54 protein-coding genes, 1 tRNA gene and 1 pseudogene (2 of these 56 cut by a window edge) are annotated in these 56638 nt (G+C 71.0%); 43 read left to right on the top strand and 13 right to left on the bottom strand.

The genetic code is table 11. The features are described from left to right. Positions 1–727, top strand: partial view of a preprotein translocase subunit SecA gene (secA, locus tag IE160_RS09690; RefSeq protein WP_191150949.1) — the final stretch only. It extends 2174 nt beyond the left edge of the window; only the last 727 of its 2901 coding nucleotides appear in the window; its start codon lies beyond the left edge, outside the window; the stop codon is at positions 725–727. A gap of 49 nt (positions 728–776) precedes the next feature. Here the strand turns inward: secA and IE160_RS09685 are convergent, their stop codons facing one another. Beyond that, positions 777–1223, bottom strand: a complete 447-nt coding sequence (locus tag IE160_RS09685; protein WP_224744442.1) for an Rv3235 family protein — start codon at positions 1221–1223, stop codon at positions 777–779. 186 nt (positions 1224–1409) lie between these two features. On the opposite strand from IE160_RS09685, the gene IE160_RS09680 reads away from it, so the two are divergent. Continuing rightward, on the top strand, positions 1410–1994 hold the full coding sequence (locus IE160_RS09680; protein ID WP_191150948.1) for a hypothetical protein: 585 nt from the start codon (positions 1410–1412) through the stop codon (positions 1992–1994). On the opposite strand, the gene IE160_RS09675 is transcribed toward IE160_RS09680, so the two are convergent. Next, positions 1970–2269, bottom strand: a complete 300-nt coding sequence (locus IE160_RS09675; protein WP_191150947.1) for a helix-turn-helix domain-containing protein — start codon at positions 2267–2269, stop codon at positions 1970–1972. The two genes, IE160_RS09680 and IE160_RS09675, sit on opposite strands and share 25 nt — an antisense overlap. 129 nt (positions 2270–2398) lie before the next feature. Between IE160_RS09675 and IE160_RS09670 the strand changes: the two genes are divergently transcribed. Genes IE160_RS09670 through IE160_RS09660 form a run of 3 tightly spaced genes read left to right on the top strand, consistent with a single transcriptional unit; the run spans position 2399 to position 6005 of the window. Continuing rightward, the gene (locus tag IE160_RS09670; protein WP_191150946.1) at positions 2399–3043 is read left to right on the top strand and encodes a hypothetical protein; all 645 of its coding nucleotides are present in this window, start codon (positions 2399–2401) and stop codon (positions 3041–3043) included. A gap of 1 nt (position 3044) precedes the next feature. After that, a complete protein-coding gene (locus tag IE160_RS09665) occupies positions 3045–4499 on the top strand; it encodes a CpaE/TadZ family protein (protein ID WP_224744441.1) in 1455 nt (484 codons plus the stop codon). Between the two features lie 9 nt (positions 4500–4508). After that, positions 4509–6005, top strand: a complete 1497-nt coding sequence (locus IE160_RS09660; protein WP_191150945.1) for a sensor histidine kinase — start codon at positions 4509–4511, stop codon at positions 6003–6005. A 105-nt stretch (positions 6006–6110) separates the two neighbouring features. Here IE160_RS09660 and IE160_RS09655 read toward each other — a convergent pair whose 3' ends face one another. After that, entirely contained in the window at positions 6111–6686 is a 576-nt protein-coding gene (locus IE160_RS09655; RefSeq protein WP_191150944.1) for an RsmD family RNA methyltransferase, read from the bottom strand. A 201-nt stretch (positions 6687–6887) separates the two neighbouring features. Between IE160_RS09655 and IE160_RS09650 the strand changes: the two genes are divergently transcribed. The 5 genes from IE160_RS09650 (at position 6888) to IE160_RS09630 (ending at position 12189) form a co-directional block, all read left to right on the top strand. Then, a complete protein-coding gene (locus IE160_RS09650) occupies positions 6888–9086 on the top strand; it encodes an ATP-dependent DNA helicase RecG (protein WP_502708751.1) in 2199 nt (732 codons plus the stop codon). Between the two features lie 65 nt (positions 9087–9151). Next, the gene (locus IE160_RS09645; RefSeq protein WP_191150942.1) at positions 9152–9886 is read left to right on the top strand and encodes an endonuclease/exonuclease/phosphatase family protein; all 735 of its coding nucleotides are present in this window, start codon (positions 9152–9154) and stop codon (positions 9884–9886) included. Between the two features lie 24 nt (positions 9887–9910). Beyond that, positions 9911–10402 carry a pantetheine-phosphate adenylyltransferase gene (gene coaD / locus IE160_RS09640; RefSeq protein ID WP_191150941.1) on the top strand — a complete coding sequence of 164 codons (492 nt, stop codon included), beginning with the start codon at positions 9911–9913 and terminating at the stop codon, positions 10400–10402. Positions 10403–10406: 4 nt separating this feature from the next. Continuing rightward, entirely contained in the window at positions 10407–11432 is a 1026-nt protein-coding gene (fgd, locus tag IE160_RS09635) for a glucose-6-phosphate dehydrogenase (coenzyme-F420) (RefSeq protein WP_191150940.1), read from the top strand. Positions 11433–11571: 139 nt separating this feature from the next. After that, positions 11572–12189, top strand: coding sequence for a hypothetical protein (locus IE160_RS09630; protein ID WP_191150939.1), 618 nt, complete (start codon positions 11572–11574; stop codon positions 12187–12189). 52 nt (positions 12190–12241) lie between these two features. Here IE160_RS09630 and IE160_RS09625 read toward each other — a convergent pair whose 3' ends face one another. Further along, positions 12242–12514, bottom strand: a complete 273-nt coding sequence (locus IE160_RS09625; protein WP_191150938.1) for a hypothetical protein — start codon at positions 12512–12514, stop codon at positions 12242–12244. A gap of 488 nt (positions 12515–13002) precedes the next feature. On the opposite strand from IE160_RS09625, the pseudogene IE160_RS12800 reads away from it, so the two are divergent. The 9 genes and pseudogenes from IE160_RS12800 to cofC form a co-directional block, all read left to right on the top strand. Continuing rightward, a pseudogene (locus tag IE160_RS12800) lies at positions 13003–13173 on the top strand (YdeI/OmpD-associated family protein); the annotation flags it as partial. After that, positions 13140–13361 carry a YdeI/OmpD-associated family protein gene (locus IE160_RS09620; protein WP_502708735.1) on the top strand — a complete coding sequence of 74 codons (222 nt, stop codon included), beginning with the start codon at positions 13140–13142 and terminating at the stop codon, positions 13359–13361. The pseudogene IE160_RS12800 and the gene IE160_RS09620, both read left to right, overlap by 34 nt. 83 nt (positions 13362–13444) lie before the next feature. Further along, the gene (locus IE160_RS12795; protein WP_489137750.1) at positions 13445–13609 is read left to right on the top strand and encodes a DUF8730 family Cys-rich protein; all 165 of its coding nucleotides are present in this window, start codon (positions 13445–13447) and stop codon (positions 13607–13609) included. A gap of 19 nt (positions 13610–13628) precedes the next feature. Continuing rightward, positions 13629–14420 carry a coenzyme F420-0:L-glutamate ligase gene (cofE, locus tag IE160_RS09615; RefSeq protein WP_191150937.1) on the top strand — a complete coding sequence of 264 codons (792 nt, stop codon included), beginning with the start codon at positions 13629–13631 and terminating at the stop codon, positions 14418–14420. A 93-nt stretch (positions 14421–14513) separates the two neighbouring features. After that, positions 14514–15116: a hypothetical protein gene (locus IE160_RS09610; RefSeq protein ID WP_191150936.1), complete on the top strand. Its 603-nt coding sequence runs from the start codon at positions 14514–14516 to the stop codon at positions 15114–15116. 126 nt (positions 15117–15242) lie between these two features. Next, entirely contained in the window at positions 15243–16226 is a 984-nt protein-coding gene (locus IE160_RS09605) for an AAA family ATPase (RefSeq protein WP_191152030.1), read from the top strand. A gap of 5 nt (positions 16227–16231) precedes the next feature. Then, positions 16232–17512: a DUF58 domain-containing protein gene (locus IE160_RS09600; protein ID WP_191150935.1), complete on the top strand. Its 1281-nt coding sequence runs from the start codon at positions 16232–16234 to the stop codon at positions 17510–17512. Further along, positions 17505–19811 (top strand): transglutaminase TgpA family protein, encoded by a 2307-nt coding sequence (locus IE160_RS09595; protein WP_191150934.1) that lies wholly within the window; start codon positions 17505–17507, stop codon positions 19809–19811. Before IE160_RS09600 ends, IE160_RS09595 begins: the two co-directional genes overlap by 8 nt. Positions 19812–19821: 10 nt before the next feature. Further along, the gene (gene cofC / locus IE160_RS09590; protein WP_191150933.1) at positions 19822–20421 is read left to right on the top strand and encodes a 2-phospho-L-lactate guanylyltransferase; all 600 of its coding nucleotides are present in this window, start codon (positions 19822–19824) and stop codon (positions 20419–20421) included. Here cofC and IE160_RS09585 read toward each other — a convergent pair. The 3 genes from IE160_RS09585 to cofD form a co-directional block, all read right to left on the bottom strand. Continuing rightward, positions 20405–20674, bottom strand: coding sequence for a hypothetical protein (locus IE160_RS09585; protein ID WP_191150932.1), 270 nt, complete (start codon positions 20672–20674; stop codon positions 20405–20407). The genes cofC and IE160_RS09585 overlap by 17 nt on opposite strands. A gap of 140 nt (positions 20675–20814) precedes the next feature. Then, positions 20815–23454 carry a bifunctional FO biosynthesis protein CofGH gene (locus tag IE160_RS09580; protein ID WP_191150931.1) on the bottom strand — a complete coding sequence of 880 codons (2640 nt, stop codon included), beginning with the start codon at positions 23452–23454 and terminating at the stop codon, positions 20815–20817. 51 nt (positions 23455–23505) lie between these two features. Next, positions 23506–24492, bottom strand: a complete 987-nt coding sequence (gene cofD, locus IE160_RS09575; RefSeq protein ID WP_191150930.1) for a 2-phospho-L-lactate transferase — start codon at positions 24490–24492, stop codon at positions 23506–23508. A gap of 161 nt (positions 24493–24653) precedes the next feature. On the opposite strand from cofD, the gene IE160_RS09570 reads away from it, so the two are divergent. The 13 genes from IE160_RS09570 to IE160_RS09510 all read left to right on the top strand — a co-directional run bounded on the left by IE160_RS09570 (position 24654) and on the right by IE160_RS09510 (position 36399). Then, the gene (locus IE160_RS09570) at positions 24654–25502 is read left to right on the top strand and encodes a nitrilase-related carbon-nitrogen hydrolase (protein WP_191150929.1); all 849 of its coding nucleotides are present in this window, start codon (positions 24654–24656) and stop codon (positions 25500–25502) included. Beyond that, positions 25499–26962 (top strand): dihydropyrimidinase, encoded by a 1464-nt coding sequence (gene hydA, locus IE160_RS09565; RefSeq protein WP_179872386.1) that lies wholly within the window; start codon positions 25499–25501, stop codon positions 26960–26962. Before IE160_RS09570 ends, hydA begins: the two co-directional genes overlap by 4 nt. Before the next feature lie 29 nt (positions 26963–26991). Next, complete coding sequence (locus IE160_RS09560; protein WP_191150928.1) at positions 26992–28008, top strand: TIGR03842 family LLM class F420-dependent oxidoreductase; 1017 nt, start codon at positions 26992–26994, stop codon at positions 28006–28008. Next, the gene (locus tag IE160_RS09555; protein WP_191150927.1) at positions 28005–28940 is read left to right on the top strand and encodes an ABC transporter permease; all 936 of its coding nucleotides are present in this window, start codon (positions 28005–28007) and stop codon (positions 28938–28940) included. The genes IE160_RS09560 and IE160_RS09555 overlap by 4 nt, the downstream gene beginning before the upstream one ends. Continuing rightward, positions 28937–29761: an ABC transporter ATP-binding protein gene (locus IE160_RS09550; RefSeq protein ID WP_191150926.1), complete on the top strand. Its 825-nt coding sequence runs from the start codon at positions 28937–28939 to the stop codon at positions 29759–29761. Before IE160_RS09555 ends, IE160_RS09550 begins: the two co-directional genes overlap by 4 nt. Then, positions 29758–30567 (top strand): ABC transporter permease, encoded by an 810-nt coding sequence (locus IE160_RS09545; protein WP_191150925.1) that lies wholly within the window; start codon positions 29758–29760, stop codon positions 30565–30567. Before IE160_RS09550 ends, IE160_RS09545 begins: the two co-directional genes overlap by 4 nt. A gap of 86 nt (positions 30568–30653) precedes the next feature. Beyond that, positions 30654–31799 (top strand): ABC transporter substrate-binding protein, encoded by a 1146-nt coding sequence (locus tag IE160_RS09540; RefSeq protein WP_502708750.1) that lies wholly within the window; start codon positions 30654–30656, stop codon positions 31797–31799. Positions 31800–31910: 111 nt separating this feature from the next. Further along, positions 31911–33278 carry an aspartate aminotransferase family protein gene (locus tag IE160_RS09535; protein ID WP_191150923.1) on the top strand — a complete coding sequence of 456 codons (1368 nt, stop codon included), beginning with the start codon at positions 31911–31913 and terminating at the stop codon, positions 33276–33278. 11 nt (positions 33279–33289) lie between these two features. Further along, entirely contained in the window at positions 33290–33820 is a 531-nt protein-coding gene (locus tag IE160_RS09530) for a YceD family protein (protein WP_191150922.1), read from the top strand. Between the two features lie 48 nt (positions 33821–33868). Next, positions 33869–34072 (top strand): 50S ribosomal protein L32, encoded by a 204-nt coding sequence (rpmF, locus tag IE160_RS09525; protein WP_152582381.1) that lies wholly within the window; start codon positions 33869–33871, stop codon positions 34070–34072. A gap of 36 nt (positions 34073–34108) precedes the next feature. Next, positions 34109–34870, top strand: a complete 762-nt coding sequence (rnc, locus tag IE160_RS09520; RefSeq protein ID WP_191150921.1) for a ribonuclease III — start codon at positions 34109–34111, stop codon at positions 34868–34870. Between the two features lie 2 nt (positions 34871–34872). Then, on the top strand, positions 34873–35805 hold the full coding sequence (mutM, locus tag IE160_RS09515; protein WP_191152029.1) for a bifunctional DNA-formamidopyrimidine glycosylase/DNA-(apurinic or apyrimidinic site) lyase: 933 nt from the start codon (positions 34873–34875) through the stop codon (positions 35803–35805). A gap of 33 nt (positions 35806–35838) precedes the next feature. After that, positions 35839–36399, top strand: coding sequence for a DEAD/DEAH box helicase family protein (locus IE160_RS09510; protein ID WP_191150920.1), 561 nt, complete (start codon positions 35839–35841; stop codon positions 36397–36399). A gap of 21 nt (positions 36400–36420) precedes the next feature. Here IE160_RS09510 and IE160_RS09505 read toward each other — a convergent pair whose 3' ends face one another. After that, the gene (locus IE160_RS09505) at positions 36421–37497 is read right to left on the bottom strand and encodes a GNAT family N-acetyltransferase (RefSeq protein ID WP_191150919.1); all 1077 of its coding nucleotides are present in this window, start codon (positions 37495–37497) and stop codon (positions 36421–36423) included. 218 nt (positions 37498–37715) lie between these two features. Between IE160_RS09505 and IE160_RS09500 the strand changes: the two genes are divergently transcribed. From IE160_RS09500 to IE160_RS09480, 5 genes are all read left to right on the top strand, one after another. Continuing rightward, complete coding sequence (locus IE160_RS09500; protein WP_191150918.1) at positions 37716–41489, top strand: chromosome segregation SMC family protein; 3774 nt, start codon at positions 37716–37718, stop codon at positions 41487–41489. A 122-nt stretch (positions 41490–41611) separates the two neighbouring features. Further along, positions 41612–44506 (top strand): UPF0182 family membrane protein, encoded by a 2895-nt coding sequence (locus IE160_RS09495; RefSeq protein ID WP_191150917.1) that lies wholly within the window; start codon positions 41612–41614, stop codon positions 44504–44506. A gap of 125 nt (positions 44507–44631) precedes the next feature. Further along, positions 44632–45960, top strand: coding sequence for a GAF domain-containing protein (locus IE160_RS09490; RefSeq protein WP_191150916.1), 1329 nt, complete (start codon positions 44632–44634; stop codon positions 45958–45960). Between the two features lie 82 nt (positions 45961–46042). Further along, positions 46043–46116, top strand: a tRNA-Met gene (locus IE160_RS09485). Between the two features lie 127 nt (positions 46117–46243). Then, entirely contained in the window at positions 46244–47536 is a 1293-nt protein-coding gene (locus IE160_RS09480; protein ID WP_191150915.1) for a phosphatase PAP2 family protein, read from the top strand. Positions 47537–47712: 176 nt separating this feature from the next. Here IE160_RS09480 and heR read toward each other — a convergent pair whose 3' ends face one another. Then, positions 47713–48516, bottom strand: coding sequence for a heliorhodopsin HeR (gene heR, locus IE160_RS09475; RefSeq protein ID WP_191150914.1), 804 nt, complete (start codon positions 48514–48516; stop codon positions 47713–47715). 112 nt (positions 48517–48628) lie between these two features. Here heR and IE160_RS09470 point away from each other — a divergent pair, with 112 nt between their 5' ends. Beyond that, the gene (locus IE160_RS09470; RefSeq protein ID WP_191150913.1) at positions 48629–49276 is read left to right on the top strand and encodes a DUF998 domain-containing protein; all 648 of its coding nucleotides are present in this window, start codon (positions 48629–48631) and stop codon (positions 49274–49276) included. Here IE160_RS09470 and IE160_RS09465 read toward each other — a convergent pair. Continuing rightward, the gene (locus IE160_RS09465) at positions 49258–50142 is read right to left on the bottom strand and encodes a ribokinase (protein WP_191150912.1); all 885 of its coding nucleotides are present in this window, start codon (positions 50140–50142) and stop codon (positions 49258–49260) included. The two genes, IE160_RS09470 and IE160_RS09465, sit on opposite strands and share 19 nt — an antisense overlap. Continuing rightward, positions 50139–50648 carry a DoxX family protein gene (locus tag IE160_RS09460; protein WP_224744439.1) on the bottom strand — a complete coding sequence of 170 codons (510 nt, stop codon included), beginning with the start codon at positions 50646–50648 and terminating at the stop codon, positions 50139–50141. The genes IE160_RS09465 and IE160_RS09460 overlap by 4 nt, the downstream gene beginning before the upstream one ends. Positions 50649–50701: 53 nt before the next feature. On the opposite strand from IE160_RS09460, the gene IE160_RS09455 reads away from it, so the two are divergent. Beyond that, entirely contained in the window at positions 50702–51508 is an 807-nt protein-coding gene (locus IE160_RS09455; RefSeq protein WP_191150911.1) for a carbon-nitrogen hydrolase family protein, read from the top strand. A gap of 10 nt (positions 51509–51518) precedes the next feature. Here IE160_RS09455 and IE160_RS09450 read toward each other — a convergent pair whose 3' ends face one another. Next, complete coding sequence (locus IE160_RS09450) at positions 51519–52721, bottom strand: aminotransferase class I/II-fold pyridoxal phosphate-dependent enzyme (RefSeq protein ID WP_191150910.1); 1203 nt, start codon at positions 52719–52721, stop codon at positions 51519–51521. Between the two features lie 38 nt (positions 52722–52759). Beyond that, the gene (locus tag IE160_RS09445) at positions 52760–53407 is read right to left on the bottom strand and encodes a TetR/AcrR family transcriptional regulator (protein WP_179872366.1); all 648 of its coding nucleotides are present in this window, start codon (positions 53405–53407) and stop codon (positions 52760–52762) included. Between the two features lie 157 nt (positions 53408–53564). Between IE160_RS09445 and IE160_RS09440 the strand changes: the two genes are divergently transcribed. The 4 genes from IE160_RS09440 to IE160_RS09425 form a co-directional block, all read left to right on the top strand. Continuing rightward, positions 53565–54107 carry a hypothetical protein gene (locus IE160_RS09440; protein WP_191150909.1) on the top strand — a complete coding sequence of 181 codons (543 nt, stop codon included), beginning with the start codon at positions 53565–53567 and terminating at the stop codon, positions 54105–54107. Between the two features lie 242 nt (positions 54108–54349). Continuing rightward, on the top strand, positions 54350–54940 hold the full coding sequence (locus tag IE160_RS09435) for a hypothetical protein (protein ID WP_191150908.1): 591 nt from the start codon (positions 54350–54352) through the stop codon (positions 54938–54940). Between the two features lie 135 nt (positions 54941–55075). Further along, on the top strand, positions 55076–56452 hold the full coding sequence (locus IE160_RS09430; protein ID WP_224744438.1) for a S1C family serine protease: 1377 nt from the start codon (positions 55076–55078) through the stop codon (positions 56450–56452). 19 nt (positions 56453–56471) lie between these two features. Beyond that, on the top strand, positions 56472–56638 hold the 5' portion of the coding sequence (locus IE160_RS09425) for a glycosyltransferase family 2 protein (protein ID WP_191150907.1). Its footprint extends 883 nt past the window's final position; 167 of the gene's 1050 nt are visible here — the first part of the coding sequence; its start codon is at positions 56472–56474; its stop codon lies off the right edge, out of view.

Below are 56638 nucleotides of genomic sequence, written 5' to 3'. Positions count from 1 at the left end.
GAAGCTCACGAGCGCCTTCCTGATCCGGGAGATCGTGTCGGATGCCCGGCTCGCCTACGAGCGCCGCGAAGAGTCGCTCGGCCACTCGGCGACGCGCGAGCTCGAGCGCCGCGTCGTGCTCAGCGTCATCGACCGCCGCTGGCGCGACCACCTCTACGAGATGGACTACCTCAAGGACGGCATCGGGCTGCGGGCGATGGCGCAGCGCGACCCGCTCGTGGAGTACCAGCGCGAAGGCTTCGCGCTCTTCCAGAGCATGATGAGCCAGATCCGTGAGGACGCCATCGGGTTCCTCTTCAACCTCGAGGTCGAGGTGACGGGCAGCTCGGGCACGGCGCAGGTCACGGCGAAGGGCCTCAACGCCCCGCAGACGCCGCAGAACCTCAGCTACACGGCGCCCTCGGCCGACGGTGAAGTGGAAGTGCGCAACCAGCGCGGGCAGATTCAGAACGCGCCAGCAGAGGTCGCGCGCGGCCAGCAGGTGAGCCCCACTTTCGCGGGCGCGCAGGCGGGCGCCGCGGCGCCCGCGCGGGCCGGCTCGGCGGGCGGCCAGGCGCGCCGCCCGGCAGCGCAGGGTCAGGGTGCGCAGGGCCAGCAGAGCGGCCAGGGCCAGCAGGTCGGCGCCACGGGCGCCTTCGGTCAGCAGCGCAAGCCCGCTGCGGGAGGTGCTGCGCCGGTCAACCGGGCTCAGCGCCGCGCGCAGGAGAAGAAGGGCAAGAAGCGCTAGAGCAGTGGGCTGGAGCTGTCGCGCGAGAGCGCGGGATGGCCCTGTCGCGCTAGAGCACGTGGATGGCGCTCGCCCGCCAGCGGCGGTCGAGCCCCTCGAGACGGATGGCCACGGCGCGACAGCGTGCGCGGTTGACGACCACGACCACGGCTTCCACGACACCGTCCCGCGGCTCGCAGATGCGCACGCCGCCGAGGCTGAAGCTCGGTCGGCGTGTGGGCGCCCGTCGCGCAGCGCGAGCGCGAGCGCTGATCACGGAGCGACTCAAGAGGGTGCGATAGACGTCGTCGGTCACCCAGCGGGCGATCTGCTCGAGCTCTCGAGCGCCGGCGAGAATCTCGATGACGCAGCGCGTGAGGTTCTCGAGCAGGGGCCGGGGGTCGGGCAGCTCGCTCGACGCCGTCGGCTGGTAGTCGAAGAACTCCTCCTGCGCGATGCGGGCGGCCGCCGAGCGACCTCGGGGGGCGTGCGTGTGCAGCGGAAGGGCGGTGGACACCGTCGGCTCCTCTCCCGGTGAGGGGTCGGGTCGGCACGCGAGGGAGCGCTCGTGAGCAGACCGGTCTATGCACCCCTGGTCGGGGTAGCCCTACCCAACCAGAATTTATTCTCAGTTGTCCAGACCCGAGGGGCAACTGTGGAAAACCCGCGACCGAGCGTCGGGGCCGATCGCTACGGTCACGGCATGCGATGGGACCATCTCTTCGACGACCTCGCGGGGCAGCTCGAGCACGAGCTGCACGCGGAGGAGCTCGACCTGCAGCAGGAGGAGGAGCGCCTGCGACTGGGTCGACTCGAGCTGCGCAGTCGGCTCGCCGTCGTCCTGCGCGAGCGCGAGCCCGAGCGGCGCATCCTCACCCTGCGCACCCACGACGGAGCGCTCTCCCGGGTGCGCCTGCGGTCGCTCGGCCGCGACTGGCTCGCAGGAGACCTCGTCGACCTCGGCGTGGCCCAGGTCGTCGTGCCCCTGCGGGCGGTGGAATCTCTCGTGCTCGACGTCGAGCAAGCGGAGCGAACCCTCGAGCCCGCGCCCGCGCGCGACGATCTGTCTGCGCGGCTCGGTCTCAGTTTCCTCCTGCGCGATCTGTGTCGGCGCCGCATGCCGCTCACCGTGTGCACGACGGTCGGTGACCTGCACGGCACCCTCGATCGGGTTGGCCGCGACCACCTCGACCTCGCCGTTCACGATCGCGGCACGCCGCGTCGAGCCTCCGCGGTGCAGCAGGTGAGGCTCGTACCGTTCGATCAGGTGCTGCTGGTGCGCCTCTGACCGCTGCGCCCCTGGTCGGGGAAGAGCTCGGCGACATCTGCGAACTCCGCCTCGTTCCAGAGTGCGAGGCGCTTCGCCTCGTCGTACTTGTCGGCGATGAACGATTCGAGCACGCTCGACTCGACCCGCCACTGGCCGATCGACCCGAGGCGGATCGCGGGCAGCTCGCCCGAGCGCACGAGCGCCAGCACCTCGGCGGCGGAGAGACTGAGAATCTCGGCCACGTCGGCGAGCGTCACGAACCGACCGATCGGGTTCAGTGGGTCATCGGGCATGAGTCGATTATCGTCGCCGACCCGCGCGAGCGGGAGGGTGTGTGGATAACTGCGAGCCGGTGTCGTGCGCTCTCGTCAGTATCGAAGCCGACCACCGACGAACGCCACCCTGGATGAGGAGACCCCCGCATGGCAGCACGCGCGGCGAGAGACGACACCGCCCCACGCCCCCGGCGCTATCGGGATCCGCGGCTGCTCATCGGCCTCCTCCTCGTCGCCGGCTCCGTGCTGGGCGTGGTCGGCGTCGTCGCCGCCGTCGACGACGGTGTCGAGGTGTACGCAGCGCCGCGACTCCTCACCGTGGGCGAGCACGTCGATGCGAGCGACCTCGAGCTGAGGCGCGTCTCGCTCGGCCCCGACAGCACGACCTACCTGCGGGGCGGGCAGCTGCCCGAGGGCGGCGTCATCGTGAGCCGGAGCATCGGTTCGGGCGAGCTCGTGCCGCTCTCCGCTGTCGGCGACGTGCGCGGAGCATCCTCGACCACGATCGTCGTCTCTCTCGCGACCGACCTCGGCGGCACCGTGCGCGCCGGCGACCTGCTCGACCTGTGGTCGGCGCCCGCCCTCGAGGCGGGCCGATACGGAGCGCCGACCGTGCTCGCCTCCGGCGCTCAACTCGTGCGCTCCGTCGCGCAGGAAGGGATCGTCTCCGGAGCCGAGGCCGCGCGAGTCGAACTGCTCGTGCCGCGGCGCGAGGTCGCCCGCATCCTGCACGCCGTCGCGAACGGCGACGCGCTCTCCGTGATCCCCGTCTCGCTCGCGGTGGGGCCCTGACGTGCGCGTCGCACTCGCCGTCCCCGGCCTCGACGTCGACGCCCTCGAGCTCGCGCTCCTGCGCGCCGGGCACCGAGTGGTGTGGCGGGCGCTCGATGCCGACGAGGTCGTCGGCCACCTCGCGGAGGCCACTCCCGACGTCCTCCTGCTCGCGGATCACCCCGACGTCGCCACCTCCACCGTCGTCGGGGCGTCCGACCTCCTGGGCGTGCGCAGCATGCTGGTCACCGCCGGGTCACCGCTGAGCGCGGCAGCCCGCCGACTGGGGGTGCACGAGCAGCTGGTCGCCCGACCCGGTGCCCCGATCGACGTCGCCGCCCTGGAGGCGGGGCCGCTCGGCGACGCGGGTTCGGCCGCCGCGCTCGATGACACCGAGCCGATCGGCGACCCGCCAGCGGGCGCAGACCTGCCCCGCAGCGGTGACCTGCGCGACGACGCTCGCCTGCACCGAGCGCGATCACTGTCATCACGGGCGGTGACGTCGCGCCCGCAGCGTGCTCGATCCACGCGGAGCGCGCCGCGCGGTGAGGCGCCCGCGGCCCTCCACGCCGAACCCTCATCGCTCGCGCCCCGCATCATCGCGGTGTGGGGCCCCGCCGGGGCTCCGGGGCGCACGACGGTCGCGATCGGACTCGCGGCCGAGCTCGCCGGGCGCGGACTGCCGGTCTGCCTCGTCGACGCCGACACCTACGGCGGCGCGATCGCGCCCTCCCTCGGGCTGCTCGACGAGTCGCCCGGCTTCGCCGCGGCCTGCCGGCTCGCCGGGTCCGGCAGCCTGACGGCGGACGAGCTCGACCGGGTCGCGCAGCGAGCCCCCCTCGGGTCGACGCTGCGCGGCACGCACGCCGAGTTGCGAGTGCTCACCGGCATCGGGCGCCCGCACCGGTGGCCGGAGCTCTCCGCCGAGCGCGTCACGAGCGTCCTGGAGCAGTGTCGCGCATGGCGGCCCATCACCGTCGTCGACACCGGCTTCAACCTCGAGACGGATGAAGAGCTCAGCAGTGACCTGCTCGCCCCTCGACGCAACGCCGCGACGATCGCCGCCCTGCGCGCGGCCGACGACGTCGTGGCTGTGGGCGCCGCGGACCCGCTCGGGCTCGCGCGCCTGCTGCGCACCTACCCCGACCTGCTCGACGTCGTGCTCACGACGCGCGTGCGCGTCGTCGTCAACCGTGTTCGGTCGAGCGTGCTCGGGCTCGACCCCGCGGGGCAGGTGCGCCAGACGCTCGACCGCTTCGGCGGTGTGAGCGACGCCGTGCTCATCGACGACGACCCGCAGGCGGCCGACGCGGCCCTGCTCACCGCCCGCAGTGTCGTCGACGCCGCACCCCGATCGGCGCTGCGCGCCGGCATCGCGCGGCTGGCCGACGCGCTCGAGGTCACCGAGCGGCCCGCCCCGGTGCGCTCCCGATTCGCCGGGGGGCTCGCGGCGCTCCTGCCGGGTCGCAGCGGCTAGCCTGAGGGGGTGTCGACCCTCTCCGATCTCGTGCACGAGCATGCCTCCTCGAGCGAGGCCGATATCGAGTGGCTGCACCTGCTCATCGCCGACGGCCAGCTCATCGCCGACCTCGCCTTCGCCGACATCGTGCTGTGGGTGCCGACCGCGGACGGCGGCTTCGTCGCCGTCGCCCACCAGCGGCCGTCGAGCTCGGCGACCCTGTTCTACCGCGACTTCGTGGGGCAGGAGATCAGGGCCGAGTGGCGCGACCAGGTCAGCGAGGCCTACAGCACGCGCAGCATCGTCGACTCGAGCACGCCAGACTGGTACGAGGAGACCCCCACGCGGCTGCGCGCCATACCCGTGCTGAGTCGCGATACGGGCGGAAAAGGGGTGAGCGAGCATCCCATCGCCGTCATGACGCGCCACACCAACCTGAGCGAAGCGCGCATGCCCAGCCGCCAGGAGCTCACCTTCAACGAGTGCGCCAACGACATCTTCGCGATGATCGCCGACGGCGACTTCCCCGACATGACCGCCCCCAGCGGGCCCCGCCGCGGTGCACCCCGCGCCTCCGACGGGCTCGTGCGACTCGACGTCGACGGCACCGTCACCTTCGCGAGCCCCAACGGTCTGAGCGCCTTCAACCGCATGGGCTTCGTCGGCGAGCTCGAAGGCGAGTCGCTCGCGCACGTCACCACCCGGCTGCTGAGCGGCAAGCTGCAGGTCGACGAATCCCTGCCCCTCGTCGTCACCGGGCGCGCCCCGTGGCGCACCGACATCGAATCGCGCGGCGTGACCGTATCGCTGCGTGCCATCCCGCTGCGGCAGCAGGGGCAGCGCATCGGCGCAATCGTGCTCGTGCGCGACGTCACCGAAGTGCGGCACCAGGAGCGCGAGCTCATCACGAAGGACGCGACGATCCGCGAGATCCACCACCGCGTCAAGAACAACCTGCAGACCGTCGCCTCGCTCCTGCGCATCCAGGCCCGCCGCACCCACAGCGACGTCGCGCGCGAGTCGCTCACGCAGGCCATGCGCCGCGTCGCCGCGATCGCCGTCGTGCACGACACCCTCTCGGAGGGGCTCAGCCAGAACGTCGACTTCGACGAGGTCTTCGCGCGCGTGCTCATGCTCATCGCGGAAGTCGCCTCCAGCCACTCCACGACCGTGCGCCCGACATCCACGGGCAGTTTCGGCACCCTGCCGAGCGAGTACGCGACGCCGCTCGCGCTCGCGCTCACCGAGCTCGTCACCAACGCCGTCGAGCACGGCCTCGCCGGGCGGCCCGACGGCGAGGTCGAGATCGTCGCAGGCCGCAGCGACGACACCCTCTCAGTCAAAGTGCGCGACAACGGCGTCGGACTCGGCGAGGGCAAGGTCGGCTCGGGGCTCGGCACGCAGATCGTGCGCACCCTCATCCAAGGCGAGCTCGGTGGCGTCATCGACTGGCACACCCTGCAGGGCGAAGGCACCGAGGTGACCATCGAGGTGCCGCTGCTCTACCTCAAGCGCCGCGCCTGAGCCCCCGTCCCGCGCCCGACCCGCCATATGTGCCAGATCTGGCGCGAATGGGCGCTTGAGTTGAGGCGGTGCGCCCTCTCGCGTCAGATCTGAGCCGAAAGGGCGCTAGTGGGCGCGCACGACGGAGAGCCAGTGCAGCGCGGTGTCGCCGTAGCTCGTACGCCGGTCGAGCTCGAGCCGCGGTGGGAGGCCGGGCAGCGCGGAACGCGCGCTGCGCTCGAGGACGACCACGGCATCCTCGCTCAGGAGCGGGGCGAGCAGGTCGAGCGCCCGGGCGAGCTCGGCGTCGCCGAGCTCGTACGGCGGGTCGAGGAAGACGAGATGCCACGGGCCGGCCGCCGACGCGAGGAACGTCGCGACCGCCTTTGCGACGACGTGGATGCTCGGGGCCGAGCCGCCCGGCGCGCGACCCTGCACGAGTCGAGCGTTGGCGCTGCACACGCGAGCGGCCGAGCCCGCCCGCTCCACGAGAGTGACCTCGGCGGCCCCGCGGCTCGCCGCCTCGAGCCCGAGGGCGCCGCTGCCCGCGTAGAGGTCGAGCACGCGGGCTCCCGCTACGAGGTCGCGCGCCTCGAGCGACGAGAAGATCGCCTCGCGCACGCGGTCGCTCGTGGGGCGCGTGCCCGACTTCGGCACGTGCAGGGTGAGGGAGCCCGCGAAGCCGGCGATGATGCGCGTCACACCAGCCACGCTACCCTCGCTGTGCCTCGCCGCACACACGCCCATTCGCGTCAGATCTGGCGTACAACGGCGCAACCCCGCAACCTACGCGCCCGTTCGCGTCAGATCTGGCGTACAACGCGGGCGTGGGTGGGGCGCACAACGCGGGCGTGCGTGGGGCGCACAACGGGGGCACGGGGTGCGGCGGCGCGCGACGGTAGCGTGGGGGCCGTGACCAACCCCCTGGATGCGCGGCTCGACGGCGTACTGGGCGACCGCACGGCGAAGGCGCTGACGAAGGCGTTCGGGATGCGCACCGTGGCCGATCTGCTCGCCCACTACCCGCGTCGCTACGCCCGGCGCGGCGAGCTCACGGCGCTGAGCGAGCTCACGGTCGGCGAGTCGGTCACGATCGTCGCAGAAGTGCTCAGCGTGAGCGAGCGCTCCATGAAGCAGCGCAAGGGCTCGATCCTCGAGGTCGCTATCGGCGACGGCAAGGGCATCCTGACCCTCACGTTCTTCAACCAGACGTGGCGCAAAGCGGAGCTCACGCCCGGCAGGCGCGGCATCTTCGCGGGCAAGGTCGGCGAGTACCGGGGCGCTCGGCAGCTCGCCCATCCCGACTACGAGCTGTTCGAGGCTGGTGACGAGCGCGACCCCGGTACGGGCGGCAAGGACGCCCAGAAGTGGGCGATGCAGCCGATCCCGATCTATCCGGCGACGTCGACGGTGGCCAGCTGGCAGATCGCGAAGACCCTCGCGATCGTGCTCGACACCCTGCCGCAGCTCGACGACCCGGTGCCCGGGCCGGTCAAGACCGAGCGCGGCCTTCTCGACCTCACGCAGGCCCTTCAGTGGATCCACCGGCCGGAGGAAGACAGCCACTGGCGCCGCGCCCGCGACACTCTCCGCTTCCACGAGGCGTTCCTGCTGCAGGCAGCACTCCTGCAGCAGCGGGCGGCCCTCCGCGAGCAGCCGGCCGCACCGCGCGTCGCAGGCGATGAGCTCGCGGGCTTCGACGCCGCGCTGCCGTGGACGCTCACCGACGATCAACGGCTCGTCGGCGACGAGATCGCGCACGACCTCGCCGCCGAGGTGCCGATGAACCGTCTCGTGCAGGGCGAGGTGGGCTCCGGCAAGACCCTCGTGGCGGTGCGCGCGATGCTCACGGTCGCGCAGAGCGGCGGCCAGTCGGCCCTGCTCGCTCCGACCGAGGTGCTCGCCCACCAGCACTACCGCAGCATCGTCGACACTCTCGGCCCCGATCGCGCGGCCCGGATGCGTCCCGTGCTGCTCACCGGCCAGTTGAGCGCGGCCGAGCGCAAGCGCGCCCTGCTGAGCATCGCGAGCGGGGCATCCCGCATCGTGATCGGCACCCACGCGCTCCTCGGCGAGAAGGTGCAGTTCGTCGACCTCGGCCTGGTGGTGGTCGACGAGCAGCACCGCTTCGGCGTCGAGCAGCGCGAGAGCCTGCGCCGCAAGGGCGCCGTGCCGCCGCACGTGCTCGTGCTCACGGCGACGCCGATTCCCCGCACGGTGGCGATGACCGTCTTCGGCGACCTCGATATCTCCACGATCGCGACCCTGCCCGCGGGGCGCGTGCCCATCGTGAGCCACGTGGTGCCGCTCGCCGAGCGGCCCGAGCTGTGGCACCGCGCGTGGCAGCGCCTCGCCGAAGAGCTCGAGCAGGGCCGCCAGGGCTTCGTCGTCGTGCCTGCGATCGACCCGACGACGGTGGAGGACGACCCTGATGCGCTCGCTCCCGAGGGCGACGGCAGCGAGGCGGCACCGGATGCTCTGCCACCCCTGCCCGCGACGGTCGCCGAGCTGACGCCGCTCCTGAGGGCGCATCCCGCGCTCGAGGGTCGTCGCATCGAGCCGCTGCACGGCCGCATGTCGACCGAGGAGAAGGACGCCACGATGCAGGCCTTCGCACGCGGTGAGATCGACGTGCTCGTCGCCACGACCGTCATCGAGGTCGGCGTGGACGTGCCGAACGCCTCCACGATGGTCGTCGTCGAGGCCGACCGCTTCGGCGTGAGCCAGCTGCACCAGCTGCGCGGCCGCGTGGGGCGCGGCGGGGTGCCCGGCCTGTGCCTGTTCGTGACCGCCGCGCTGCCCGAGACGCTCGCGCGCGAGCGAGTCGAGGCGGTCGCGGCGACGCTCGACGGCTTCGAGCTCGCGCAGGTCGACCTCGAGCTGCGGCGCGAGGGCGACGTGCTCGGGGCGACCCAGAGCGGCGGGCGCTCGAGCCTCAAGCTGCTGAGGGTCGCCGCCGACGGCGACCTCATCGGCGACGCTCGCATCGCGGCGGCCGAGGTGCTCGAGGCGGATGCGGCTCTGGCGGAGCATCCGGCTCTCCAGGATGCCCTCGCGCGCCGCCTCGATGACGACGCCCGCGAGTTCCTCGCGAAGAACTGAGCAGAGAACTGAGGGACTGCCGCGAGGCTGCTGAGCGCGCCCGAGCCCGTCGTAGGGTTAAGCCGATGAGAGTGATCAGCTACAACCTGCGCAAGCACGCGGCGGTCGGCGAACTTGCCGCGCTCATCGCCGACCACCGGCCCAACCTGCTGTGCCTGCAGGAGATCGACACCGAGCGTCTGCCGGCCGACCTCGGGCCCATGCACCTCGCCGACGCGACCAAGCTCAACCGGCTGGGGCTGGCGATCTACTACGACCACGAGCGCTTCGAGGCGCTCGAGACGAAAGCGTTCGCGCTCAAGAAGTCGCTGCACGACATCATCGCGAAGCCCGCGCTCGAGCGGCTGCTCGGCAGCCACCTGCACGACCGCACGAAGCAGCGCGAACTCGTGCTCGGGTCGTTCCACGCGGCGCCGCTCACGGCCCTCAACTCGCTGCGGCGCACGCAGATCAAGGCTGCGCACGACGCCCTCGACACGTTCGGGGAGACGCTGCCGACCCTCATGGTGGGGGACTTCAACTACCCGGTCTTCCAAGACTTCCTGAACCGGCGCCTGCAGCAGACCGGGCACGAGGTGACCTTGAGCGATGCGCGCACGTACACGCGCTACAAGTTCTTCCGCGGCCACTTCGACTTCGCGACGTCGATCGGGCTGACCATCCGCAGCGTCACGACTCTCGAGCAGGGGGCCAGCGACCACCTGCCGATCTTCGTCAAGGCCGACTACGCCGACGCGCCAGCGCCGACGGCGGAGGGCGCGACCGCGGGCAGCGCCGACGACTCCGTCACGTCGTCGTAACACGCGCGCCGATAGGGTGGGGTCATGAGCAGGATCGCCGTTGTTCCTGGGTCGTTCGACCCCGTCACGCTGGGCCACCTCGACGTCATCGAGCGGGCCGCAGCGATCTTCGACGAGGTGCACGTCGTCGTGGTGCACAACCCCGGCAAGACGGCGATGCTGCCGATCGCGCAGCGTGTGACCCTCATCGAGCACGCCATCGCTGACCGGGCGCTGCCGCAGAGCATCCTCGTCACCGGCTGGAGCGTGGGCCTGCTCGTCGACTACTGCACCGATGTGGGCGCGAGCGTTCTCGTGAAGGGCGTGCGCAGCCAGGTGGATGTCGCGTACGAGACGCCCATGGCGATCGTGAACCGCGACCTCGCCGACGTCGAGACGGTGTTCATGCTGCCCGACCCGGCGCACGCGCACGTGTCGAGCTCGCTCGTGCGCCAGGTGGCCGCACTCGGCGGGGACGTTGCGCCGTACGTGCCGCGGGCCGTCGCAGAGTTCCTGCAGGCAGACGAGGCAGAGTAGCGGCATGGCGCATCCCCTCACTCTCGGGTACAAGGCTTCGGCTGAGCAGTTCGATCCGCGCGAGCTGGTCGAGATCGCCGTCGCCGCGGAGGCGCACGGCATGGAGAGCGTCGCCGTGAGCGACCACTTCCAGCCGTGGCGGCACGAGGGCGGGCACGCCCCGTTCTCCCTCGCGTGGATGGCCGCGGTGGGCGAGCGCACCTCGTCGATCCGCATCGGCACCTCCGTCATGACGCCGACATTCCGATACAACCCGGCGGTCATCGCGCAGGCATTCGCCACGATGGGGATGCTCTACCCGGGTCGTGTCTTCCTCGGCGTCGGCACGGGCGAGGCTCTCAACGAGATCGCCACCGGGTTCCGCGGCGCCGGCGAGCAGGAGTGGCCGGCGTTCAAGGAGCGCCTCGGGCGCCTGCGCGAGTCGATCGAGCTCATGCGCCAACTGTGGACCGAGGAGCGCGTGAGCTACCGCGGCGAGTTCTACTCCACGCAGGATGCGAGCATCTACGACCGCCCGGAGACCCCCGTGCCGGTGTACGTCGCCGCGGGTGGTCCGACGGTCGCGCGCTTCGCGGGGCGCGTCGGCGACGGGTTCATCTGCACGTCCGGCAAGGGCGCCGAGCTGTACACGGACGAGCTCATCCCCGCGGTCGGTGAGGGCGCCGAGAAGGCCGGTCGTCGCTTCGAGGATCTCGACCGGATGATCGAGATCAAGATCTCCTACGACACCGACCCAGACGTCGCGCTCGAGAACACGCGCTTCTGGTCGCCGCTGTCGCTCAGCAAGGAGCAGAAGCACGACATCACCGACCCGGTCGAGATGGAGAAGGCCGCCGACGCGCTGCCGATCGAGCAGATCGCGAAGCGCTGGATCGTCGGCAGCGACCCGGATGAGGTCGTCGCCGAGGTGGCGAAGTACGTCGACTACGGGATGAACCACCTCGTGTTCCACGCGCCCGGTCACGATCAGCGGCGCTTCTTGGAGCTCTTCGAGCGCGACCTCGCGCCTCGCCTGCGCGCCCTCGGCTGAGTCGACGCTCGGCGGGCTCCCAGCCGCGGACGTGAGCTCCCGGCCGACGCGGCTACACTCTCCCGTTGTGACTGGGGGCCGACACTCTTCTGCGCGCGTACGGAGGCGCGCACTCTCGGTGACCCGTCGATCGCCCCGCATGACGAGCACGCGCGGGGTGTTCGCGGGGCTCATGGTCGTCTGCGTAGGCCTGCTCGCGGCGGGCGCGACTCCGCCCACGGCAGAGGAGGAGCTCGAGCAGTTCGTCACCGCGAACGCGCAGTCGTTCGTCGTCCCGGCGGCGGTGGAGGCTCCCGAGCTCGTCCGTGACGACTTCGGTGCGACCCCCGGCTACGAGACCTTCATCGCCGGGGGCACCAACCACGACTGGGCGAAGCTCGTGCTGCTCATGGGCGAGTTTCCCCTCACCGACAGCAACGTCACGGTCGTGACCCGCTGGATGCGCCAGGAGAACTACGTGGATGCGTGGTGGACGCGCAACAACCCGCTCAACAACGGCTGGGGGTCCGGTGGCGGGGGTGGCACGGGCAGCTACGTGCACCTCGTCGACGCGGCGGAGAACGCCGCCGAGGCCTTGCACTCCCTGCCGCGCTACCGCGAGATCGTCGCGACGCTCCAGGCGTCGGCGCCGACCGAGGAGGTCGAGCGCGCCATCTGGTTCTCTGGATGGGCGTCGGGCATGTACAACAACGGCGCGCACTGGGCCTACAACGAGGTGCCCGTCGTGCTGGCGCCGCCGAGCGCCTGGGGTCGCTGACCTCGTTCGACGGTCGTGACCCGCGGCGCTCGACGGCGCTGCGCGAGCGTGCTCATCGCGGCGGGACGAGCAGGAGCAGGGTTCGCACCTGCGCGCGCTCACGGCGCTCGGCCGCGAGCAGCTGCTCGACGCGCGTGGCCCGGCGCTCGTGCCGCACCGCGACCGTGGAGCGGCGGCTCCACCGCACGAGGGCGAGGCCCACGTGCAGAGCGAGCCGGTCGAGAGGGCTCACGCGTTCGGGCCGCGGGGGGCGGGCCTGAGGCGCGAGCGTATTCGGAGGGTGGCCGGTCAGCGGGCGCTGCCGGGCCGAGGAGAGCGTGTTCATGAGGGGTGTTCCTTCACTGCTGCGGTGACCGTGGGGGAGGCGACGGGCAGCCGGGGAGAAGCATCCGGCTGCCCGCCGCGAGCGCTCGGCGAGAATGCCGAGCGGTACGGGGCGTCGGCCCGCGGCGCGCGACGGAGAGCCCTGCACAGGAAGCGGGCTGCCGACGGCGCGCGCACGTGCGGGCCGTGGGCTTCGAGCGCGTCGCCACCGTCAGGAACGGCGGCGGAATCCGTCAGCCGTTCAGGCGGTGAAGACGCCGACGAAGCCGGCGGTGGTGGGAATCATTCCCTGAGTGTGAATAACCATGGCCGACCTCCTTTCGTCATATGGCGCGGGGAGAATCTAGCGGGATGCCCGGGGCTGGCGCAAGCCTCTCTGAGCGGGTGGCTCGCCCTGTTGTCGATTCGTGACCTCGCGCGCACCCTGGTCGCCCCGTCGGAGGTGTCGCCTACTCTGAGCCCGTGGTGGCCAACGACCAGAAACCCGTGATGCTGTTCGAGCGCGTCGAGGACTGGGCGGAATGGCTCGAGGCGCATCCCGATCATCCCGGCGTGCGCCTGAATATGCGCAAGAAGGCCTCGACGGCGCCCGGCATCACCTATGGCGAGGCGCTCGAGTCAGCGCTGTGCTTCGGGTGGATCGACGGCCAGATCAACCGGTTCGACGAGGACTACTCGCTGCAGGTCTTCACGCCTCGCCGGCCGCGGCGCAGACATTCGCCGGGCTCAGCGCGCAAGCGCGCTTCGGGGTCATCTTCCGGCTCGGCGGCGTCAAGCGCGCGGAGACGCGCCAACGCAAGATCGACGGCTGCATCGAGACTCTCGCGCGAGGCGACTCACCTCTCTGACGTCGAGGCGCGCGAGCCGATAGTGCGGACACAATACCCCCGGGGGTATACTGGTGCGATCCCTACGGAAAGGATGCGCACCCATGTGCTCTGCCATCACCTGCCGCCAGTGCGGCAAGACCACCTGGACCGGATGCGGTCAGCACGTCGACCAGGTCATGCGTCGCGTGCCCCAGAGTCAGCGCTGCCCGGGGCATGAGCGCGAGCCTGGCCTGTTCTCTCGCTTGCTCGGCCGTTCGCAAGCCTGACGCGCGGCAGAATGGCGGCATGACCCCGCCGCGCCTCACCCTCTTCGCGCTCGACGGGCTGCCCGAGTTCGCGCCGGGCGACGACCTCCCGGCCATCATCGCCGCAGCGTCGGCGCAGCAGGGCGTCGAGCCCGGCGACATCCTCGCCGTCACGAGCAAGATCGTGAGCAAGGCGGAGGGTCGCATCGTCTCCGCGGCCGATCGCGAGCAATCGATCACCGACGAGACCGTGCGGGTGGTCGCCACGAGAGAGCACCCGGGTGGTGTGACGCGCATCGTCGAGAACCGTCTGGGGCTCGTCATGGCCGCGGCGGGGGTCGATGCGAGCAACACCGCCGAGGGCACGGTGCTGCTGCTGCCGCTCGACCCCGATGCGAGCGCCGCCGCGATCCGTGCGGCAGTCGGTGTCGCCGTCGGAGGCGACGTCGGCGTCATCATCACCGACACTGCCGGGCGGGCCTGGCGAGAGGGCCAGACCGACATCGCGATCGGCGGCAGCGGCGTTCGCCTGCTGGATGACCTGCGCGGGCACGCCGACGCGCAGGGTCGCCGGCTCGACGTGACCGCGCCGGCGGTCGGCGACGAGCTTGCGGCAGCCGGCGACCTCGTCAAGCGGAAGGCGCTGGGCCTTCCCGTCGCGGTGATCCGCGGAATGCCGCACCTGCTCGACCCCGACGCGCCCGGTGCCCGTTCTCTGAACCGCGCGGCCGCCGACGATCTCTTCTCGCTCGGCACGGCGGAGGCGCGCGAGGAGGGCAGGCTCCTGGAGCGTGCGGCGCGCGACCGGCGCACCGACCTGCGCAACGGCTGACAGCCCGGTTCGCCAGCCACGGCGGCCTTGGCTACGCTTGCTGTGCACCACGGGATTCTGGGGAATCCTCGACGCAGAGGAGGGGATGCGGTTATGAGCGGAGTCGCCCGCCACGCGCGCCGCGCCCTCGTGCTCACCGCACTCGCCCCCATGCTCCTGCTCGGCGGGTGCGCGGAGCCGGAACCGGAGGGCCCCGCGCCCGTGCATCCCTCGGAGGCGCAGGGCATCGAGCCACCGCCCGGAGTCGAGCTCACCGGGAGCGAGTGCCTCGTGGGCGGCTGGCGCGTCGAGGACGAGCCGCTGCACGACTACTTGCTCGCCTTCGGGCCCGGAACCGACATCGATGTCGGCGGCTATCTCACTCTCGGCTTCACGGTCGACCGCTACTACGTCGAACCTCGGGTGGGCATCACCTGGCAGAACCGCGGGGAGGACACCCTCGCCTCGTTCGTCGGCGAGAGCGAGGGCTCGTACCGACTCGTCGACGGGCTGCTCGAGGCCACCGAGGAGCGGGACGATCTCGCCCTCGTCGACGTCGAGCAGGGCCAGCGCAGCAGCGTCGACGAGCTCTTCCTGCGCCCGGTCACCGTCAACCCGCTCGCGGGAGCCTCCGTGGCGTGCTCAGGAGACGCCCTCAGCCTCACGACCACGATCGGGGAGTCCGACGTGCGACTGGACTTCGCGCGGCTGCGCTGAGCGGCGGGTCGAGAACTCTCGGCGGATTCGTCACCTTCGCGTGGCAGACTTCACCGGGTGACGACGTCGACGAGCACCGCAGCCGCGCCGACCGGTTCGGCGAGCGACCCCGCCACCGATGCGCCGATGAGCCCTGAGCCGATGAACCCTGAGGAGTTCGGGGAGCTCGCGTCGAGCATCCGGCTCGCCATGAACGGCGTCATGGATGGCAAGCCGGACGCCGTGGATACCGCTCTGGCCGTCCTGCTGGCCGAAGGGCACCTGCTCATCGAAGACGTGCCAGGGGTCGGCAAGACCATGCTCGCCCGCGCGCTCGCCCGGTGCATCGACGGCAGCGTCAACCGCATCCAGTTCACCCCCGACCTACTGCCCGCCGACATCACCGGGGTGAGCGTCTACCGCCAGCAGCTCGGCACCTTCGAGTTCACTCCAGGCCCGATCTTCGCCCACATCGTCATCGGCGACGAGATCAACCGGGCGAGCCCCAAGACCCAGTCCGCCCTCCTGGAGTGCATGGAGGAGGGGCAGGTCACGGTCGACGGTCACACGCACGCCCTCGTCGCTCCCTTCCTGGTCGTCGCCACGCAGAACCCCATCGAGATGGAGGGCACCTACGCCCTCCCGGAGGCGCAACGCGACCGCTTCATGGCGCGCATCTCGATCGGGTACCCCGACGCCGAGAGCGAGGCGCTCATGGTGCGCGATCGCGAGCACGGCAGCCCCCTCGAGCGCCTCGCGCCCGTCATCGACGTCGCGGGGCTGCGGCGCATGATCGCGACCGTGCGCGAGGTCTACGTGAGCCCGGCCGTCGAGCGCTACGCGGTGGCGATCGTGCAGGCGACGCGCGACGAGCCCGCGCTGCGGCTGGGGGCGAGCCCGCGGGCGACGCTGCAGCTCGTTAGGGCGGCGCGGGCCCGTGCCGCGATGGACGGGCGCGACTTCGTGCTGCCCGACGACATCGATGCGCTCGCCACGACGGTGCTCTCGCACCGCATGCTGCTCGTACCGCGAGCGCAGGACCCCGACGGGCGCCCGGCCCGCAGCGTCGACGAGGTCGTCGAGCGCATCGTCGCCGCGACCACCGTGCCGGTGCCGAGCGCCGGGGGCTGACCGGCGTGCCGCGGCTGACCGCGCGCGGCGGGATCTTTCTCGTCGTCGGTGTCGGCCTGCTCGCGCTCGCCTACGCGGTCGAGCGGCCCGAGCTGCTGCCGGTCGGAGCGATCGCCGTGGCCGCCCCCCTCCTCGGCGTGCTCGTGGTGGCGAGCACGCGGCCGAGCGTGCAGGTCTCCCGCCGCTTCGACCCGGCCGTCGCCGTGCACGACGAGGTCGTGCGCGTGACGACCACCGTCGCCGGCCGCGCACGTGCGGCCGAGTGGATCGAGCGCGTACCCATGGCGCCGGGCTTCGCCGGGCCCGGGCGTCTCACCGATGTGCGCCTCACGCGCCCCGCCGAGTTCGGCTACCGCTACTGGCCCGAACGGCGCGGACTCGTGGAGGTCGGGCCGCTCCTCATCGAGGATCACGATCCCTTTGCGCTCGCCGTGCGCGTGACCGACACGAGAACGGTCACGACGCAGCTCGTACTGCCCTCCGTCGTGCGCCTGCCGACGGGGCCCGTGCCGGCTCCCGCGAGCGACACGGGGGCTCGTAGCGCGCGGTCCCGCGAGCGCAGCGACGACGATGTGGTCACGCGCGAGTACCGGCAGGGCGATGCCCTCAGGCGCGTCCACTGGCGGGTGACCGCGCGCCAGGGTGAGCTCATGGTGCGGCAGGACGAGCCGCAGGCTGGGCCGCGCAGTCTCCTGCTGGTCGACACCCAGCGCGGCGGCTACCCCGACGCGACGGGTCGACGCGAGGCCACGAGTGATCTGTTCGAGTGGGCGGTGCGCTTCGCCGCCTCCGTGGCGGTGCACCTCGACGAGCGCGGCTACGCGGTCGACCTGGTCGCCCCCACGGCGCTCCCCGACGACGCTCCTCACGCCGACGGCCCTGCGGGGGTCGCTCTCGGCGAGCTCGCTCTGCTCGAGCTCGGCCGCGACGACCCGCACCGGCAGGCGCCAGCAGGAGCGGGCGCGTTGCCGGTTGTCGCGATCGCGTCGCGCCCCGACGCGGAGACGGTGCGCTGGATGCTCGCCCATCGCACCCCGTCGGCCACAGCACCCGCCCTCGCAGTGCTCGTCGACGACGACCCGAGCCTTCTGCTTCCGACCGCCGTGACGGTCACGCCGGCGGGCGCCGGGCAGGAGGGTGTGCGGGAGGTCGAGACGGCGGAGGAGTCGTTCGCCCGCGCAGGCTGGGTCGTCGCGCGCGTGCCGGCCTCTGCCACGCCCGTCGAGGCGTGGGCGGCTCTCGCCGGGGAGCGCGTCGAGCAGGAGGGTGGAGTGCGCCGTGCGTGAGACCACTCGGATGCGCACCTCTCGCGATGCGCGCGCTCGCACGGGTGCGGGGCTCGCCCTCTCGGCAGCCGTCCTCCTCGCGGTCGGCGCTGCGCTCACCTCGTTCTCGGTCGTGCTCGTGGAGGGCGCGTGGCTGCTCTCGGCGCTCGTGACGGTGGCCGCCGTGATCGCCGCGGGAGCGCTCGTGCGGTACCGCGTGCGCGTCTGGCGACCGCTGTGGTCCGTGCTCGGGGCGGCGACCGCGGGCGTCGTGAGCCTGCAGCTGCAGTTCGCCGCAGACACGACCCTGCTCGGCATCGTGCCGCTCGCGGGCACTCTCGAGCGAGCGCAAGAGCTCATCAGGGCCGGCGAGGTGTCGATCGCCGAGCAGGCGATCCCGGCCGACGCGGATGCAGGGCTGCGCTTCCTCATCGCCGCCGGCGCGGGAGTCGTGGCCCTGCTGTGCGATGCGGTCGTCAGCCTGAGCCGTCGTCCCGCTCTCGTCGCGCTGCCCCTGCTGGGCATTCTCGCGATCCCGGTCGTGCTGGCTCCGGGTGCTCTGCCCGTGCTCTCCCTGCTCGCGACCGCGGCGGCCTTCCTGCTCGTGCTCGCCCTGCACCGACCGGCGGTGAACGGCGGGTCTGCGGGTGTGCGCCGGGCGCTCCTGGTCGGCGCGAGCGTGCTCGTCGCGGCCGTCGTCGTGCCCCCCGCGCTGCCGCCCGTCGTCGCCGGCGCGGTCGTGCCGGGCGGGGGGATCGCCGGGCTCTCCACCGGCATCAACCCGGTGCTCGAGCTCGGCGACGATCTGCGCCGCCCGACCGCTGTGACGGTGCTGCGCTACTCGACCGACCAGAGCGCCGGGCTCTACCTGACGCTCGCGCACCTCGACGACTTCGACGGCCAGACCGTGCAGCCCGTAGAGGCTGGAGAGGCTCGCTCGCTCGACGAGATCGGCCCTCCGGCGTGGCTCGGGGCGGGAGTGGACCGCACCGAGGTCGCCACGCGCATCCAGCTCGAGAGCGTGCGCACGCGGTGGGTGCCGCTGCCCAGTGCGCCCGTCTCGCTCGTCGGTCTCGCGGGGGAGTGGCTCGTGGCACCGGACGGCGTCACCGTGCAGTCGCGCGAGGGCGTCCTGCGCGAGGGCGCCTACACGGTGCAGAGCCTCGACGCCCAGCCGACGGTCGCGCAGCTCCAGGGTGCGCGCGTCGACGGTGCAGGACTCGAGTCCTATCGTGCCGTGCCCGAGGTGGACCCGACGATCGTGCAGACCGCCCGCGACGTGGTCGACGCCGCCGACGCGACGACTCCTTACTCCCAGGCGCTCGCGCTGCAGCGCTACTTCACGGGCGGCGACTTCGTGTACTCAGAGGACGCGCCCGTGGAGGGCGGCTACGACGGCTCCGGCGCCGACATCGTCGCGACGTTCCTAGAGGTGCGCGCGGGCTACTGCGTGCATTTCGCGAGCGCCATGACGCTCATGGCCCGCACGCTCGACATCCCTGCCCGCATCGCGGTCGGCTTCCAGCCAGGCGACGAGAACCCGAACGTGCCGGGTGAGTACGTCGTGAGCTCGGACGACCTGCATGCCTGGCCCGAACTGCACTTCGACGGAATCGGCTGGGTGCGTTTCGAGCCGACGCCGTCGCGCGGCGAGAATCCCGGCTACGCGGACCCGGCGGCCGACCTGGAGGGCGACGAGGCAGGCGAGCCCGACGACGCGCCGACCGAGCCGGAGGAGCCTGCGACGAGCGACGAGGAGACGGACGCCGCCGAGGGCACCGACGACGATCCCGCCGGCATTCCCGACCTCATCGACGGAGGCAACGACGGGCAGGCCACCGGTGAGACGGCGTCGCGATTCGCTCTGGATGCTCGGGCTCTCGCCCTCGCCGCGCTCGGCCTGCTCGCGCTCGTGCTCGTCGCTCCCGGCGTCTGGCGCGTCGTGCGGCGCGCGCGTCGGCGACGCTCGCGCAATCCCGTCGACCGCTGGCGCGAGGTACGTGACACCGCGCGCGATCTGGGGCTCCCGGCCGAGCCGACCCGCACGCCGCGGGCGCTCGCCGCACTGTGGGGCGGGGTCGCCGCACTCGACGCCGATCTTCCGCCGGTGCTCGACGCGGTCGAGCGGCAGGCGTTCGCCGGGCGGCGCCCTCTGCACGAGGCCGAGCCGCCCGAGATCGGTGAGGTGCTGCGCCGGCTGCGTGGCGCGGTGCCCTGGTGGCGGCGCGCGGTCGCGGTCGTGGCACCGCTCTCGCTCCTGGATCGCGCGAACACCGCCGAGCCCGACTCTCTCGTCTCCGCCTCGGGCGTGCGACTCTAGGCTGGAGGCCGTGCTCCCTCTCGTCTCGCTCGTCATCCCGGTGAAGGGCGGGCCGGGTGCCAAGAGTCGGCTCGTCGGTGACGCCGCGGAGCGCGCAGCGATCGCGAGTGCGATCGCCCTGGACACCGTGGAGGCAGCACGTGCGAGCGACGCGGTCGGTGAGCTCGTCGTGGTCGGTGGCCTTCCCGTGCCGATGGCGGGAGTGCGGCTCGTCGACGATCCGAGCGCGGGGCTGACGGCGGCCGTCGAGGCGGGGCTCGCCGTGCTTGACCCCGGCCTGCCGACTGCTGTGCTGCTCGGCGACCTGCCGGCGCTGCAGCCCGACGAGCTCTCGCGAGCGCTCGCGGCCGCGCATGAGCACGATCGCGCGTTCGTGCCGGATGCCGAGGGCATCGGCACGACGCTCATCGTCGCGCGCGCCGGGGTGCCGCACGCGGCGCGGTTCGGTGCGGCCTCCGCCGCCCGGCACCGTGCGGAGGGCTATGTCGAGCTCGAGCTGCCGCCGCTCAGCGGGCTGCGCCGTGACATCGACACGCGCGAGCAGCTCGAGGCCGCGGCATCCCTTGTTCTGGGAGCTCGCACTCGGGCACTGGTCAGCCGGAGCGCATGAGGTCGTCGGGCGTGAGCACGATCGTGCCGCGCGGGTTCCAGTCGGTCGCGTACTCGCACTCCCAGGCGAGCCCGCTGCGCCAGATCGAGGTGACCGTGTGGGTTCCGCCGTCGCCGACGAGGGCGGCGCACGTGGCCTCGGCGCGCTCGGTGAGCAGGTTCCAGATGAGAACGGTCGAGGCGTAGAGCGCGACCGCGATGCCCACGGCGAGCAGGACGCCGATGAGGCTGTTCATCCACGGCGACAGGGCCACAGCGTCTCCCCTCGGGTGCGTCGTCGGGCGTCGGTCGGTCTCTCACGGTAGACAGTGCAGTCCATAGTGAAACACGGGCAAGGCTCATTCCTCGCATTGAGACGGAGTGTGAAGGGTCTTCACCCGCGAAGAGGGGGTGCTCAGGCGCCGCTGCGCACCTCGGCGATGCTGAGGGCGAGGCGGCGACCGGTCGCCGCGTATCCCGTCTCGCGGTGGGCTCTCGCAGTGTCGACGCGCTCGGCGGTGGGCTCGCCGTAGGTGGTCGTGCGCTGCCACGCCGTGCGGCCGATGCCGGCGACGAGGTCCTCGAGCTCGGCGACCGTCTTCTCAGAGCCGTTGTCGGCGCCCGCCATACGGCTGATGGTCTCCTCCATGAGAGTGCCGCCGACGTCGTCGGCGCCGCCGCGCAGCATGAGCTGGGTGCCCTCGGTGCCGAGCTTGACCCAGGAGGTCTGGATGTGGTCGATGCGCCCGTGCAGCATGAGGCGCGCGACGGCGTGCACGGCGCGGTTCTCCTGCGCCGTGGGGCCGGGTCGTGCGACGCCGGCGAGGTACACCGGCGAGTTGGCGTGCACGAAGGGCAGGAGCACGAACTCGGTGAATCCGCCCGTGTCGTCCTGCACGCGGGCGAGAGTGCGCAGGTGGCCGACCCAGTGGCTCGGGTTGTCGACGTGCCCGTACATCATGGTGCTGCTCGAGCGGATACCGAGCCGGTGCGCGGTGGAGACGATCTCGATCCACTCGGCGGTGGGGAGCTTGCCCTTCGTGAGCACCCACCGCACCTCGTCGTCGAGGATCTCCGCGGCGGTGCCGGGAATCGTGTCGAGCCCTGCCTCCTTCGCGGCGGTGAGGAATTCGGCGAACGAGAGCCCGGTGCGGGCGGCGCCGTTCACGATCTCCATCGGGCTGAACGCGTGCAGGTGCATCTCGGGCTGGCGCGCCTTGACCTCGCGGGCGAGGTCGAAGTAGGCGGTGCCGGGCAGGTCGGGGTGAATGCCGCCCTGCATGCAGATCTCCGTCGCGCCGAGGTTCCAGGCCTCGTCGACCCGGTCGCCGACCTGGCGCATCGAGAGGGTGAAGGCGTCGGCGTCGGTGCGGCGCTGCGCGAAGGCGCAGAAGCGGCAGCCGGTGTAGCAGACGTTGGTGAAGTTGATATTGCGGTTGACGACGTAGCCGACCCGGTCGCCGACGGTGTCGGCGCGCACGCGATCGGCGAGGTCCGCGAGCGCGTCGAGGTCGGGCCCGTCGGCCTCGAGCAGGGCCAGGTAGTCGGCATCGGTGAGCCCGGCTGGGGCGTTCTCGGCGCGGCGCAGGATCGCGCGCACGCCGTCGCTGATGCCGGGGGCATGCGCGGATGCTGCGGTCGCCCTCGTCGTATCGCCGACGGTCTCGCGCAGCTCGGCCCAGTCGCCGTAGACGTCGTCGAAGTCGCTGCGCGCCGTCGTGCGACGGCCTTCGGTGTCGATCGCGGTGTGCAGATCGGTGCGGCCGGTGCCGGCGGTGCTCGCCCAGTCGGGGTCCGGTTCCTGCCACGGGATGCCCTGCGGCAGTCTCCCCTCGACGGCGAGCCCGTCGTCCCCCGCGAGTGCGCGCACGTGCGGCACGATGCGCGGGTCGAGCCACGGTTCTTCGGCGCGCACGTAGTGGGGGTGGGTGGTGAGGCGCTCGCGCAGCGTGTAGCCGCCCTCGGCGGTGAGGCGGGCGAGGTCGTCGAGTTGCGGCCAGGGTCGTTCGGGGTTGACGTGGTCGGGGGTGAGCGGGCTCACGCCGCCCCAGTCGTCGATGCCGGCGCGGATGAGCAGGTGCAGCTCTTCGGCGTCGGTGAGGTTGGGCGGCACCTGGAGGCGTGCACCGGGGCCGAGCACGAGGCGGCTGACGGCGACGGCGGCGATGTACTCCTGCAGCTCGAGGTCGTCGGCGGCGCGCATGGCGGTGCGCGGCTTGGCGCGGAAGTTCTGGATGATGACCTCTTGCACGTGCCCGTGCCGGCGGGCGCTCGCGCGGATCGCGAAGAGCCCGTCGACGCGCTCGGCGTAGTTCTCGCCGATGCCGAGCAGGAGCCCGGTGGTGAAGGGGATGGCGCTGCGGCCCGCGTCCTCGAGCACGCGCAGGCGCAGCTCGGGGTCTTTGTCGGGGGAGCCGAAGTGGGCGAGCCCGCGCGTCTCGTAGAGGCGGCGGCTCGTGGTCTCGAGCATCATGCCCATGCTGGGTGCGACGGGCTTGAGGCGTTGCAGCTCCTGCCAGCTCATGACGCCGGGGTTGAGGTGGGGGAGGAGCCCGGTCTCTTCGAGCACGCGGATGGCGACGGAGCGCAGGTAGTCGATCGTCGAGTCGTAGCCGTGAGCGTCGAGCCACTCCCGCGCGGCGGGCCAGCGGTCCTCCGGTCGGTCGCCGAGGGTGAAGAGGGCTTCCTTGCAGCCGAGCGCGGCACCCTGCCGAGCGATCTCGAGCACCTCGTCGGGGGAGAGGAACGGCGCCTTCCCCTGAGCCTGCAGCTGGTTCGGGGTCTGCACGAAGACGCAGTAGTGGCAGCGGTCGCGGCACAGGTGGGTGAGGGGGATGAAGACTTTGCGCGAGTAGGTGATGACGCCGGGGCGGCCCGCCCGTTCGAGACCGGCATCCCGCACCCGGCTTGCGACGGTCAGGAGCCGGTCGAGGTCGTCGCCGCGCGCGTGCAGGAGCGTCTCGGCCTCCGTGGCATCCAGACTCACGCCAGAGTCGGCGCGCTTGAGCGCGCGGGACAGCGCCGAGGCCGTGGGGGTGAAGTCGAACGCAGTCACAGTCCGCACAGCCTACGCCCGCAGACCTGCTCCCTCTCGCGCCAAAGTGGCTCAGGGGCGCAAGGCCAGAGCGAGGTCGAGCGCCTCGGCGGCGAGAGCCGCCGAGGTGTCGAGGTCGCGCATCCACAGCGGCACGGCGCGTGCCGCGAACCCCTCAGACTCGAGCGCGTCGACCGCCGTGGCGTCCTCGAGCCCCACGAGCCAGCCGTCGAGCAGACCGCCGTCCCGGCGCAGACCGTAGTGGCGGGCGACAGCGGCCGCATCCGTCTGCACCCCGATCGCCGAGAGGCACGCCTCCGCCATGCCGCGCACGGATGACCCGCCGATGATCGGGGAGACCCCCACGATCGGCGCGGCCTCCGCCGTGAGGGCCTCCACCATGCCGGGCACGGCGAGCACGGTGCCGATCGACACCACGGGGTTGGACGGGGCGATGAGGATCGCGTCGCAGTCGAGCAGAGCATCCAGAACGTCGGGGGACGGCACCGCGCGCTCGATGCCGTGCTGCACGAAGCGCGCGGCGGGCAGGGCGGCGCGGTAGCGCGTCCACCACTCCTGGAAGTGCAGCTCGCGCACCTCACCAGCCGAGTCGCCCGCGAGCTGCACGTGCGTGTCGACCTCCTCGTCGGTCGCCGGGTGCAGCGTCACGCCGAGCGGCCACCGCTCCTGCAGGCGCCGCGCGACATCGGAGGGCGTGGCACCTGCCCGCAGCCAGGCCGAGCGCGCGATGTGCGTGCCCAGGTCGAGGTCACCGAGCGTGAACCACTCGGGCGCCACGCCGTACGCGTGCAGTTCGGCCGAGACGCGCTCGCTCTCCCCGACCCGCCCCCAGCCGCGCTCCTCGTCGTTCTGCCCGCTCAGCGTGTACAGCATCGAATCGAAGTCGGGCGCGATGCGCAGGCCGGCCAGCCACCAGTCGTCGCCCGTGTTGACGATGACGTCGACCGTCGACCCCGGCCGGTGGCGCTGCACCTCCTCGCGCACGCCGCGCACGAAACGCGCACCCCCGACACCACCGGCGACCACGACGATCCTCATCCCCCCACGCTAGCCGCGCACGACCCTGCTCATCTGCGCGCGTCCGCCTCCAGACGCGTCCTGCGGCCTACCGTGTAACGCATCCGTCATTGGGCGAAACGAGCCGGAAATGCTCGAGGCGCACACTGGCCCCAGTTCGACGAAGAAAAGGGGAAGCACCCATGACCACCATTCGGGCAGCCATCACTCAGACCACCTGGACGGGTGACAAGGAGTCGATGCTCGACAAGCACGAGCAGTTCGCACGCGACGCGGCCGCCGACGGAGCGCAGATCATCTGCTTCCAGGAGCTGTTCTACGGCCCCTACTTCGGCATCACGCAGGATGCGAAGTACTACCGCTACGCCGAGCCCGCCGACGGCCCCATCGTGCAGCGCTTCGCCGCGCTCGCGAAAGAGCTGAACATGGTCATGATCCTCCCCATCTACGAGGAGGACGGCACCGGCATCTACTACAACACCGCCGTCGTCGTCGACGCCGACGGCACCATCCTCGGCTCGTACCGCAAGCACCACATCCCGCACCTCGACAAGTTCTGGGAGAAGTTCTACTTCCGCCCCGGCAACCTCGGCTACCCCGTCTTCGACACCGCCGTCGGCCGTGTCGGCGTCTACATCTGCTACGACCGGCACTTCCCCGAAGGGTGGCGCGAGCTCGGCCTGAACGGCGCCGAGATGGTCTTCAACCCCAACGCGACCAAGCCAGGGCTCTCCAACCGCCTGTGGGAGATCGAGCAGCCCGCCGCCGCCGTCGCCAACCAGTACTACGTGCTCGCCCCCAACCGCGTCGGCCTCGAAGACAACGAGTACGGCGACGACGCCGTGTTCTTCTACGGCACGAGCCAGGTCGTCGACCCGCAGGGCAACTACGTGGGCGCACTCGGCTCCTCCGAGCACGAAGAGGTGCTCATCCGCGACCTCGACCTCGACCTCATCCAGACGGTGCGCGACAACTGGCAGTTCTACCGCGATCGTCGGCCCGACTCCTACACGGCGGTGGTGAAGCCATGACGACGACACTCATCACCGGTGGCACCGTCGTGAGCGCGACGGGCCGCGGCCAGGCCGACGTCCTCGTCGACGGCGAGACGATCGTCGCCGTCCTCAGCCCCGGCTCGACCCTGCTCGGCCACGACCTTTCCGGCTCCGTCGACACGGTCATCGATGCGACGGGCAAGTACGTCATCCCCGGCGGCATCGACGCCCACACGCACATGGAGCTGCCGTTCGGCGGCACGGCGGCGATCGACACGTTCGAGACCGGCACGCGCGCCGCCGCCTGGGGCGGCACGACGAGCATCATCGACTTCGCCGTGCAGACGGCCGGCCAGAAGGTCTTCGACGGGCTCGCGGCCTGGCACGAGAAGGCTGCAGGCAACTGCGCGATCGACTACGGGTTCCACCAGATCGTGGGCGGCGTGGACGCCGACGCTCTGGATGCCCTGCCGAAGCTCATCGACGAGGGCATCACGAGCTACAAGATGTTCATGGCGTATCCCGGCGTCTTCTACGCCGACGACGCGCAGATCCTCCGCGCCATGCAGGTCGCCGCCGACACCGGGCTCATGACGATGATGCACGCCGAGAACGGGCCGGCCATCGACGTGCTCGTCGAGCAGCTGCTCGCGCAGGGCAAGACCGACCCGTACTTCCACGGGGTCGCCCGCGCCTGGCAGATGGAGGAGGAGGCGACGCACCGCGCGATCATGCTCGCGAACCTCACGGGAGCGCCCCTCTACGTCGTGCACGTGAGCGCCAAGCAGGCCGTCGAGCAGCTCGCCGCCGCCCGCGACCACGGGCAGAACGTCTTCGGCGAGACGTGCCCGCAGTACCTCTACCTCTCGCTCGAGGAGCAGCTCGGAGCCGTGAGCGAGAAGTACGGCGCCTTCGAGGGCGCCAAGTGGGTGTGCTCGACGCCGCTGCGCTCGAAGGCGGAGGGGCACCAGGACCACATGTGGCAGTCGTTGCGCACCAACGACATCCAGATGGTGTCGACCGACCACTGCCCCTTCTGCATGAAGGACCAGAAGGAGCTCGGGCTCGGCAACTTCTCGAAGATCCCCAACGGCATCGGCTCGGTCGAGCACCGCATGGACCTCATGTACCAGGGGGTCGTCACCGGCCAGATCACGCTCGAGCGCTGGGTCGAGATCACCTCGACCACGCCGGCGCGCATGTTCGGCCTCTACGGCAAGAAGGGTGTCATCGCTCCCGGCGCCGACGCCGACATCGTCGTCTACGACCCGAACGGCCACACGTCGATCGGCATGGACGTCGACGACGACGGCAACCCCACGGGCAAGAAGCACCACATGAACATGGACCACGCCGCGTGGGAGGGCTTCGAGATCGACGGGAAGGTCGACACGGTCATCTCCCGCGGCTCGGTCGTCATCCAGGACGACGCCTACCACGGGCGGGCCGGCCATGGCCAGTACCTGCGCCGCGGCCTGAGCCAGTACCTCGTCTGAGTTCCGGAATACCGAGAGGAAGAGCATCCATGGATTTCGGTGCAGTGCTGCAGACCAACCCGCCCGCCAGTCGCACGGTGCACCTCGCCAAGCTCGCCGAGCAGTACGGCTTCAGCCACGTGTGGACCTTCGACAGCCACATCCTCTGGCAGGAGCCGTACGTGATCTACTCGGCGATCCTCGCGGAGACGAACCGCATCACGGTCGGCCCGTTCGTCACGAACCCGGCGACGCGCGACTGGACGGTCACGGCGAGCGTCTTCGCGACGCTCAACGAGATGTACGGCAACCGCACGGTGTGCGGAATCGGCCGAGGCGACTCCGCCGTGCGCGTGACGAACGGCAAGCCCACCACGCTGGCCGAGCTGCGTGAGTCGATCCACGTCATCCGCGAGCTCGCCAACTCGCGGCCCGTGGAGTACAACGGCTCGACGCTGCAGCTGCCGTGGAGCCACGGCAGCGAGCTCGAGGTCTGGGTGGCGGCGTACGGGCCGTTGGCGCTGAAGCTCACGGGCGAGGTCGGCGACGGCTTCATCCTTCAGCTCGCCGACCTCGACATCGCGAAGTGGATGATCGAGTCGGTGCGCACCGCGGCCGACAACGCCGGCCGCGACCCCTACTCGGTGACATTCTGCGCAGCCGCTCCCATGTACATCGGAGACGACTGGGATCACATGCGCAACCAGGTGCGCTGGTTCGGGGGCATGGTCGGCAACCACGTCGCCGACATCGTGGCGAAGCACGGCGCCGGGTCCACTGTGCCCACCGCACTCACCGACTACATCGCAGGGCGGGAGAGCTACGACTACAACTCGCACGGCAAGGCGGGCAACGACCACGTCGACTTCGTGCCCGACGAGATCGTGGACCGCTTCTGCGTGCTCGGCACCGCGAAGGAGCACATCGAGAAGCTCGAGGCGCTGCGCGAGCTCGGAGTCGACCAGTTCGCGGGCTACCTCCAGCACGACAACAAGGAGGAGACCCTGCGCGTCTACGGCGAGCACGTGATCCCGGCGGTGAACGGCTCCAAACAGGCCAAGGTATGACGCAGGCCGCCACCGTCGCACGTGCGCCCTCGCGACGCACGCGCACGGCGCCCCCGGCCTCACGGGCGCGTGCTCGCGCGTGGGGCTTCGGGGCGCTCGGGCTTGCCGCGCTCGCTGCGCTGTGGGAGCTCTACAAGCTCCTCGGCCCGGCGGACGGCCTCGTGATCGGCGAGGTGCGCGTTCTGCCGCGCACGAGCGACCTCGCCATGCCGCACATCTGGGAGACCGCCGGCCGTCTGCTCGAGCCGGTGACACGGGCCGAGGGCGCCCGTCCGCTGTGGCTCGAGGTCGCCATCGCGGCGAGCCTCACGCTCGGCATCGCGGCGGCAGGGTGGATCGTCGGCGTCACGGTCGGACTGCTGCTCGCCCTCGTCATGCAGCGCTGGCGCCTCGCCGAGTCCGCCGCTCTGCCCTGGATCATCCTCAGCCAGACGGTGCCGCTCATCGCGTTCGCCCCGGTCGTCAAGAGCTGGGGATCGCGCATCGAGATCGGCGCCTTCGAGTGGCAGGACTGGATGTCGGTGGCCGTCATCGCGAGCTACCTCGCGTTCTTCCCGGTGGCTGTCGGCGCCCTCAAGGGGTTCCAGTCGCCCGACCGACTGCACCTCGAGCTCATGCGCAGCTACTCGGTCGGCTGGTGGCAGACGATGCGCTACCTGCGCATACCGGCCGCCGTGCCGTACCTCCTGCCGGCACTGCGTCTCGCCGCAGCGAACGCCGTCGTCGGCGCCGTCGTGGCCGAGGTCTCGACGGGACTGCAGGGCGGCATCGGGCGCCTCGTCATCCAGTACGCCGGCCAGGCGAGCGGCGACCCCGCCAAGGCCTGGGCTCCGATCCTCGGCGCGATTGCGCTCGGGCTCATCGCAGCGGGATCGGTCGCGCTCATGGGCGCTCTCGCCCGCAACTATCGACGCACAGAGGACGCATCATGACCGAGTCAGTGATCACCACCGACGCCGTGACCGTGACGGCCGTCGACAAGGTCTTCGAGGCGGCGGCTGGGCAGGTCGTCGCGCTCTCCGGCATCGACCTCAGCGTCGAGCCGGGCGAGTTCGTCTCGCTCATCGGCCCCTCCGGCTGCGGCAAGAGCACCCTGCTGCGGCTCATCGCCGACCTCGACACGCCCTCGAGCGGCTCAGTGGAGGTGTTCGGTACGAGCGCCCATCAGGCACGCGTCGACCAGAAGTACGGCATCGCGTTCCAGCAGGCGGGGCTGCTGCCCTGGCGCTCGGTCGCCGCGAACATCGCCCTGCCCTTGGAGCTGCACGGCTCGAGCAGCGTCGAGACTCGCGAGCGGGTCGCTGAGCTCATCGCGCTCGTCGGCCTCGACGACTTCGGCGACCGCTACCCTGACGAGCTCTCCGGAGGCATGCAGCAGCGCGTCGCGATCGCCCGCGCCCTCGCCAAGAAGCCCGAGCTGCTGCTCATGGACGAGCCCTTCGGAGCCCTCGACGAGATGACGCGCGAGTACATGCAGACGGAGCTGCTGCGCATCAGCGCCGAGACCGGTGCCGCCGTCGTCTTCGTCACGCACTCGATCCCCGAGGCGGTCTACCTGAGCGACCGCGTCGTCGTCATGTCGCCTCGACCAGGCCGCATCGCGGCAGTCGTGCCCATGGCGCTGGGCAGCACCGCGAGCCGCGCAGACGACCTGCGCGAGGACGGCGCGTTCTTCGAGATGATCACGGCGGTGCGCGAGGCGCTGCACGGGGGAGCGCCCACGTCGAGCGCCCGAGGCGTGGAGAACCGATGACTGCGGCGACCACGATCGCACCGCCTCGCGCGCGGCCCCGAGGCGATGCGTGGGGCTCCGGCGGGACGGCGCGGGCGGTCGCCCCGATCCTGCTCGGGGTGACGGTCGTCGCGGTGTGGCAGCTCATCGCGGGCAGCGGACTCGTCGAGGCGTACCTGCTGCCGAGCCCGGCCGCGATCGGTGCCGAGATCGCCGAGTTCTGGCCGTCGATGGTGAGCGCGGGTGCGATCACGGGCCTCAACGCCCTCGTCGGTCTCGTCGCGGGATCCGTCATCGGTATCGTCGCGGCACTGCTCGCCTCCACGCGCCGATCCCTCGACGGGATGCTCGCTCCCATCGTCGCCGCGCTCGCCGTCATCCCGATCGTCGCGCTCGCCCCCGTCCTCAACACGATGTTCGGCGCGGATTCCCAGACCGGCCGGCAGCTGATCGCCGCCCTCGCCGCCTTCGTCCCCGTGTTCCTCAACACCGCGCGGGGGCTCCGGCAGACGCAGCCCGTGCACCGCGACCTCATGCGCAGCTACGCCGCGAGCAACGCGCAGATCATGCGCACGATCACTCTGCGCACGGCGGCGCCCTTCACCTTCACGGGCATCCGCCTCGCGTCCTCCCTCGCCGTGATCTCCGCCCTCGTCGCCGAGTACTTCGGTGGCCCGCGCGGCGGTCTCGGCGGCCTCATCTCGACCTCGGCCGCGTCGAGCGCGTATCCGCGCGCCTGGGCGTACGTGGTCGCCGCGATCGTCCTCGGGCTGGCGTTCTCGCTCGTCGCCTCGGGGCTCGAACGACTGGTCTCTCGTCGACGGTGACGTGACCCAACGAGGTCCCCGACGCAGTCGGGGCCGACCCTGCACCACTCCAGCACCGTCGAGAACACGAAAGGACACAGCACATGATGAACAATCGCCACCGTCGCCTCGCGACGGCCAGCGCGCTCGGCCTCAGCGCCGCGCTCGTGCTCACCGCCTGCGCCACGACCGGGGAGGCCCCGGAGGCCGAGTCGGGCGACGAGCTCACTCCGGTCACGCTGCAGCTGCAGTGGTTGCCTCAGGGCCAGTTCGCGGGCTACTTCGCCGCGCAGGAGCAGGGCTACTTCGAAGAGGCCGGGCTCGATGTCGAGATCATCCCATCGGGTGGCGACATCGTGCCGCAGGACGCTCTCGCCAATGGCGACGTCGACTACGCGATCGCCTGGGTGCCCAAGGTCCTCGGATCGATCGAGGCCGGCGCGAACGTCACCAACATCGCGCAGATCTTCCAGCGCTCCGGCACCCTCCAGGTCGCCTGGGCCGACGGCGACATCTCCTCGGTCGCGGACTTCGAGGGTAAGAAGATCGGTTCGTGGGGCTTCGGCAACGAGTGGGAGATCTTCGCGGCCATGGCCGAGGAGGGCCTCGACGCCTCCACGGTCGAGATCATCACGCAGGACTTCAACATGAACGCCTTCCTCGCGGGAGACATCGACGCCGCCCAGGCGATGACCTACAACGAGTACGCGCAGCTGCTCGAGTCGATCGACCCCGAGACCGGTGAGCTCTACACGGCAGACGACTTCACGGTCATCAGCTACGAGGACACCGTGGGCGCCATGCTGCAGGACGCCATCTGGGCCGACACCGAGCGGCTCGAGAGCGATGCCGACTACCAGGAGACGACCGTCGCATTCCTCACGGCCGTCATCAAGGGCTGGATCTTCGCGGCCGAGAGCCCTGAGGAGGCGGCGCAAATCACGATCGACGCGGGCTCGGGCTGGGGCCCGAGCCACGAGCTGTGGATGGTCAACGAGACCAACAAGCTCATCTGGCCGGCCCCGAACGGCATCGGCTACATCGATGAGGCCGCCTTCGACGCGACCGTCGCGGCGGCACTGAGCGCCGTCAACGAGTCAGGCGCGAGCCTCATCACCGAGGAGCCGCCGGCGAGCGCGTGGACCAACGAGTACATCGAGCAGGCGCTCGCCGAGCTCGAGGCCGAAGGGTTCGACATCACCGGCGACAGCTTCGCGCCCATCGCGGTCGAGCTTCTCGAGGGCGGCAACTAGCCGCCTCACGGTCCGAGGCCGGGCTCGCGCGAGTGCGCGGCCCGGCTTCGGGCATCCCGGGAGGATAATGATCTCGCCACCGTCACCGCCGACATCAAGGAATCGATAGCCATGACCGACACGCAGACCCGGTCACACACCGCCGCACCCGCCCTCGACCCCGCCGACGGCGCTCGCGCCCTCGCGCTCGACAAGCAGTACGTCTTCCACTCGTGGAGCGCACAAGCCGCCCTGCAGCCGCTCGTCATCGCCGGCGCCGCAGGCGCTGAGGTCTGGGACTACGACGGGAACAGGTGGCTCGACTTCTCGTGCCAGCTCGTCAACACCAACATCGGGCACTCGCACCCGCGCATCGTCGAGGCGATCCAGCGCCAGGCGGCCGAGCTCGCGACGGTCGCCCCGTCGACCGCGAACCTCGCCCGCGGCGAGGCCGCGAAGCGCATCGTCGAGCGCGCGGGCGACGGCTTCGCGAAGGTCTTCTTCACGAACGGCGGCGCCGACGCGATCGAGAATGCGATCAGGATGGCCCGTCTCACGACCGGCCGCCACAAAGTGCTCTCCACCTACCGCAGCTACCACGGCAACACGGGTGCGGCGATCGCCGCGACCGGTGACTGGCGACGCATGCCCAACGAGTACGCGTTCGGGCACGTGCACTTCTTCGGCCCGTTCCTCTACCGCAGCGAGTTCCACTCCGAGACTCCCGAGCAGGAGACCGAGCGCGCCCTGCAGCACCTCCGCCGCACCATCCAGGCCGAGGGGCCCGGCACGATCGCCGCGATCCTGCTCGAGAGCGTGCCGGGCACGGCAGGCGTGCTGCTGCCCCCGCCCGGCTACCTCGAGGGCGTGCGCTCCCTCGCCGACGAGTTCGGCATCATGTGGATCGCCGACGAGGTGATGGCGGGATTCGGCCGCACGGGGGACTGGTTCGCCTGGCAGAGCGAGGCACTCAACCCCTCGCGGGCGACACCCGACCTCATCGCGTTCGCGAAGGGCGTCAACTCGGGCTACGTGCCCGCGGGCGGCGTCGTCATGTCGCCGCGGGTCGCCGCGGAGTTCGACGAGCGTGTCTTCCCCGGCGGTCTCACCTATTCAGGCCACCCGCTCGCGATGGCGTCCATCGTGGCCTCGATCGACGCCATGACCGAGGAGGGCATCATCGAGAACGCCGCCATGATCGGCGCCGACCACCTCGGCCCCGGTCTGCGGGCACTCGCCGAGAAGCACCCCATGATCGGAGAGGTGCGCGGGCTCGGCGTGTTCTGGGCGCTCGACCTCGTGACCGATGCGGGCACGCGCGAGCCCGTCGGACCGGCGGTGATCGGCGCTCTCAAGAAGGAGCTGCTCGCGCGCGGCGTCATTCCGTTCGCCGCAGACAACCGCATTCACGTCGTGCCCCCGTGCATCGTCACCCCCGAGCAGGTCGCCACCGCGCTCGAAGCGTACGACGCGGCCTTCACGGCGGTCGCGACCGCGTAGACTCGGGCGCCATGCCTGCAGAGCAGTCCCCCTACCGCGTCAACGTCCGCGACCTCGTGCACCGCCCCGGCGAGATGCGCGAGAAGACGCTGTCGTTCGCCGTGCCCGAGCAGCTGGGCGCGGCCGCGATGGTGGTCAAGCAGGGCGCGCCGCTCGAGCTCGACCTGCGACTCGAAGGGCTCCACGACGGCATTCTCGTGTCGGCCGACGTGCGCACGGTCGCCTCGGGGGAGTGCGTGCGCTGCCTCGACCCGGTCACCGAGCCGCTCGAACTCGAATTCCAGGAGCTTTTCGCGTATTCTCCTGAGGACGCTGTCGACTACACGGTTCACGATGATCACGTGGATTGTGAACCTGTGGTTCGGGATGCGGTGGTGCTCGCACTGCCGTTCCAACCGGTCTGTCGTGCTGACTGCCCTGGTCTCGACCCCGAGACCGGCGAGAAGCTGGCCGATCAACCCGAGCGAGAGCCCCGCGACGAGATCGATCCCCGCTGGGCGGCGCTCGAGGGCCTGCTCACCGACGACGACACCCCGCACTGACCTCGTAGCGCGTGCACGCGCTGCGACACGAGAGAGAGAAGACACACCATGGCTGTTCCCAAGCGGAAGAAGTCCCGCTCCAACACCCACTCGCGCCGGTCGCAGTGGAAGGCGCAGGTTCCCACGCTCGTCAAGACGATCGAGAACGGCAAGGTCGTCTACAGCCTCCCGCACCGTGCCAAGGTCGTCGAAGACTCCGCCGGCACGCCCCTGTACATGGAGTACAAGGGCCGCAAGGTCGCCGACGTCTGATCCGTCGGCTGCTGAGCCGATGAGAGCGCGGAGCCGATGAGCGCGGAGCCTACGGGTGCCGCGCGGGCCGGCACCGACACCGGTCGCGAGGCGATCGGCGTCTCGGGAGGAGCGGATCGCTCCTCCCTCTCCCGCGCGCTCGGCGTCGTCATCGAGCCCGAGCTCCTCGACCTGGCGCTCACCCACCGGTCGTGGGCCTACGAGAACGGCGGTGGGCCGACCAACGAGCGGCTCGAATTCCTCGGCGACTCGATTCTCGGGCAGGCGGTCACGGTCATGCTCTACACGACCTACCCCGATCTGAGCGAGGGCGACCTCGCCAAGCGGCGGGCCTCCCTGGTCTCCGCGGTCGCGCTCGCTGAGGTCGCCGCCACGATCGACCTCGGGAAACACGTGAAGCTCGGCAAGGGCGAAGAGCTCACGGGCGGCCGCGACAAGTCGTCGATTCTCGCCGACACGGTCGAAGCGCTCATCGGCGCCGCCTACCTCGACCGCGGCGCCGATGAGGCGACGGCGCTCGTGCTGCGCCTCATCGAGCCGCTCCTCGCCGACCCCGACCGCTTCGGCGCGGCCATGGACCCCAAGACGTCGTTGCAGGAGCTCGCAGCTCGCCTCGGCATGGGCCTGCCCACCTACGAGATCAGCGACGTCGGCCCCGACCACTCCAAGGTCTTCACCGCGACCGTCGTGCTCGACGGCGCGCCCATCGCGACAGGTGAGGGCACGAGCAAGAAGCACGCCGAGATGGGCGCTGCCCTCGAGGCGTGGACCGTGCTGCAGCAGGGCCGCCGGCACTAGCGGTGCCCGAGCTGCCTGAAGTCGAGGTCGTGCGTCACGGTCTCGACCCCGCCGTGACCGGCGCCGCCATCGAGGCGATCGAGGTCTACGACGAGCGGTCGCTGCGCCGTCACCCCGGCCCGGCCGAGGACTTCATCGATCGGCTCACGGGCGCTCGCCTCGACTCTGCCGTGCGCCGCGGCAAGTTTCTGTGGCTGCCCCTCCGCGACGAGGAGGGCGACCCCGCCGAGGCTCTCGTGGTGCACCTCGGCATGAGTGGCCAGGTGCTGCTGCGGCAGCGCGACGCCGACGACGGGCCACTCACGCGCATCCGGCTCGACATCGTGCACCCCGAGCACGGGCCGTTGCGCCTCAACTTCGTCGACCAGCGCATCTTCGGCTCGATGGCGATCGACGCACTGCTGCCCACGCCGGATGGCGCGGCGGGAGGGTGCGGCAGCGCTCAGCCGAGCATCCCGAGCCAGGTGGCGCACATCGCGCGCGACCCGCTCGATGACGCCTTCGACGACCGCCTCTTCCTGCGGCGCCTCGCCGCGCGGCGCACGACCATCAAGCGGGCCCTGCTCGACCAGACCCTCGTGAGCGGCATCGGCAACATCTACGCCGACGAAGCGCTGTGGGCGGCGCGCGTGCACTACGACCAGCCGACCGAGCATCTCGGGCCTCGCCGCGCGCGCACCCTCCTCGCCGAAGTGCGCACCGTGCTGCGACGCGCGCTCGAGGAGGGCGGCACCTCCTTCGACGCGCAGTACGTCAACGTCAACGGCGCGAGCGGGTACTTCAGCCACTCCCTGCGCGCCTACGGCCAGCAGGGGCGGCCGTGCGGGCGGTGCGGCGGGCTCATCGTGCGCGAGCAGTTCATGAACCGCGGCTCGCACTTCTGCCCGCGTTGCCAGCGCATCCGGCGCATCCGCTCCACGACATCGCTACGATGACGTGCTCACCACTGCTCGTTATGAGGAACCACCATGCTCGTTGTCGTCTCCGGGTCTCATGGCAGCGGCAAGAGCACGTTGATCAGCGACTTCGCTCTTTCGCACCCCGACTGGGAGGTCCTGCCCGATCCGTACGAGTTCATTGACCTCGACGCTGGTGAGCCCAGCGTCCCGCTGTTCATCGAGCAGCTGCGCATCGCCGCAGCTCGGATGCGTGAGCCGAGCACTGGTCACCTGCTTGCAGAGCGGGGGCCACTCGATTTTCTTGCCTACCTCCACGCCATGGAGACGCTAGGCCGTTCGACGCTTCCTCGGGAGCTCACGGAGTGGGGATACGACCTCACGCGTCTGGTCATGACGACGGTCGACCTGCTAGTGCTGCTGCCCCTGAACCGGGTTGATGCGGTATCGATCGGTGACGATGAGGATCGCGAGCTTCGCGATGCCATGAACATGTCTCTGCTTGAGCTCGCCGACGACCGTCACCTCACGGGGTGCGCGCACGTAGCGGAGATTGTGGGGGACCGTGATCAGAGGCTGGCGTTGCTTCGGTCGGCGATTCAGAGGCTTCCACGAGAGTCAGGAGACCAGTGAACGGGGCGGCATCCAGCCTGACTACGCGAGGTCCTTGCGCCAGGCGCCCTCGTACACGAAGGGCTCGAACCCGAGGGCCTCGTTGACCGCGAGCATGTGCCGGTTCTCCTCGGCGTTGTAGGTCACGATCGAGGGATGCCCGGGCCGCAGCCGCTCGAGCTGCGCGAGGTTCGCGGCCTTGAGGAGCATGCCCAGGCGGTGCCCGCGGTGCTCGATGAGCACGATCGTGTCCTCCTGGTCGACGGGTCGCCCGCGCTCGGCGGGCGCGACGAGCTCGGTGAAGCCGACGAGTCGCCCCGAGGGCACGTGCTCGACGGCCGCGACGAACGGGGTGCGGGGACTGTCCGCCTCCTCGCGCTCGTCGGCGAGCAGACGCTCGACCGTCCACTCGTCCTCGGGCTCTTCGAGGCCGGCGGTCGGTGCGTCGGTGCTCATGCGGGTGAGCAGTCGGCAGATGTCCTCCCGCCACTCGGGGGGTGTGTGCCGGCCCCAGAGGTGCACGCGGTAGTCGGGGCCCGCCACGGCGCTCGCCTGCTCGAGCAGAGCATCCAGTCGGGCGGGGTCGACAGGCAGCGGCAGTCGGCTGCCCCGCTCGACCTGCTCGAGCCGGTAGCCGAGAGCGAGCAGCAGCCGCGTCTCCCGGGTGTCGGCGGGCACGTCTCCGAACCCGGTCGGAGCCGCCAGGCGCTCGCCGCCGGCCCGCCACGACGGTGCGTATACGATGGCTTTCGTGCGACCCTCGGCGAGCGCCAGGAGCTCGAGTCGCTCGGCCATCGCGCGGCCGAGCCCGCGGCCGCGCACCTCGGGCAGCACCTCGACGTGCAGCCACGCCGTGTCGGCCGCATCGCCGAGCCGGAACTCGGCGATGCCCCGGCACACGATGCGCCCGTCGAGCCTCGCGACGAGCATCCGCATCGGTTCGAATTCCTGCTTGCGCCACCCCGGCAGCAGCTCCTCGGCCGGCCGCACGTCGTCGCGCGTGCCCGAGTCGTGCTCGTTCACGGCGTTGCGCACCCCGATCGCGTCGATGAAGTCCGCTGCCTCGGGCGCGTCCACCCGCTCAGGAATCCGCACTTCGATGATCTCGACCCCGCCCACGCGAGCCTCCTGCGTCTTCGGCCTGCCCTGTTCGCTCATCCGGGCGCACGGCTCTGAAACCCGGCGAGTCACGGCGCGACACGCCGCTGCAACGCCCGCGCATCCGAATGAGCGAACGTGGCCAGCCCGCCAGACTACGCCCGCGGCACCCGGTACGGTAGCCCTGATCGATTCGTCCGTGCGCGACCGCGCGCCAAGCCGCCGAGGGAGGGCAGCGCGTGCACCTGAAGAGCCTCACCCTCAAGGGCTTCAAGTCGTTCGCGCAGCCGACCACCTTCCAGTTCGAGCCGGGCGTGACGTGCGTCGTCGGCCCCAACGGCTCGGGCAAGTCGAACGTCGTCGACGCCCTCGCCTGGGTCATGGGCGAGCAGGGTGCGAAGACGCTGCGCGGCGGCACCATGTCTGACGTCATCTTCGCGGGCACGGCGACGCGCGGCCCGCTCGGCCGCGCCGAAGTGCTGCTGACGATCGACAACTCCGACGGGATGCTCCCCATCGAGTACGCCGAGGTCACGATCTCGCGCACGCTCTTCCGCAACGGCGGCAGCGAGTACGCGATCAACGGCACGGCCTGCCGCTTGCTCGACGTGCAAGAGCTGCTGAGCGACAGCGGGCTCGGCCGCGAGATGCACGTGATCGTCGGGCAGGGCCAGCTCGACGCCGTGCTGCACGCGAGCCCCGAGGAGCGTCGCGGGTTCATCGAGGAGGCCGCGGGCATCCTCAAGCATCGTCGTCGCAAGGAGAAGACGGTGCGCAAGCTCGAGGGCATGCAGGCGAACCTGACGCGTCTGAACGACCTCGCCGGCGAGATTCGGCGCCAGCTGACGCCACTGGGTCGCCAGGCCGAGATCGCGCGCGAAGCGCAGACGATCGCCGCGATCGTGCGGGATGCCCGGGCCCGACTCCTCGCCGACGAGGTCGTCGCCCTGCGCGAGAGCCTCGCCGACCACCAGCGCACCGAGTCGGAGCGCTCGAGCGAGCGGCTCGTGCTGCAGAGTCAGCTCGACCAGGCTCGCGTGCGCGTGCAGCGTCTCGAAGCGGAGCAGGTCGGAGACGCGGTCGACGGCGCGCGCCGCCTCGCGTTCGAGCTCGAGCAGGTGCAGGAGCGCCTGCGCAGCCTCTACTCGCTGGCCCAGCAGAAGCTCACGCTGCTCAGTCAGCAGTCTGAGCTGCCGGGCCTGTCGTCGACCATCTCGCAGGCGCAGGTGGCGGAAGCCCGGGCCGAGGCCGAGTCCCTCGGCGCCGAGGTCGACGCCGCCGAGCGCACGGTCGGCGAGGCTGCCGCCCGCACGGCCACTGCCCGCGCGGCGCTCGACGCCCTCGACGAGGAGATCGCCGCGCAGAGCGCCCTCGTCTCGCAGCACGACCTGCAGCTCGCCGCCCTCGCTGGTCGCGTCGAGGTCGCGCGCTCCACTCTTGCTGCTGCGCGCGGCGAGCTGCTGCGGCAGGAGTCGGCCCTCGAGGCGGCGCGCGAGCGTCAGTCGAGCACGCGCGCCGAGCTCGACGCCCTGCCCGCCCTCGAGGAGGCCTCCGGGCGCGACGCCGAGCTCGACGCCGCCCTCGAGGCCGCCGACACCGCGGTCGCCGACACCACCGCGCGCATCGACGGCGAACGGGATGCCCTGCACGCCCTCGAGCGCGAGCGCGACGCCCTCGCGGCGCGGGTCAGCGCGCTCTCGCAGGCGGTGGATGCGCCTCACGGGGCATCCGGCCTGGTCGGCACGGCCGGCGTGCGCGGCCTCGTCGCCGACCACCTGCAGGTGAGAGGCGGGTTCGAGGCCGCGATCGCCGCGGCGCTCGGCTCGCTCGCGGAGGCGGCGCTCGCCGACGACCTCGACGCGGCGCTGCGCGCCCTCGAGAGCGCGCGCGGCAGCGATGCCGGCCGGGTAGAGGTCGTGCTCGCCGAACTCTCGAGCGCGGGCTCCGACACGAGCGACCTCGCGGGCGGTACGGGGCTCACCCCCGCGGTCGACGTGGTCACGGCTCCCGCCGGCGTGCTCGACCTGCTCGCGCGCACCCTCATCGCCGACGACCTCGACGCTGCACGCGCCGCGTGGCCCGCCCTCGAGAAGCGCGGCGACGGCGCGGCGAGCGTGAGCATCGTCACGCGGCAGGGCGAGGTGCTCACGCGCTCCGTGCTGCGCGGCGGGTCGGGGGAGGGTCGCAGTCGACTCGAGCTCGCCGCCGAGCGCGACACCGCCCGTGATCGGCTGAGCGACGTCACGACGGGCATCGAGCGCGCGCGGTACGCCCTCGATGCGTCGCGCACCGCGCTCACCGAGGCGAAGGCGGCGGCCACCGCGGCGCTCGCCGCGGTGCGCGATCAGGATGCTCAGCGCGCGGCTCGCAGCGAGCAGGTCTCCCGGGCCCGAGCGCAGGCGGAGGCCGCCGAGGCGGAGGCCGCGCGCCTCACGAGCGCCCTCGAGCGCGCCCAGGAGTCCGTCGGCGACGCGGAGCGCGCGGTCGAGCGGTCTGAGGCCGAGCACGCCGACTTCGCCGGCCGCCCGCGCCCCATGCTCGATGCCTCCGCCCGCGACCAGCTGCTGAGCGACCTCGAGGCCGCGCGTGCGGCTGAGCTGGAGCGGCGCATCGAGCTGGAGACGGCGCGCGAGCGGGTGCGCGCCGCGCGCGACGGCGCCGAGCAGCTCGAGCGCCGCCGACAGGCCGAGCGTGCCGCCGCCGACGAGGCCGCTCGCCGCGCCGTGCTGCGGCAGCGGCAGGTCGAGCGCGCGACGCGCGTCGCCGCGTCGCTGCCCGCCGTGCTCGCGGCCGTCGATGCGTCGGTCGCCGAGGCGCGCGTCACGCTCGCCCAGGCGGAGGCGCAGCGCACCGCGCAGAACGAGGAGCTTCTCGAGCTGCGCCGCAGCGAGTCCGCTCTGCGCGAGCGGCTCGCGGGCATCACCGAGAACGTGCACGGTCTCGAGCTGCAGATCTACGAGAAGAAGCTGCACCTGGGCCAGCTGCTCGAACGCGCGGGGGAGGAGCTCGGGCTCGTCGAGGAGGTCCTCGTCGACGAGTACGGCCCGCACGTGCCCGTGCCGGACGACGATGCCCTCACCGCGGCCGCCCGAGCGGCGGCCGATGCGATCGCTGCGCAGGCTGCCGCGCGCGTCGACCCCGATCCCGATGCGCCCGAGGTCGACCGCGAGCCCGAGCCCGACCCGACCGCTGACGACGACGCGGCCCGCACCGCCGCACTCGTCGCCGACGCCGCCGCGCGCGCGTTCGCCACTCAGGCAGAAGCGACCGATGTGCCCGGTTCGCACGCACCTGAGCACGCACAGCCTGAGTTGCGAACGGCAGAACCGAGCGGCAAGCCGTTCGACCGCGCCGAGCAGCAGACGCGGCTCGCGCGAGCGGAGCGCAAGCTCGGCCAGCTCGGCCGGGTGAACCCGCTCGCCCTCGAGGAGTTCGCCGCGCTCGAGCAGCGGCACAAGTTCCTCACCGAGCAGCTCACCGACCTCGCGAACACCCGCCGCGACCTGCTGACGATCATCGACGAGCTCGACGAGACGATGCAGCACATCTTCTCGTCCGCGTTCGCCGACACGCAGGCCGCCTTCGACACGGTGTTCCCGATCCTGTTCCCCGGCGGCACCGGCAGCCTGTACCTCACCGACCCGGAGAGCATGCTCACGACGGGCATCGAGGTGACCGTCAAACCCGCAGGCAAGAAGATCGAGCGGCTGAGCCTCCTGAGCGGCGGCGAGCGCTCCCTCGCCGCCGTCGCCCTGCTCATCGCGATCTTCAAGGCCAGGCCGAGCCCGTTCTACATCATGGACGAGGTGGAGGCAGCGCTCGACGACGCCAACCTCGGCCGGCTGCTCACGATCTTCCGCGACTTGAGAGCGGCATCCCAGCTCATCATCATCACGCACCAGAAGCGCACGATGGAGATCGCGGATGCCCTCTACGGGGTCAGCATGAGGCAGGACGGCGTGAGCGCCGTCGTCGGGCAGCGCGTGCAGAATCCGGACGAGCTCGCCAGCTGAGCCCGACGCAGTCCGCGTCGACGACTGTGCTCGCGGCGAACGTTAGGGGTGCGACCGGCCCGATGCCAGGCACGGCCCGCTAGTCTGGGGAAGTTCGCCCGACGACCTCAGGAGCCATTTCAGTGTCGACCACCACCTCGCAGCCGACCAACCGATCGCGCTCAGCCCTCATCATCACGGCCATCGTCGTGGGTGTTCTCGTGGCGCTGTTCTTCGTCTTCGCGAACGTCTACACCGACATCCTCTGGTTCGACCAGCTCGGGTACCTGCCCGTGCTCGCGACGCAGTGGATCGCCACGGGCGTCATGTTCCTCATCGGATTCGTCGGCATGTTCCTGCCCGTGTGGGCGAGCCTGCAGATCGCCTACCGCTCCCGGCCGGTCTACGCCAAGCTCAACTCGCAGCTCGACCGCTACCAGGAGGCCATCGAGCCTCTGCGCCGCGCCGCCATGATCGGCATCCCCGCCGTGCTCGGCCTCTTCGCGGGTGTCACGACCTCGGCGCAGTGGACCCAGGTGCTGCAGTTCTTCAACCGGACGCCCTTCGGCACGACCGACGCTCAGTTCGGCTTCGACATCGGCTTCTTCGTCTACGAGCTGCCCTTCTACCGCGGCATCATCGCCTTCGCCTCCGCCGCCGTGCTGCTCTCGCTGCTCGCGGCCCTCGCGACGAGCTACCTGTACGGCGCACTGCGCGTCAACGGCCGTGAGATCCGCATCTCCCGCACCGCGCGCATCCAGCTCGCGATCACGGGTGCCGTCTACATCGCGCTCCAGGGCGTGAGCATCTGGTTCGACCAGTACGCGGCCGTCATCGCGCCGAGCGAGGGCTTCCTGCCCGCTGGTGCTGGTTTCGCCGAGGTCAACGCGACCATTCCCAGCAGGGCGATCCTCGCCGGCATCGCGGCGCTCGTCGCCGTGCTCTTCATCATCACGGCGATCATCGGGCGCTGGCGCCTGCCGATCGTCGGCACGGCCCTGCTGCTCGTGAGCGGTCTGCTCATCGGCAGCGTCTACCCGTGGATCGTGCAGCGCTTCCAGGTCGACCCGAGCGCGCGCACGATCGAGGCGCCGTTCATCGAGCGCAACATCGACGCCACTCGAGCGGCCTACGGTGTCGACGAGCTCGTCGAGATCTCCTACGACGCGAAGACGGACGCGACCGAGGGCGCTCTGCGCGAGGATGCGGAGACGACCGCGAACATCCGCCTCATCGACCCGGCTCTCGTCACCGAGGCCTTCGCCCAGCTCGAGCAGTTCCGCCAGTACTACCAGTTCCCCGAGTACCTCGACGTCGACCGCTACGTGATCGACGGCCAGACGCAAGACACCGTGCTCTCCCTGCGCGAGCTGAACCCCGACGGGCAGACCTCGCAGAACTGGTACAACAACACCATCGTGTTCACCCACGGCTACGGCGTCGTCGCGGCCTACGGCAACCAGCGCGCCGACGACGGCCAGCCGCTCTTCCTCGAGTCGGGCATCCCTGTCGACGGCGCGCTCACCGAGGCGCTCGGCGAGTACGAGCCGCGCGTCTACTTCGGCGAGTTCTCGCCCCTGTACTCCATCGTCGGCGGTGGCGAGAACCTCGAGCTCGACTTCCCCTCCGACGGGGCGGGCGAGGATGCCGCGGGCAACGCGACGTACACCTTCGAGGGTGAGGGCGGGCCCGCGCTCGACAACGTGTTCAAGCGCCTGCTGTACGCGATCAAGTTCCAGTCTGAGCAGATCTTCCTCTCCGAGGCGGTGACCGATGACTCGCAGATCCTCTACGACCGCAACCCGCTCGACCGGGTGCAGAAGGCCGCCCCGTATCTGCGACTCGACTCTGACCCCTACCCGGCGGTCGTGGACGGCGAGATCGTCTGGATCGTCGACGGCTACACGACGACGTCGAGCTACCCGTACTCGACCTCGGTGCCGCTCTCGGCCGCCGTCGCCGACACGTACACGCCGTCGCCGCAGTTCCCGGTCGACGACATCAACTACATCCGCAACTCGGTCAAGGCCACCGTCAACGCGTACGACGGCGAGGTGACGCTCTACGCCTGGGACGAGGAGGACCCGATTCTGAAGACCTGGCAGAAGGTCTTCCCGACGACTCTGCGCTCGGTCGACGACATGAGCCAGCAGCTGCTCGACCACGTGCGCTACCCCTCCGACCTGTTCAAGGTGCAGCGCAACATCCTCGGCGCCTACCACGTGACCGACCCTGGCTCGTTCTTCTCGACGGATGACGAGTGGGTCACCCCGAACGACCCGATCTCGTCGGCCGCCGCGCCGACGACGCAGCCGCCGTACTACCTCACGATGCAGGTTCCCGGGGAGGACGAGCCCGGCTTCACGCTGTACTCGACCTTCATCCCGCGCACCGCGAGCGACAACGAGCGCAATGTGCTGACCGGCTATCTCGCCGCGAACTCCGACCCCGGTGACGACTACGGCAAGCTCACGCTGCTGACCCTGCCCTCGCAGACGATTCCGGGCCCCGGTCAGGTGCAGAACCAGTTCAACTCCGACACCGAGGTCGCGAACCAGCTCGCGCTCCTGCAGCGCGGCGAGACCGAGGTGCTCCGCGGCAACCTGCTGACCCTCCCGGTCGGCGGCGGATTCCTCTACGTGCAGCCGGTCTACGTGCAGTCGACGGGTGAGACCAGCTACCCGCTGCTGCGCAAGGTGCTCGTGTCGTTCGGTGACTCGATCGCCTTCGAGGACACCCTTGACCAGGCTCTCGACGCGCTCTTCGGCGGCGACTCGGGTGCCGATGCGGGCGACGGCGACGTCGACCCCACGCTGCCCGAGGTGGACCCGGAGGCGCCGACCGACCCCGAGGCGCCCGAGGAGCCGACCGAGCCGAGCACGCCGCCCACGGGCGACCTGCAGGCCGCGCTCGAGGACGCCCGCCAGGCGCTCCAGGACCGCCAGGCGGCCTACGCGGCCAACGATCTCGTGGCGGCGGCTGAAGCCGACGAGCGGCTGCAGGACGCCATCGAGCGGGCCATCGCTCTGAGCGACTAGGCAGCAGCGAACAGTAGACCCATCCGTCTGTCCCCCGAGCAGGGCTCCCGCGCTCGGGGGATGGCGGGGGTAGACGGGGCGCCCTAGGCTCGCTCAGCGAAGGGGGGCTTGGAAGGAAGCCCATCGTGTCGGCACTACTCGCCGCTGCAGTGTTCCTCGTCAGGCCGTTCATGCGACTGTGGGCGTCGTGGCGTCAGCAGGATCTGTCCTGGATGCCGCGCCCCACGGGCGCGCCGCACGCCGTAGCTGACGGACCCTCCGCCGACCGCGTGCTCATCATCGGCTCCGGCCCCGCTGTCGGCTGGGGTGTCGCCTCCCACGATCTCGCCCTCGCCGGCTCTCTCGCGCGTGCTCTGCGCTCGATGACGGGGCGTGGTGTGATCGTCGACGTCATTGCGAACTCCGAGATGACGTCGGCCAACCTCGCGCCGATCATCGGAGGAGCGCGGCTGAGCGACTACGACGCCGTCGTGACGACGGTCGGCATCAATGACGCACTCGCCGGGACGTCGCCTCGAGTGTGGCGGCGCAACATTCGCCTGGCGCTCGAGATCTGGCGCAATCGGGTCGCGCAGGGCAACCTCCTGCTCATGGTCGGGATGACCTCGATCACGACCATCCCGACCTTCGTGGGCGGTGGTGGATGGTTCGCCGACGTGCTCGTGCGTCGTCTCAACGAGATCACCGACCGGTTGGCCGACCCGTTGCCCACCGTTCGCACGCTGCCTCTGCCGGCCGTGCCGAGCCCGGAAGGCGCCTCCGGTCGGCACACCCCGGCCGACTATGCCGCGTGGGCGGCGGTCATCGCGCACGAGCTGGCCTCGCCGCTCGACCTCGCCTACTCAGCACACGACTCGGTCGAGGGTCGGCGCCGCACGCGCGCCGTGGACCGCATGACGTCGGGCATCGCCGATGCTCCCGAGCTCGTGAAGCTGCTGCACGGCGCGCAGGCCTCGCTCGACAAGATCGTCACGATGGCGGCGGCGGCGATGAACGCACCCACGGCGCTGCTGACGGTGCTCGGGCCCGACAAGCAGTGGCACGTGGCGCGCTGCGGCATCGACCTCGAGGGGGTACCGATCGAGCAGTCTTTCTGCGCGATCGCGGTGCGCAACGAGGAGACGCTTGTTGTGCCGGATGCTCCGCATGACCCGCGCTTCGCCGCGAACCCGCTCGTCACGGATGTCGACGGCATTCGCTACTACGCGGGCACGCCGCTGCAGGACCCTCAGGGTCGGTACTTCGGGGCGCTGTGCGTCATCGACTCGCGGCCGCGCAACATCACGACCCCCACCGACCTCTCGGTGCTGCGCAAGCTCGCGACGGCGGCGCAGAGCACGATCTGGGGTGCGATCTTCAGCGACGGGGGCCGCGTCGCGCACCCTGCGGTGACGCAGGATGCGCCGACCTCGCCGGCCGAGCTGCGTCGCGAGCTGCTCGCGACCCCGGCATAGGCCGCCCGGTCGGGGAGGGCACGCGATGATGCCGGGCTCGATTCGACCGCGCCGGGGGCGACTGCTAGACTGGGGGCTTCGCCGCGGGGTGGAGCAGTTCGGTAGCTCGCTGGGCTCATAACCCAGAGGTCGTAGGTTCAAATCCTGCCCCCGCAACGGTCGTCCTCCACGAAGGACGGTGGAAGCCCCCGAATCGTCTGGTTCGGGGGCTTCTTGCTTGTGCGTGGTGCTCTGAACCACCGCGACGAGCCTGACGCGCCCGGCGGCCGGGAGGGTTCACGACATGGGAGTGCTGACCGATGTCCTGGCGGGGGTGCTCGGCGGGTTCGCGTTCGTCGCCGACATCGGGCGACAGGCCGGCTGGGCCCTTCTGCCCGCCACCGTGGTCTTCCTGCTCATTCGTCGACTGCCGAGGGCGGCGGTCGTCCTCGCGCTCGGTGGCCTCGGCGGCGCTCTCCTCGCCGCGGTCGTGCCGCTCCTCGTGGCCGTGTGGCTGTCGACCGGCGAGGGCGGCATGAACCTGGCATTCTTCGACGACGTGCTCGGCCTCACGGTGACCTCGGCCCTCCTTCTCATGGTGTTCCGGCCCGTCCTTCCGGCGAAGAGGTGGTGGGTGCTGGGGACTGCGCTGCTCGTCGTCGGGTTCGGAACCGCCGCGGTCGCGTCGGGGTCGGCGTCACTCGCGGTCGTGCTCTCCGCGGGGGCGATCGGAGTGCTCTGGGCCGGGGCGGTCGGCCTCCTGTGGCGGCGGTGGGTGTCGGATCAGTCGGGAGCGCAGGCAGCTGGCTGGCTCACGATGGCGGTCGGGCACAGCGACCGCCTCCGCCTGGCGCCCGAGCGCAGCAGCCCCTCGCCGTCCCTGGCGCGCGCAGTCGCGGCACTCGGTGCCGTCCTCGTGCTCCTCGCGGGCACGGTGGCCGCGATCGGCAGCTTCGTCATCGTTCCCTCCGCCGCCGTGCAGGAGGTCGATGACCGCATCATCGACTGGTTCGTGAGCATCCGCTCTGACGGCCTCTCCGCGCTCGCGACGGTGCTCGATGCTGCCGGCAACACGCCCGGCATCATCGCGGTGCAGCTTGCCGCAGTGCCGATCGCTCTCGCCCTGACGCGGAGGCGCGCTCCTGCGGTGCTTCTCGTCACCGCCGTCGTGGGGGAGACCGCGGTCTACCTCGTCGCGGGCGCGCTCGTGGGCCGGGCGCGGCCCGAGGTCGACCACCTGTCGATGATGGTGCCGCCGACCTCCAGCTACCCCTCAGGCCACGTGGCCGCGACCGTGGTCACCTACGGCGCGATCGCTCTTCTCGTCCTCGCGTGGTCGCGCAGCCGATGGCGGTACGCGGTGGTCCCCGTCGCCGTGCTGCTCGTCGCCGGCGTCGTGCTGGCCCGCCTGTACTGGGGCTTGCACTTCGCCACGGACACGCTCGCGAGCGTCGTGTTCGCCGTGGTGTGGCTTGCCGCGTGCTGGCGCGTCATCCGCCCGGGACCGGGGCCGGGGCCCGGGAGCGGACGGGAACGGGCGGTCAGCATTCGCAATGCGCACACGCGCGCGTGGCGTGAGCCCCCGGAGATCGCCTGATCCGCCACGATAGAAGGGCCGGGGAACGAGGGCCCGCCTCCGCTGTCGACGCCCCCCTTCAGGATCATGTGTCGCCAGCACCCCGGCCGGCCGATGTTCAGACGGATTCGGGTTCTGGCTGAACATCGGCCACCTCTGTGTCTGCGACCGCTGTCTCTGCGACCGCCCCGCGGCCCTCAGCTCGCGATCGCGGGAATGATCGCGCCGGAGAACACCTGCCACGCAAGAGCCGTCTTGGCCACGAGGCTGAGCGTGATGTACGTGCGCTCGCCCTGCAGGTAGCTCTTCCACTTGCCGACCTGCTTGTACTGCAGCCACTGGTTGACGGCGAAGGTGTTGAAGAACACGAAGAGCGAGATGACGATGCCGACGACGAAGTCGGGGGCGGCGACCTCGCTCTCACTGCCGGGGCGCAGGAAGTAGATGAGCACCAGGATCCACGGCACGATGCCGACCATCGAGCCGAAGATGAAGGGAAGCATGCCGCCGGAGCCGGGCTGCTCGTACTTCTCCTGCAACGCGCCGAACAGGATCATCGCCGCGTTGACGGCGAAGACCGCGAACAGGGCACCGATGTCGGTCACGCCGTTGATGGCGAGAATGAGCCAGATCATGATCGACGAGCTGAGCGAGTACTCCGCCCAGCGGAAGTAGTTACGGTTCGCGAGAAGCCCGCCCTTGTAGCGGCCGAAGAACCACGGGCTCGAGATGAGGAAGTGGAAGAAGGCGCTCAGGGCGAGGAACGCCACGACGCCGATGCCGATGTTCACCTCGAACAGGGTCACGCGCTCCGGCGGCAGAGGCACGCCGGGAGGGCCGGCGAGGTAGTCGGCGGTGACGGCGAACAGCACCTGCGTGCTGAGCATCGTGAGCACGATCGCGAAGCCGATCGCCTGCAGCAGGTGCAGACTGCCGGCGACGAGGTTGTAGACCCGCAGCCGGTCGATCTGCTGGTCGGGGGTGTAGGTCTTCTTCGCCATGGTGCGCTCCTTCGGGCCGGGCGGGTTCGGGGCTGACGCGAGCAGGCGCAGACGCGAGCAGGCGCAGACGCCAGCAGGCGCCGACCCAGCCGTGTCCCGCTACGGTGAGAACGTGACAGACACGACGCGACCCGACCGTCGACTGGTGAGCCGGCCCGCGCTCGTCTCGTCCCTCCTCGCCCCGGTGTTCTTCATCGGCGGCACGATCGTCGCCGAGCTCTCCTGGCCGGGATTCGATCCGGTCGCGATGACCATCAGTGAGCTGGCGGCGGGGGATGCCCCCACGCGGGTCTTCATGACCCTCATGTTCGTGCTGACCGGCGCGTGCCACCTCGTCACCGCGGCGTTCGCGCGAGGCCTCGCGTGGCCCGGCCGCGCCGCCCTGGCGCTCGCGGGCGTCGCGCTCTTCGCGGTCGCGGCGTTCCCGCTGCCCGCGGTCGGCGAGTCGAGCCCCGAGCACCGCTACTCGGCCATGGCCGGGTTCGTGCTGCTGGCCCTGTGGCCCGTGCTGAGCATGCGCCTCTCACCGCGGTACCCGTGGCTCGTGCGCCCGGTCGGGGCGACCCTGAGCACCCTCGCGGTCGGCGCCGCCTGCGTGGCGTTCGCGTGGATCGAGGCGTCGCCCGACCCGGCTCTCATCGGTCTCGCCGAACGGATCGCCGCCTACCTCGAGTCGCTGTGGCCCGCCGTCGTCGTGCTCGCCCTCGCTCTGCGCGACCGCCGCGCGTCAGCGCGAGAGCCTCACCTGCGCGGCGGCTGAGCGCCGAGCCACTGCACGGCCGCGGCGCCCGCCGCGACGCCGCGCTCGACCGCGGCCTCGAGGGACTCGCCCTCGGCGAGCTCCGCGCAGACGGCGCCCACGAAGGCGTCACCGGCCCCCGTCGTGTCGACGACGGTCACGCGCGGTGCGGGCAGATGACCCGCACCGGTGGGGCTCGCGAACACGGCGCCGTCCCCGCCGAGGGTGATGATGACGCTGCGGCAGCGGTCGAGCAGCGCGGTGGCGGCAGCGGTCGCGTCGTCGACGGAGTCGACGGTCAGCCCGCTGAGGTCGTGCGCCTCTGACTCGTTCACGACGAGCGGATCGCACAGGGCGAGCAGAGCATCCGGAATCCGCCTGCTGGGGGAGAGGTTGAGCACCACGCGACCGCCCGCCGCGTCGACCGCCTCGGCCGCGGCGATCACGACGTCGAGGGGAATCTCGAGCTGGGCCAGCAGGACGGTGCGGGGGCCCGCGAGCTCGCGCACGATCGGCGCGATCGCCTCGACGCTCAGCCGGCCGTTGGCGCCGGGCGCCACGACGATGGTGTTCTCGCCGTCGCGCGAGACGGTGATGAGCGCCACACCGGTGGGCGCATCCTCGAGGGTGAGCGTGCGGGAGACGTCGACGCCGCCCGAGCCGAGGGCGTCGAGCATGGCGTGACCGTTCGCATCAGCGCCGACCGCACCGAGGAAGACGGGCAGAGCACCCGATCGTGCGGCGGCGAGAGCCTGGTTGGCGCCCTTGCCGCCCGTCGCCGTGACGAGGTCACCCCCCATGAGGGTCTCGCCGGGCTGCGGGTGGCGCTCCACGAGCACCGTGAAGTCGGTGTTCGCCGAGCCGAGAACGATGAGCGTCGCGGTCATCCCCTCATCGTGCCAGAGGGGTCGCGGCGGCGACCAGCGCGCCACGAGCGGTAGGCAGCCCAGGCTCCCGTCGACCACAGTGCCCACGCCACGAGGAGAGGTTGGAACAGCAGCCGGATGCCCCTGGCCACGTCGTTCGTGAGGCCGAATCCGTCGCGGCCCTCGGTGAACTGCGCGATGTTGCCGGGGAAGATGGCGAGGAAGAACAGGGCGACGAGCCAGCCGACGGGCACGCGCCACCGGCCGAGCACCAGGAGCGCCAGGCCGAGGGCGATCTCGACGATGCCGGACGCGACGACCACGATGTCGCCGTCGAGAGGCAGCCACGGCGGCACCTGCGCGAGGAACTCCTCGCGGCCGACGGTGAGGTGGCCGAGCCCGGCGAGCAGCAGTGCGGCGCCGAGCAGCCAGCGCGCGAGGCGCTGCGGCCAGGACGCACCGGACGGTCGCCGGGTGACCGGGTCGGTCGGAGCGGTGCTGGCGGGGGGAGCGGAGGGGTCGCGCATGGCGCACAGTCTGGCACTGCCTCCCGGCGAAGGGCTGGTCGTAGGCTGGTCGCATGAGCACTCGCACCGCCGTCGCCGTCGCCCAGTGGGGCCCGGGAGCCGACCGGGACGTGAACCTCGCCGAGCTGCGCGAGCTCGCCCAGAAGGCCGTCGATCTGGGCGCGGGGCTCGTCGTGTTCCCCGAGTACTCGGCCTACTTCACGTCCCGGCCAGACGAGGGGTGGGTCGCGAACGCCGAGCCGCTCGACGGTCCCTTCGTCTCGGCGCTCTCAGCGATCGCCGCGGAGCTCGAGGTCATCATCGTGGCGGGGCTCCTGGAGCAGTCGTCGCAGCCCGAGAAGTGCCGCAACACGATCGTCGCCGTCGGCACCGATGGCGCGCTGCTCGCGACCTCGCCCAAGCTGCACCTGTACGACGCGTTCGGGGCCCAGGAGTCGCGGTGGGTCGAGCCCGGCGAGATCGGCGAGCCGCAGCTGTTCGAGTTCGCGGGGCTGCGGGTGGGCATCCAGACCTGCTACGACCTGCGATTCCCGGAGGTGACGCGTCGTCTCGCCGACGCGGGCGCCGATCTCGTGCTCGTGCCCGCGGAGTGGGTTGCCGGCCCGGGCAAGAGGCACGCGTGGGTGACGCTCGCCGCGGCGCGGGCGATCGAGAACACCGTGTACCTCGCCGGCGCTGACCACCCGCCGCCCATCGGGGCGGGGGCGAGCCTCATCGTCGACCCGCTGGGCGCGCAGCTCGCCTACCTCGACGACGAGGTGGATGTCGCGGTCGCCACGCCCGATCGGGCCCACCTCGACGAGGTGCGCCGCATCAACCCCGCCCTGCAGCTGCGCCGGTTCGGGGTCGCACCGCTCTGACGATCGACCGCTACCGGGCGGCGAAGGCGCGCAGCCGCTCGCTCGCGTCGGCGATCGCGGCTTCGGTGCGGCAGAACGCGAAGCGCAGCGAGGAGCGCACGACGGGGTCGTTCGAGCGCGGAGCGAAGGCCTGCAGGGGAATCGAGGCGACGCCAGGGTCGAGCGTGAGCTCGCGCGCGGCGACGGCACCGTCGGTGATGCCGAGCGGGGCAGCGTCGGCGACGACGAAGTAGGAGCCGCTCGACGGGCTCACGCGGAAGCCGGCGGCGCGAAGCCCGTCGCTGAGCAGGTCGCGTCGAGACTGCAGCGAGCGCCGCTGCTCGTCGAAATAGCTGTCGGGCAGGCCGAGGCCGACCGCGACGGCGGGCTGGAAGGGGGCCCCGTTGACGTAGGTCGTGAACTGCTTGACGGCGAGCACGTGGTCGATGAGGTCGGCGGGGCCGGTCATCCAGCCGATCTTCCAGCCGGTGACGCGGAACGTCTTCGCGGCGCTCGAGATGGTCAGGGTGCGCTCGCGCGCTCCCGGGATGAGCGCCGCCGGCGTGAACGGCGCGTCGTCGTACACGAGATGCTCGTACACCTCGTCGCTCACGATGACGGCGTCGTGGGCGGCGGCGCGCGCGACGATGCGCTCGAGCAGGTCGGGGCGGATCACCGAGCCGGTCGGGTTGTGCGGGTTGTTGAGCAGCACGACCCGCGTGCGGGGCCCGATGGCGGCGTCGATCTCGGCAGGCTCCGGCTGGAAGTCGTCGCCGCGCAACGGGATGGTGCGGTGCGTGGCGCCGCTCAGGCCGATCACGGCCGCGTAGGAGTCGTAGTACGGCTCGAGGGTCACGACTTCGTCGCCAGCCCCTGCGAGGGCGAGTAGGGCGACGGCGATGCCCTCTGTGGCCCCCGTCGTCGCGATCACCTCCGTGTCAGGGTCGACCGTGTCGCCCCAGAAGCGCTCGCGGTGCTCGGCGATCGCCTGGCGCAGCACGGGCATGCCCCGGCCCGGCGGGTACTGGTTGACTCCCGCGTTGATCGCCTCGATGGCCGCGTCGAGCACCTCGCGCGGAGCATCCTCGTCGGGGAATCCCTGCCCCAGATTGACGGCGCCGTGCTCGGTGGCGAGGGCGGAGATCTCGGCGAAGATGGTGGAGCGCACCGTGCCGGCCGCGTCGACGAGACCGGCCGCGTCGACGGTGCGCAGCCACGGCGGTGGGGTGCTCATCACTTCACCCTAATCACCGGACGCCAGCCGGCGCGGCGTCAGCTGCTCGACTTGGGCAGCGTGAGGCTCGTCGCCCACTCGTAGAACACGCCCTTGCCGGGGGAGGTGTCGGCGACGTCGGCGTCGACAGAGCGGTGCAGCAGGTCGGCGATGGCGCGGATCGTCGTGTCGAGGTCGTCGTGCGGTGCCGTGATGGCGAGCCCGGCCGAGCAGACCGAGAGCACGCTCGACACCATGCGCGCGTCGATATCCGGCCGCACCATGCCCACGTTCTGCAGATTCTCGATGAGGTCGGCGCGCACGCCCACATTGGGTATGTAGACGAAGCCGTTGGCGTTGCGCATGATCTGGTGCAGGGCATCCCGATCGATGACGAACAGGGTGCGGGCGAGCGGACGCTCGTACACCGACGACAGGATGTAGGTGTACATGCGCGAGAGCAGGCCGCCGCGAGGATCGCGCTCCGCGTGGTCGACGATGCTCGCATACATGAGGCTGAACTCGCGGTTCAGCATGCTCACGAGAACATCGTTGGGGGTCTCGAAGAGGCTCGCGATCTCGTCGCGTGGGGCGCCGGAGCGCTCGGCGAGCGCCGGGAACGTGACCGCGCTGTAGCCGTCGTGCATGATCAGGTCGGCGGCAGCGGAGAGGATCTGGTCGATGTCGGTGACAGGGGGGTGGGTCATCGAGTACTCATCACGGTTCGGGGGTCAGGAGGGTGATTCGGGGTGGAGCACAGTCTGAGTGTACGTGGAGCGACAGACAGGTGCGTACACCCCTATTCGGGTGCGGCATGTGGAGAATTCGGGGCCGGATGCTGCGCTCGCGCCTACCGTGAGCGCCATGCCGAGACGCCCCCACGCCCTGGTCGCGCCCCTGCTCGTGCTCGCGATGGTCGGCTGCACCCCGACCACTGCCCTCCCGCCGGCGAGCCCTCCGAGTGAGGAGGCTCCTCTCTTCGCGAGTGACGAGGAGGCGCTCGCCGCAGCGACCGAGGCGTACGAGGAGTTCCTCGCCGCGCTCGATGCCAAGCTTCAAGACCCGCCTTCTCCGGACGTGTCTCTAGATGACTTCGCTGAGAAGCAAGCGCTCGACGAAGCTATGCAGTCTGTGGAGCAATTTGAGGTCGAAGGCCTCCGGATAACTGCGCCTAGGACCGTGACTACTGTTCGGCTTCAGATGCTGATTCACGCGGAAGATGCGACCGAATTGGTTTTCTATGCATGCGAGAGTGTCGCGGGAGTTGACCTGCTCGACGAGGCGGGGAAGTCTCTCGTGACGCCAGAGAGGCCAGATCTCTCAGCTTGGGAATCGTCCGTGGTGTTTAGGCCCGGTGAGGCACTGGTGAATAGCCGCACACAGTGGACGGGTGGCGATGTGTGTTGACTAGTCGCACGCTTGCATTGGCTCTCGTTTCTTTTCTTGTACTTGTCTCGATCGATAGCGCGCACGAGCATGCCGTTTACGCGCAAGGGGAAGCTTGCCTAGGAGGCTCGCAGTTCGGTACCGGATGCCCGAACATCGGCGGCGAGCTTGGCGACGATGAGGCGCTTCTCGTCGGCGACCTCGACGATCCGGGCGGCGGGGGCGGAGGGACGGATGGCGGGAGCGGAAGTGGTCGTCCCGACGTGAGCGGGGGAGTCCCGCGCCTCGTCACGCCGTGCATCGACGTGTTCGAGGGCTATTGCGCGGGTATCCGTCCCGGCGGCCCGGGGGAGCCGGGCGAGGAGGCCGCCCCGATCTCGCTGAGCGACATCGAGGCCTTCCGCCCCACCCCGCCCGTGCAGTTCATGCAGCCCGACGGCTGGATGGTCGTCGGCCTACCCACGAACTTCTACACGACGACGTCGGCCCACACCGTGGACGGCGAGCTGCTGGGGCTCCCGGCCACCGTGCGCTTCACACCGTTCTCCTACCGCTGGCGCTACGGCGACGGCACGAGTGCCGTGCTCGCCACGCGGGGTGCGCCGTGGAGCTCTCTCGGGCTGCGGGAGTTCGACGCTACGGCGACGAGCCACATCTACCGAGCATCCGGCACCTACGTCATCGACCTCGACGTCGACTACACCGCCGAGTATCGGATTCGTGACGGAGCATGGCAGCGCATCCCCGGCACCTTGCGGCTGCCCGCCAACCGGCTCACCGCGACGGCCGGCGAGGCGGTGACCGTGCTCGTCGACCGCGACTGCGCGACCGCGCCGAGCGGCCGCGGTTGCTGAGACAGCACCCCGCCCCCGCACGGGTCGCCGTGCGCTGTGGGGGCGCAGTGCGAAGCGCCGGGTCGCGCTCAGGCCGCGTAAATACGACGCACAGGTTGGCGGAGCACGCTGGGCGCAGCTGAAAGGATCTAGCTCATGAACTCCACGCCATACGGCGCTGCACCCGGAACCCCCGACGACTCCCGCGCGGCCGAGACCACCGGCGCACCGACCACCGGTACCGCCCCGCAGTCCGCGCCCGCTGCCCCGGAGCACGCCGCACCCCAGCACGCCGCACCCCAGCACGCCGCACCCCAGCAGCCCGCTCCCAAGCGCTCGGGCGCTCCGCTCGTCGCGGCCCTCGCGGTGGGTGCCCTCATCGGTGGTGCCGCGGGCGGCGGCGTCGTCGCGGCAGTCATGTCGAACACTCCGACGGTCGTCTCGGGCGTGACGGGCACGCCCCTCAGCATCAGCGTCAACGACCCCGGCAACGCCACGCTCGTCACGAGCGTCGCCGCAACAGCGCTGCCCTCGATCGTGACCATCCAGGTGGCCGGCGGCGGAGCGAGCGGCAGTGGCTCGGGGGTCATCCTCAGCGACGACGGGTACGTCATCACCAACTCCCACGTGGCCACGCTCGACGGCGCCACCTCCGACCCCGACCTGAGGGTCACCCTGAGCGACGGCCGCATCGTCGACGCGACGCTCGTCGGCGCCGACCCGCTCGCCGACCTCGCCGTCATCCAGGTCAGCGAGACCGACGGCCTCGTGCCGATCGAGTTCGCCGACTCGGACGCGCTCAACGTCGGCGACAACGCGATCGCGATCGGCGCGCCGCTCGGGCTCTCCAACACCGTCACGAACGGCATCATCTCGGCCCTCAACCGCTCCATCACGGTGCAGTCCTCGGCCGTACCGCAGACGCCGAGCGACCCGCTGCCCGAGGGGGAGGATGCTCCCTTCGACTTCTGGAACTTCGACACCCCGCGCGACCCCGACGCTGAAGGTCAGCCGCAGCAGCGTCAGTCGTCCACGATCTCGCTGCCGGTCATCCAGACCGACGCCGCCATCAACCCCGGCAACTCGGGAGGCGCGCTCCTCAACGACGAAGGCCAGCTCATCGGCATCAACGTCGCCATCGCCACGGCAGGAGGCTCGGGGAGCCAGGCCGGCAGCATCGGTGTGGGCTTCTCGATTCCCGCGAACTACGCGCAGCGCATCGCGACGGAGCTCATCGCCACCGGCACCGCGAGCCACGGGCTGCTCGGGGCGACGGTGACGAGCGCGGCGACGTCCTCCGACAGCGACGTCGTCGGAGCACTCATCGACGGTGTTTCGCCGGACGGCGCCGCTGAGCGCGCCGGCCTGCGCGCTGGCGACGTCATCACAGTCTTCAACGGCGTGCCGATCACCGACCAGATCGACCTCACCGCTCAGGTTCGCGTACTCGCCGGCGGAGAGACCACGACGCTCGTCTACGTGCGCGACGGTGTCGCCGACGAGGTGACCGTCACGCTCGGCGAGCTCGGCTGACCCGCTAGCCTCGGGAGCTATGGCGCCCCTCGACACCGCACCCCCCGGCGTGAGCTACGTCATGCCGGTATTCAACGAGGCCGCCTACATCGACGACGCGGTGACGAGCGTGCTCGCCCAGCAGTACGAGGGTGAGCAGGAGCTCGTCATCGCGCTTGGCCCGTCGACGGACGGCACGAGCGAGCG

It is taken from the genome of Chryseoglobus sp. 28M-23 (assembly GCF_014789785.1).
In the GTDB taxonomy this organism is placed as follows: Bacteria; Actinomycetota; Actinomycetes; order Actinomycetales; family Microbacteriaceae; genus Microcella; species Microcella indica.
Note: the sequence above shows the minus strand (reverse complement) of the source record. Positions and strands in the feature narration are given on the sequence as shown.

What these genes read in the sequence shown, in the direction of transcription:
- IE160_RS09560 (WP_191150928.1), top strand. Translation starts at nt 26,992, where the DNA reads ATGGATTTCGGTGCAGTGCTGCAGACCAACCCGCCCGCCAGTCGCACG.
- IE160_RS09545 (WP_191150925.1), top strand. Translation starts at nt 29,758, where the DNA reads ATGACTGCGGCGACCACGATCGCACCGCCTCGCGCGCGGCCCCGAGGC.
- cofE (WP_191150937.1), top strand. Translation starts at nt 13,629, where the DNA reads ATGACCCCGCCGCGCCTCACCCTCTTCGCGCTCGACGGGCTGCCCGAG.
- coaD (WP_191150941.1), top strand. Translation starts at nt 9,911, where the DNA reads ATGAGCAGGATCGCCGTTGTTCCTGGGTCGTTCGACCCCGTCACGCTG.
- IE160_RS09465 (WP_191150912.1), bottom strand. Translation starts at nt 50,142, where the DNA reads ATGACCGCGACGCTCATCGTTCTCGGCTCGGCGAACACCGACTTCACG.
- IE160_RS09610 (WP_191150936.1), top strand. Translation starts at nt 14,514, where the DNA reads ATGAGCGGAGTCGCCCGCCACGCGCGCCGCGCCCTCGTGCTCACCGCA.
- IE160_RS09645 (WP_191150942.1), top strand. Translation starts at nt 9,152, where the DNA reads ATGAGAGTGATCAGCTACAACCTGCGCAAGCACGCGGCGGTCGGCGAA.
- IE160_RS09510 (WP_191150920.1), top strand. Translation starts at nt 35,839, where the DNA reads ATGCTCGTTGTCGTCTCCGGGTCTCATGGCAGCGGCAAGAGCACGTTG.
- IE160_RS09550 (WP_191150926.1), top strand. Translation starts at nt 28,937, where the DNA reads ATGACCGAGTCAGTGATCACCACCGACGCCGTGACCGTGACGGCCGTC.
- cofD (WP_191150930.1), bottom strand. Translation starts at nt 24,492, where the DNA reads ATGAGGATCGTCGTGGTCGCCGGTGGTGTCGGGGGTGCGCGTTTCGTG.
- IE160_RS09455 (WP_191150911.1), top strand. Translation starts at nt 50,702, where the DNA reads ATGAGCACTCGCACCGCCGTCGCCGTCGCCCAGTGGGGCCCGGGAGCC.
- IE160_RS09460 (WP_224744439.1), bottom strand. Translation starts at nt 50,648, where the DNA reads ATGCGCGACCCCTCCGCTCCCCCCGCCAGCACCGCTCCGACCGACCCG.
- IE160_RS12795 (WP_489137750.1), top strand. Translation starts at nt 13,445, where the DNA reads ATGTGCTCTGCCATCACCTGCCGCCAGTGCGGCAAGACCACCTGGACC.
- rpmF (WP_152582381.1), top strand. Translation starts at nt 33,869, where the DNA reads ATGGCTGTTCCCAAGCGGAAGAAGTCCCGCTCCAACACCCACTCGCGC.
- IE160_RS09535 (WP_191150923.1), top strand. Translation starts at nt 31,911, where the DNA reads ATGACCGACACGCAGACCCGGTCACACACCGCCGCACCCGCCCTCGAC.
- IE160_RS09625 (WP_191150938.1), bottom strand. Translation starts at nt 12,514, where the DNA reads ATGAACACGCTCTCCTCGGCCCGGCAGCGCCCGCTGACCGGCCACCCT.
- IE160_RS09480 (WP_191150915.1), top strand. Translation starts at nt 46,244, where the DNA reads ATGGGAGTGCTGACCGATGTCCTGGCGGGGGTGCTCGGCGGGTTCGCG.
- IE160_RS09530 (WP_191150922.1), top strand. Translation starts at nt 33,290, where the DNA reads ATGCCTGCAGAGCAGTCCCCCTACCGCGTCAACGTCCGCGACCTCGTG.
- rnc (WP_191150921.1), top strand. Translation starts at nt 34,109, where the DNA reads ATGAGCGCGGAGCCTACGGGTGCCGCGCGGGCCGGCACCGACACCGGT.
- IE160_RS09540 (WP_502708750.1), top strand. Translation starts at nt 30,654, where the DNA reads ATGAACAATCGCCACCGTCGCCTCGCGACGGCCAGCGCGCTCGGCCTC.
- fgd (WP_191150940.1), top strand. Translation starts at nt 10,407, where the DNA reads ATGGCGCATCCCCTCACTCTCGGGTACAAGGCTTCGGCTGAGCAGTTC.
- hydA (WP_179872386.1), top strand. Translation starts at nt 25,499, where the DNA reads ATGACGACGACACTCATCACCGGTGGCACCGTCGTGAGCGCGACGGGC.
- heR (WP_191150914.1), bottom strand. Translation starts at nt 48,516, where the DNA reads ATGGCGAAGAAGACCTACACCCCCGACCAGCAGATCGACCGGCTGCGG.
- IE160_RS09430 (WP_224744438.1), top strand. Translation starts at nt 55,076, where the DNA reads ATGAACTCCACGCCATACGGCGCTGCACCCGGAACCCCCGACGACTCC.
- IE160_RS09680 (WP_191150948.1), top strand. Translation starts at nt 1,410, where the DNA reads ATGCGATGGGACCATCTCTTCGACGACCTCGCGGGGCAGCTCGAGCAC.
- IE160_RS09555 (WP_191150927.1), top strand. Translation starts at nt 28,005, where the DNA reads ATGACGCAGGCCGCCACCGTCGCACGTGCGCCCTCGCGACGCACGCGC.
- IE160_RS09675 (WP_191150947.1), bottom strand. Translation starts at nt 2,269, where the DNA reads ATGCCCGATGACCCACTGAACCCGATCGGTCGGTTCGTGACGCTCGCC.
- IE160_RS09450 (WP_191150910.1), bottom strand. Translation starts at nt 52,721, where the DNA reads ATGAGCACCCCACCGCCGTGGCTGCGCACCGTCGACGCGGCCGGTCTC.
- IE160_RS09570 (WP_191150929.1), top strand. Translation starts at nt 24,654, where the DNA reads ATGACCACCATTCGGGCAGCCATCACTCAGACCACCTGGACGGGTGAC.
- IE160_RS09605 (WP_191152030.1), top strand. Translation starts at nt 15,243, where the DNA reads ATGAGCCCTGAGCCGATGAACCCTGAGGAGTTCGGGGAGCTCGCGTCG.
- IE160_RS09440 (WP_191150909.1), top strand. Translation starts at nt 53,565, where the DNA reads ATGCCGAGACGCCCCCACGCCCTGGTCGCGCCCCTGCTCGTGCTCGCG.
- IE160_RS09445 (WP_179872366.1), bottom strand. Translation starts at nt 53,407, where the DNA reads ATGACCCACCCCCCTGTCACCGACATCGACCAGATCCTCTCCGCTGCC.
- IE160_RS09630 (WP_191150939.1), top strand. Translation starts at nt 11,572, where the DNA reads ATGACGAGCACGCGCGGGGTGTTCGCGGGGCTCATGGTCGTCTGCGTA.
- IE160_RS09670 (WP_191150946.1), top strand. Translation starts at nt 2,399, where the DNA reads ATGGCAGCACGCGCGGCGAGAGACGACACCGCCCCACGCCCCCGGCGC.